General features: G+C 71.4%; 46 protein-coding genes (2 of these 46 running past the window's edge). 18 read left to right on the forward strand and 28 right to left on the reverse strand.

The features are described from left to right. The 3 genes from ACQP2Y_RS31305 to ACQP2Y_RS31315 form a co-directional block, all read right to left on the reverse strand. Positions 1–136, reverse strand: partial view of a LuxR C-terminal-related transcriptional regulator gene (locus ACQP2Y_RS31305; RefSeq protein ID WP_433718877.1) — the 5' end (the start) only. It extends 2,099 nt beyond the left edge of the window; the window shows 136 of its 2,235 coding nt (coding positions 1–136); it begins with the start codon at positions 134–136; the stop codon falls past the left edge of the window. Between the two features lie 74 nt (positions 137–210). Then, the gene (gene glpK / locus ACQP2Y_RS31310) at positions 211–1,704 is read right to left on the reverse strand and encodes a glycerol kinase GlpK (protein ID WP_433718878.1); all 1,494 of its coding nucleotides are present in this window, start codon (positions 1,702–1,704) and stop codon (positions 211–213) included. Between the two features lie 17 nt (positions 1,705–1,721). Next, on the reverse strand, positions 1,722–2,477 hold the full coding sequence (locus ACQP2Y_RS31315; RefSeq protein ID WP_433718879.1) for an IclR family transcriptional regulator: 756 nt from the start codon (positions 2,475–2,477) through the stop codon (positions 1,722–1,724). A 126-nt stretch (positions 2,478–2,603) separates the two neighbouring features. Between ACQP2Y_RS31315 and ACQP2Y_RS31320 the strand changes: the two genes are divergently transcribed. The 4 genes from ACQP2Y_RS31320 to ACQP2Y_RS31335 are packed head-to-tail and all read left to right on the forward strand — an operon-like array spanning position 2,604 to position 7,966. After that, positions 2,604–3,443 carry an MIP/aquaporin family protein gene (locus tag ACQP2Y_RS31320; RefSeq protein ID WP_433718880.1) on the forward strand — a complete coding sequence of 280 codons (840 nt, stop codon included), beginning with the start codon at positions 2,604–2,606 and terminating at the stop codon, positions 3,441–3,443. Next, on the forward strand, positions 3,436–4,953 hold the full coding sequence (gene glpK / locus ACQP2Y_RS31325; RefSeq protein WP_433718881.1) for a glycerol kinase GlpK: 1,518 nt from the start codon (positions 3,436–3,438) through the stop codon (positions 4,951–4,953). The genes ACQP2Y_RS31320 and glpK (ACQP2Y_RS31325) overlap by 8 nt, the downstream gene beginning before the upstream one ends. Next, positions 4,946–6,652, forward strand: coding sequence for a glycerol-3-phosphate dehydrogenase/oxidase (locus ACQP2Y_RS31330; RefSeq protein WP_433718883.1), 1,707 nt, complete (start codon positions 4,946–4,948; stop codon positions 6,650–6,652). The genes glpK (ACQP2Y_RS31325) and ACQP2Y_RS31330 overlap by 8 nt, the downstream gene beginning before the upstream one ends. A 48-nt stretch (positions 6,653–6,700) precedes the next feature. Further along, the gene (locus tag ACQP2Y_RS31335; RefSeq protein ID WP_433718884.1) at positions 6,701–7,966 is read left to right on the forward strand and encodes a family 16 glycoside hydrolase; all 1,266 of its coding nucleotides are present in this window, start codon (positions 6,701–6,703) and stop codon (positions 7,964–7,966) included. Between the two features lie 4 nt (positions 7,967–7,970). On the opposite strand, the gene ACQP2Y_RS31340 is transcribed toward ACQP2Y_RS31335, so the two are convergent. Then, the gene (locus ACQP2Y_RS31340; protein WP_433718885.1) at positions 7,971–9,065 is read right to left on the reverse strand and encodes a hypothetical protein; all 1,095 of its coding nucleotides are present in this window, start codon (positions 9,063–9,065) and stop codon (positions 7,971–7,973) included. A gap of 100 nt (positions 9,066–9,165) precedes the next feature. On the opposite strand from ACQP2Y_RS31340, the gene ACQP2Y_RS31345 reads away from it, so the two are divergent. Continuing rightward, positions 9,166–9,831 (forward strand): TetR/AcrR family transcriptional regulator, encoded by a 666-nt coding sequence (locus ACQP2Y_RS31345; protein WP_433718886.1) that lies wholly within the window; start codon positions 9,166–9,168, stop codon positions 9,829–9,831. On the opposite strand, the gene ACQP2Y_RS31350 is transcribed toward ACQP2Y_RS31345, so the two are convergent. Then, positions 9,809–11,119: a hypothetical protein gene (locus ACQP2Y_RS31350; protein WP_433718888.1), complete on the reverse strand. Its 1,311-nt coding sequence runs from the start codon at positions 11,117–11,119 to the stop codon at positions 9,809–9,811. The two genes, ACQP2Y_RS31345 and ACQP2Y_RS31350, sit on opposite strands and share 23 nt — an antisense overlap. Before the next feature lie 171 nt (positions 11,120–11,290). On the opposite strand from ACQP2Y_RS31350, the gene ACQP2Y_RS31355 reads away from it, so the two are divergent. Then, positions 11,291–11,821: an RNA polymerase sigma factor gene (locus ACQP2Y_RS31355; protein ID WP_433718889.1), complete on the forward strand. Its 531-nt coding sequence runs from the start codon at positions 11,291–11,293 to the stop codon at positions 11,819–11,821. Positions 11,822–11,872: 51 nt separating this feature from the next. Here ACQP2Y_RS31355 and ACQP2Y_RS31360 read toward each other — a convergent pair whose 3' ends face one another. Both ACQP2Y_RS31360 and ACQP2Y_RS31365 read right to left on the reverse strand, forming a co-directional pair. Next, positions 11,873–13,045 carry a hypothetical protein gene (locus tag ACQP2Y_RS31360; protein WP_433718891.1) on the reverse strand — a complete coding sequence of 391 codons (1,173 nt, stop codon included), beginning with the start codon at positions 13,043–13,045 and terminating at the stop codon, positions 11,873–11,875. A gap of 77 nt (positions 13,046–13,122) precedes the next feature. Further along, positions 13,123–14,316, reverse strand: coding sequence for a hypothetical protein (locus ACQP2Y_RS31365; RefSeq protein WP_433718892.1), 1,194 nt, complete (start codon positions 14,314–14,316; stop codon positions 13,123–13,125). 120 nt (positions 14,317–14,436) lie between these two features. On the opposite strand from ACQP2Y_RS31365, the gene ACQP2Y_RS31370 reads away from it, so the two are divergent. After that, positions 14,437–16,212 carry an NAD(P)-binding domain-containing protein gene (locus ACQP2Y_RS31370; protein ID WP_433718894.1) on the forward strand — a complete coding sequence of 592 codons (1,776 nt, stop codon included), beginning with the start codon at positions 14,437–14,439 and terminating at the stop codon, positions 16,210–16,212. Positions 16,213–16,257: 45 nt separating this feature from the next. Here ACQP2Y_RS31370 and ACQP2Y_RS31375 read toward each other — a convergent pair whose 3' ends face one another. From ACQP2Y_RS31375 to ACQP2Y_RS31395, 5 genes are all read right to left on the reverse strand, one after another. Beyond that, entirely contained in the window at positions 16,258–16,581 is a 324-nt protein-coding gene (locus ACQP2Y_RS31375; protein ID WP_433718895.1) for a DUF3349 domain-containing protein, read from the reverse strand. 8 nt (positions 16,582–16,589) lie between these two features. Further along, positions 16,590–16,901 carry a hypothetical protein gene (locus ACQP2Y_RS31380; RefSeq protein ID WP_433718898.1) on the reverse strand — a complete coding sequence of 104 codons (312 nt, stop codon included), beginning with the start codon at positions 16,899–16,901 and terminating at the stop codon, positions 16,590–16,592. 13 nt (positions 16,902–16,914) lie between these two features. Beyond that, complete coding sequence (locus tag ACQP2Y_RS31385) at positions 16,915–18,141, reverse strand: anion permease (RefSeq protein WP_433718900.1); 1,227 nt, start codon at positions 18,139–18,141, stop codon at positions 16,915–16,917. A gap of 156 nt (positions 18,142–18,297) precedes the next feature. Beyond that, on the reverse strand, positions 18,298–19,599 hold the full coding sequence (locus tag ACQP2Y_RS31390) for an aspartate aminotransferase family protein (RefSeq protein ID WP_433718901.1): 1,302 nt from the start codon (positions 19,597–19,599) through the stop codon (positions 18,298–18,300). A 17-nt stretch (positions 19,600–19,616) separates the two neighbouring features. Next, on the reverse strand, positions 19,617–20,993 hold the full coding sequence (locus tag ACQP2Y_RS31395; RefSeq protein WP_433718904.1) for a PLP-dependent aminotransferase family protein: 1,377 nt from the start codon (positions 20,991–20,993) through the stop codon (positions 19,617–19,619). 218 nt (positions 20,994–21,211) lie between these two features. Between ACQP2Y_RS31395 and ACQP2Y_RS31400 the strand changes: the two genes are divergently transcribed. Genes ACQP2Y_RS31400 through ACQP2Y_RS31435 form a run of 8 tightly spaced genes read left to right on the forward strand, consistent with a single transcriptional unit; the run spans position 21,212 to position 29,562 of the window. Then, positions 21,212–22,051 (forward strand): nitrilase-related carbon-nitrogen hydrolase, encoded by an 840-nt coding sequence (locus tag ACQP2Y_RS31400; protein ID WP_433718905.1) that lies wholly within the window; start codon positions 21,212–21,214, stop codon positions 22,049–22,051. After that, a complete protein-coding gene (hydA, locus tag ACQP2Y_RS31405; protein ID WP_433718907.1) occupies positions 22,048–23,448 on the forward strand; it encodes a dihydropyrimidinase in 1,401 nt (466 codons plus the stop codon). The genes ACQP2Y_RS31400 and hydA overlap by 4 nt, the downstream gene beginning before the upstream one ends. 8 nt (positions 23,449–23,456) lie before the next feature. After that, entirely contained in the window at positions 23,457–24,941 is a 1,485-nt protein-coding gene (locus ACQP2Y_RS31410) for a CoA-acylating methylmalonate-semialdehyde dehydrogenase (protein ID WP_433718908.1), read from the forward strand. Between the two features lie 2 nt (positions 24,942–24,943). After that, complete coding sequence (locus tag ACQP2Y_RS31415) at positions 24,944–25,939, forward strand: TIGR03842 family LLM class F420-dependent oxidoreductase (RefSeq protein ID WP_433718911.1); 996 nt, start codon at positions 24,944–24,946, stop codon at positions 25,937–25,939. Beyond that, a complete protein-coding gene (locus ACQP2Y_RS31420) occupies positions 25,936–26,778 on the forward strand; it encodes an ABC transporter permease (RefSeq protein ID WP_433718912.1) in 843 nt (280 codons plus the stop codon). Before ACQP2Y_RS31415 ends, ACQP2Y_RS31420 begins: the two co-directional genes overlap by 4 nt. Continuing rightward, positions 26,775–27,656 (forward strand): ABC transporter ATP-binding protein, encoded by an 882-nt coding sequence (locus ACQP2Y_RS31425; protein ID WP_433718913.1) that lies wholly within the window; start codon positions 26,775–26,777, stop codon positions 27,654–27,656. The genes ACQP2Y_RS31420 and ACQP2Y_RS31425 overlap by 4 nt, the downstream gene beginning before the upstream one ends. Next, positions 27,653–28,417, forward strand: a complete 765-nt coding sequence (locus ACQP2Y_RS31430) for an ABC transporter permease (protein WP_433718914.1) — start codon at positions 27,653–27,655, stop codon at positions 28,415–28,417. The genes ACQP2Y_RS31425 and ACQP2Y_RS31430 overlap by 4 nt, the downstream gene beginning before the upstream one ends. 8 nt (positions 28,418–28,425) lie before the next feature. Next, positions 28,426–29,562 carry an ABC transporter substrate-binding protein gene (locus ACQP2Y_RS31435; RefSeq protein WP_433718916.1) on the forward strand — a complete coding sequence of 379 codons (1,137 nt, stop codon included), beginning with the start codon at positions 28,426–28,428 and terminating at the stop codon, positions 29,560–29,562. Between the two features lie 55 nt (positions 29,563–29,617). On the opposite strand, the gene ACQP2Y_RS31440 is transcribed toward ACQP2Y_RS31435, so the two are convergent. From ACQP2Y_RS31440 to ACQP2Y_RS31455, 4 genes are all read right to left on the reverse strand, one after another. Beyond that, positions 29,618–30,385, reverse strand: a complete 768-nt coding sequence (locus ACQP2Y_RS31440) for a hypothetical protein (RefSeq protein WP_433718918.1) — start codon at positions 30,383–30,385, stop codon at positions 29,618–29,620. 94 nt (positions 30,386–30,479) lie between these two features. Next, positions 30,480–32,567, reverse strand: coding sequence for a PQQ-dependent sugar dehydrogenase (locus ACQP2Y_RS31445; protein WP_433718920.1), 2,088 nt, complete (start codon positions 32,565–32,567; stop codon positions 30,480–30,482). 12 nt (positions 32,568–32,579) lie between these two features. Next, positions 32,580–33,500, reverse strand: coding sequence for a sugar phosphate isomerase/epimerase family protein (locus ACQP2Y_RS31450; protein WP_433718923.1), 921 nt, complete (start codon positions 33,498–33,500; stop codon positions 32,580–32,582). A gap of 363 nt (positions 33,501–33,863) precedes the next feature. Next, positions 33,864–36,167 carry an EAL domain-containing protein gene (locus ACQP2Y_RS31455; RefSeq protein WP_433718926.1) on the reverse strand — a complete coding sequence of 768 codons (2,304 nt, stop codon included), beginning with the start codon at positions 36,165–36,167 and terminating at the stop codon, positions 33,864–33,866. Positions 36,168–36,449: 282 nt separating this feature from the next. Between ACQP2Y_RS31455 and ACQP2Y_RS31460 the strand changes: the two genes are divergently transcribed. Continuing rightward, complete coding sequence (locus ACQP2Y_RS31460) at positions 36,450–37,073, forward strand: HAAS signaling domain-containing protein (RefSeq protein WP_433718929.1); 624 nt, start codon at positions 36,450–36,452, stop codon at positions 37,071–37,073. Between the two features lie 46 nt (positions 37,074–37,119). Here ACQP2Y_RS31460 and ACQP2Y_RS31465 read toward each other — a convergent pair whose 3' ends face one another. From ACQP2Y_RS31465 to ACQP2Y_RS31505, 9 genes are all read right to left on the reverse strand, one after another. Then, positions 37,120–37,524, reverse strand: a complete 405-nt coding sequence (locus ACQP2Y_RS31465; RefSeq protein ID WP_433718930.1) for a hypothetical protein — start codon at positions 37,522–37,524, stop codon at positions 37,120–37,122. 42 nt (positions 37,525–37,566) lie between these two features. Further along, positions 37,567–38,763 carry an ROK family protein gene (locus tag ACQP2Y_RS31470; protein WP_433732155.1) on the reverse strand — a complete coding sequence of 399 codons (1,197 nt, stop codon included), beginning with the start codon at positions 38,761–38,763 and terminating at the stop codon, positions 37,567–37,569. Between the two features lie 156 nt (positions 38,764–38,919). After that, positions 38,920–40,020 carry a substrate-binding domain-containing protein gene (locus tag ACQP2Y_RS31475; protein ID WP_433718932.1) on the reverse strand — a complete coding sequence of 367 codons (1,101 nt, stop codon included), beginning with the start codon at positions 40,018–40,020 and terminating at the stop codon, positions 38,920–38,922. Between the two features lie 56 nt (positions 40,021–40,076). Next, complete coding sequence (mmsB, locus tag ACQP2Y_RS31480; protein ID WP_433718935.1) at positions 40,077–41,372, reverse strand: multiple monosaccharide ABC transporter permease; 1,296 nt, start codon at positions 41,370–41,372, stop codon at positions 40,077–40,079. Then, positions 41,369–42,916, reverse strand: a complete 1,548-nt coding sequence (gene mmsA / locus ACQP2Y_RS31485; RefSeq protein ID WP_433718938.1) for a multiple monosaccharide ABC transporter ATP-binding protein — start codon at positions 42,914–42,916, stop codon at positions 41,369–41,371. The genes mmsB and mmsA overlap by 4 nt, the downstream gene beginning before the upstream one ends. Before the next feature lie 195 nt (positions 42,917–43,111). Beyond that, a complete protein-coding gene (locus ACQP2Y_RS31490; protein ID WP_433718940.1) occupies positions 43,112–45,295 on the reverse strand; it encodes an MMPL family transporter in 2,184 nt (727 codons plus the stop codon). Position 45,296: 1 nt separating this feature from the next. After that, positions 45,297–45,839: a TetR/AcrR family transcriptional regulator gene (locus ACQP2Y_RS31495; protein ID WP_433718943.1), complete on the reverse strand. Its 543-nt coding sequence runs from the start codon at positions 45,837–45,839 to the stop codon at positions 45,297–45,299. Positions 45,840–45,926: 87 nt separating this feature from the next. Next, a complete protein-coding gene (locus ACQP2Y_RS31500; RefSeq protein WP_433718946.1) occupies positions 45,927–47,159 on the reverse strand; it encodes a styrene monooxygenase/indole monooxygenase family protein in 1,233 nt (410 codons plus the stop codon). 24 nt (positions 47,160–47,183) lie between these two features. After that, entirely contained in the window at positions 47,184–47,600 is a 417-nt protein-coding gene (locus tag ACQP2Y_RS31505; protein ID WP_433718949.1) for a MarR family winged helix-turn-helix transcriptional regulator, read from the reverse strand. An 83-nt stretch (positions 47,601–47,683) separates the two neighbouring features. Here ACQP2Y_RS31505 and ACQP2Y_RS31510 point away from each other — a divergent pair, with 83 nt between their 5' ends. After that, a complete protein-coding gene (locus tag ACQP2Y_RS31510; protein ID WP_433718952.1) occupies positions 47,684–49,480 on the forward strand; it encodes an ABC transporter ATP-binding protein in 1,797 nt (598 codons plus the stop codon). A 375-nt stretch (positions 49,481–49,855) separates the two neighbouring features. On the opposite strand, the gene ACQP2Y_RS31515 is transcribed toward ACQP2Y_RS31510, so the two are convergent. After that, complete coding sequence (locus tag ACQP2Y_RS31515; RefSeq protein WP_433718953.1) at positions 49,856–51,346, reverse strand: NAD(P)/FAD-dependent oxidoreductase; 1,491 nt, start codon at positions 51,344–51,346, stop codon at positions 49,856–49,858. A gap of 51 nt (positions 51,347–51,397) precedes the next feature. On the opposite strand from ACQP2Y_RS31515, the gene ACQP2Y_RS31520 reads away from it, so the two are divergent. Continuing rightward, on the forward strand, positions 51,398–52,897 hold the full coding sequence (locus ACQP2Y_RS31520) for a class I SAM-dependent methyltransferase (RefSeq protein ID WP_433718954.1): 1,500 nt from the start codon (positions 51,398–51,400) through the stop codon (positions 52,895–52,897). Here the strand turns inward: ACQP2Y_RS31520 and ACQP2Y_RS31525 are convergent, their stop codons facing one another. Next, positions 52,898–54,757, reverse strand: a complete 1,860-nt coding sequence (locus ACQP2Y_RS31525; RefSeq protein ID WP_433718956.1) for a propionyl-CoA synthetase — start codon at positions 54,755–54,757, stop codon at positions 52,898–52,900. It abuts the gene before it with no gap. Between the two features lie 43 nt (positions 54,758–54,800). Further along, positions 54,801–57,671 carry the 3' portion of a pullulanase-type alpha-1,6-glucosidase gene (gene pulA, locus ACQP2Y_RS31530; protein ID WP_433732157.1) on the reverse strand. 2,487 nt of this gene lie beyond the right edge of the window, so only the last 2,871 of its 5,358 coding nucleotides appear in the window; the start codon falls outside the window, past its right edge; the stop codon is at positions 54,801–54,803.

Raw genomic sequence — 57,671 nt, forward strand, 5'->3', positions numbered from 1 at the left:
GGGTGAGCACCGCGGCGGCGACCTCGGCCGGCAGGCCCGGGACCAGGTCGGCGAGCAGGGTCCGGAGCGTCGCGTCGTCACGCGCGGCGTCCCGGCCGTACCGGAAGGCTTCTTGCACTATTGGTGCAATTACCATGCGACACAGTGTCGGCCGGTCCTCCCGTGCAGGCAAGACCGCTGATTTCATCGATGTGTCAAAAGTGTTGCCGATCAGGCCGGCTTGATCCAGTCGAAGGTGCGCTCGACGGCCCGCCGCCAGTTGTCGTACTCGCGGTCCCGGACGGCCGGGTCCATCGCCGGCATCCACTGGGCCGCGCGGTGCCAGTTGCGCCGCAGGTCCTCCAGGTCCGGCCAGTGCCCGACGGCCAGGCCGGCCGCGTACGCCGCCCCCAGCGACACCGTCTCGCTGGCCAGCGGACGGACCACCGGCACGTCCAGTACGTCCGCGATGAACTGCATGAGCAGATTGTCGGCCGTCATCCCACCGTCCACCTTGAGCGTGGTCATGGCCAGGCCGGAGTCGGCGTTCATCGCGTCGACCACCTCGCGGGTCTGCCAGGCGGTCGCCTCCAGCACCGCCCGGGCCAGGTGACCCTTGGTGATGTACGAGGTCAGCCCCACGATCACCCCGCGCGCCTCGCTGCGCCAGTGCGGGGCGTACAGGCCGGAGAAGGCCGGGACGATGTAACAACCGCCGTTGTCGTTGACCGTCCGGGCCAGCGTCTCGATCTCCGGTGCGCTGGCGATCAGCTCGAGCTGGTCACGGAACCACTGCACCAGCGAGCCGGTGATCGCGATCGAGCCTTCCAGGGCGTACTGGGCGGGTTCGCCGGCGAGCTGGTACGCGACCGTGGTGAGCAACCCGTGCGTCGAGCGGACCAGCTCCGTACCGGTGTTGAGCAGCAGGAAGCTGCCGGTGCCGTACGTGCATTTGGCCTCGCCCGGGGTGAAGCAGGTCTGCCCGAACAGCGCCGCCTGCTGGTCGCCCAGTGCCGCACCGATCCGCACCCCGGGGAACGCCGCGGTGGCCGTGCCGAACACCCCGACCGACGGGCGCACCTCGGGCAGCATGGCCGGTGGCACGCCGAAGAACTCGCACGCCTGCTCGGACCATTGCAGGGTGCGCACGTCGAGCAGCATGGTCCGGCTGGCGTTGGTCACGTCGGTGACGTGCAGCCCGCCGGTCAGGTTCCAGATCAGCCAGGTCTCCATCGTGCCGAACAGCACGTCCCCGCGTTCGGCGCGTTCCCGCAGGCCGGGGGTGTGGTTCAGGATCCAGTTGAGCCGCGGGCCGGAGAAGTAGGTGGCCAGCGGCAGCCCGCTGCGGTGCTGCACCTCGTCCGCCCCGGGCTCGCCCAGCAGGGTGTTGACCAGGGTGTCGGTACGGGTGTCCTGCCAGACGACGGCCCGCCCGATCGGCACCCCGGTATGCCGGTCCCAGAGCACCGTGGTCTCCCGCTGGTTGGCGATGCCGACCGCCGCGACCTGGTCGGTGCTGATCCCGGCCCGGCTCAGCGCGAGCGGGGCCAGCCGTTCCACGTTGCGCCAGATCTCCGCCGCGTCGTGCTCGACCCAGCCGGGCCGCGGGAAGTACTGCTTGTGCTCCTGCTGGGCCAGGGAGACGAGCTGGCCGCGCCGGTCGAAGACGATGCACCGCGTCGACGTGGTGCCCTGGTCGATCGCGATGACATAGCTCTCGGTCATGGTGCTCCCCTCAGAAATCAGTGCCGGGCGGCTCCGAGGTCCCGGGAGACCGCGCGGGCGGCGTCCCGGACGTAACCGACCAGTCGCGGGTGCGGCCGGTACCTGGTGTCGCAGATCCGTTCGACGAGCCCCGAGATGCCGATCGCGCCGACCACCAGGCCGCCGTACCCCCGGATCGGCGCGGCGATCGCCGCCTGGCCGAGGGTCAGCTCCTCGGTCTCGGCCGCCCAGCCGGCCGCCCGCACCTCGTCGAGGGCGAGGGCCAGCTCGCGCGGGGCCACCACCGTGCGCCGGGTGAACTGCTCCAGCTCCCCCGGCGCCCCGGCCGACCGGTACGCGAGCAGCACCTTGCCCAGGGCGGTGGCGTGCAGCGGCAGCAGCGTGCCGATGTCCAGGGTCTGGAACGTGTCGTCGGGCCGGAACACGTGGTGCACGACCAGCACCCGGCCCTCCAGGACCGTGCCGATCCGGACGGCCTCCCCGCTGCGCGCGGCGAGCGGGTCGGCCCAGTTGATCGAGCGGGAGCGCAGTTCGTTGATGTCGAGATAGCTGGTACCCAGGTGCAGCAGGGCCGCGCCGAGCTGGTAGTGCCCGGACGCTTTGTCCTGTTCGACGAAGCCGACGACCTGCAGCGTGCGCAGGATGCCGTGGGTGGTGCCCTTGGCCAGATCGAGGGACCGGGCGATCTCGCCGAGGCCGAGGCGGCCCGTGCCACCGGCGAGCATCCGCAGGATCGCGGCTGCTCGTTCGATGGACTGCACCGTCCCCGGCATGTTTCGGATGCTATGCCAATCCGTTACCGCGTGGTCACGTCCGACGTTCGACAATGCCGAACGGCGTTCATTGCCCGCCCCCGATGGCCTCCCTAGCGTCTGAGCACATCAGACCCTGGAGGGCACATGGCAGAACGTCTGAAGATCCCGGGACTACTCGGCGAATGCGCCGCCGAGTTCGCCGGGACCATGATCCTCATTCTCTTCGGCGTCGGCGTCGTCGCTCAGGTGGCGGGCGGCGGCATCGGCGACCACGACAGCATCGCCTGGGCGTGGGGGCTGGGCGTCATGCTCGGCATCTACGTCGCGGGCCGGATCAGCGGCGCGCACCTCAACCCCGCCGTCACCATCGCGCTCGCGGTCTTCAAGGGCTTCGAGTGGCGCAAGGTGGCCCCGTACTCGCTCGCGCAGTTCCTCGGCGCCTTCGTCGCCGCCCTGCTGGTGCGGTGGAACTACACCGAGGTCCTGCACGCGGCCGACCCCGGACTGACCGTCAAGACCCAGGGCGTCTTCTCCACCCTGCCGGGCAACGGGACATTACCGGTCAGCGAGTGGGGCGCGCTGCGCGACCAGGTGATCGGCACCGCGATCCTGCTGTTCCTCATCCTGGCCATCACCGACGCGGCCGGCACCCCACCGGCGGCCAACCTCGCGCCGTTCGTCATCGGCCTGCTCATCGTGGCCATCGGCATGGCGTGGGGCACCAACGCCGGCTACGCGATCAACCCCGCGCGTGACTTCGGACCGCGACTCGCCAGCTTCTTCACCGGCTACGGTGGCGCGTTCCGCGACCAGACGGGTTATCTGTACTTCTGGATCCCGATCGTCGGGCCCATCGTGGGCGGGATCCTCGGCGCCGGGCTCTACCAGGGCCTGGTCGGCCGGTTCCTGCCGTCCGCGGCCCCCCAGGAGCCGGGCGAGCTCCCGACCCCCGAACCCGAGCGTGTGGAGGCAAACCGTGGCTGATTTCGTCGGTGCCGTCGATCAGGGCACCACCAGCACCCGCTTCATGATCTTCGATCACGGCGGCAACGAGGTCGGCCGCCACCAGCTCGAGCACGAGCAGATCCTGCCGCAGGCCGGCTGGGTCGAGCACAACCCCATCGAGATCTGGGACCGGACCGTCTCGGTCATCCGTACCGCCATGCAGAAGGCCAACCTGCAGGCCAGCGACCTGGCCGCGCTGGGCATCACCAACCAGCGCGAGACCACCGTGGTCTGGGACCGGCGCACCGGGCGGCCCTACTACAACGCGATCGTCTGGCAGGACACCCGCACCGACCGGATCGCCTCGGCGCTGGACCGCGACGGGCGCGGCGACGTGATCCGCCGCAAGGCCGGGCTGCCGCCGGCGACGTACTTCTCCGGCGGCAAGATCCAGTGGATCCTGGAGAACGTCGACGGGGTCCGGGAGGCGGCCGAGCGCGGCGACGCCGTCTTCGGCAACACCGACAGCTGGCTGCTCTGGCACCTCACCGGCGGGGTCGACGGCGGCAACCACATCACCGACGTGACCAACGCCAGCCGGACCATGCTGATGAACCTGGAGACCCTGGACTGGGACGACGAGCTGCTCGGGTTCTTCAACATCCCGCGGCAGATGCTGCCGGAGATCCGGCCGTCGTCCGACCCCAACACCTACGGCATGGCCCACGCACCGGGCCCGCTGGGCGGCGACGTCCCGCTCACCGGCGACCTGGGCGACCAGCAGGCGGCCATGTTCGGCCAGGTCTGCTTCGCGCCCGGCGAGGCCAAGAACACCTACGGTACGGGCAACTTCATGCTGCTCAACACCGGTACGGAACTGGTCCGCTCGGACAACGGCCTGCTCACCACGGTCTGCTACAAGTTCGGCGACTCGGCCCCGGTCTACGCCCTGGAGGGCTCGATCGCGGTGACCGGTTCGGCCGTGCAGTGGCTGCGCGACCAGTTGCACATCATCAACTCGGCGGCCGAGAGCGAGACCCTGGCATCGTCGGTGCCGGACAACGGTGGCGTGTCCTTCGTACCGGCGTTCTCCGGTCTGTTCGCGCCGTACTGGCGCTCGGACGCGCGCGGCGCGATCGTCGGGCTGTCCCGGTTCAACACCGACGCGCACATCGCCCGGGCCACCCTCGAGTCGATCTGCTACCAGAGCCGGGACGTGGTCGAGGCGATGGCGCAGGACTCGGGCGTGACGCTGGACGTGCTGAAGGTGGACGGCGGCATCACGGTCAACAACCTGTGCATGCAGATCCAGGCGGACGTGCTGGGCGTGCCGGTGAGCCGGCCGGTGGTCGCCGAGACGACCGCGCTGGGTGCCGCGTACGCCGCCGGACTGGCGGTCGGCTTCTGGAAGAACACCGACGAACTCCGGGAGAACTGGAACGAGTCGCAGCGCTGGCAGCCGGCCTGGTCCGAAGAACAGCGGGAAAAGGGGTACGGCCAGTGGAAGAAGGCCGTCCAGCGCACTCTCGATTGGGTAGACGTTGACTGACACGACTCTCTCACCCGCCGGCCGGGAAGCGGCACTGACCGCCCTGGCCGGCGACGAGGTCGACGTGCTCGTCGTGGGTGGCGGGGTGGTGGGCGCCGGCAGCGCCCTCGACGCCGCCACCCGCGGTCTTTCCGTCGGCCTGCTCGAGGCGCGCGACTTCGCCTCGGGCACGTCCAGCCGGTCCAGCAAGCTCATCCACGGCGGCCTGCGCTACCTGGAGATGCTGGACTTCGGGCTGGTCCGTGAGGCGCTGCGGGAACGCGGCCTCATCCTGACCCGGCTGGCGCCGCACCTGGCCCGGCCGGTGCCCTTCCTCTATCCGTTGCAGCACCGCGGCTGGGAGCGTCTGTACGCCGGCGCCGGGGTGCTGCTCTACGACACGATGGCCGCGGCGGCGCCCGGCCTGCCCCGGCACCGGCACCTGTCGCGGCGTGGTGCGTTGCGGGCCTGCCCGGCGTTGCGCCGCGACGCGCTGGTCGGCGCGCTGCAGTACTACGACGCGCAGATCGACGACGCCCGGCACACCATGTTCCTGGCCCGGACGGCCGCCGCGTACGGCGCGCACGTCGCGTCCCGTACGGAGGTGGTCGGCTTCCTGCGCGAGGGTGAGCGGGTCACCGGCGTACGGGTGCACGACCTGGAGCACGACCGCACCTTCGAGGTACGCGCCCAGCAGGTGATCAACGCGACCGGGGTGTGGACGGACGACACCCAGGCGCTGGTCGGCGAGCGCGGCCAGTTCCACGTCCGCGCCTCCAAGGGGATCCACCTGGTGGTGCCCCGCGACCGGATCCAGTCGACCACCGGGCTGATCAGCCGCACGCCGACCAGCGTGCTGTTCATCATCCCGTGGGGCCGGCACTGGATCATCGGCACCACCGACACCGACTGGGCGCTGGACAAGGCCCACCCGGCGGCGTCGAGCACGGACATCGATTACCTGCTCGACCTGGTCAACAAGGTGCTCGCCACCCCGCTGACCCGTACCGACGTGCAGGGCGTCTATGCCGGGCTGCGCCCGCTGCTGTCCGGCGAGTCGGAGTCGACCTCGAAGCTGTCCCGCGAGCACACCGTGGCCAGCCCGACGCCGGGACTGGTCGTGGTGGCCGGCGGCAAGTACACGACGTACCGGGTGATGGGCCGCGACGCGGTCGACGCCGCGGTGCACGGGCTGGGCCGATCGGTGCCGCGTTCCTGCACGGAACGGGTGCCGCTGCTGGGGGCGGAGGGCTACACCGCCCTGTGGAACCGCCGCCGGCTGCTGGCCGAGGAGTCCGGGCTGCACGTGGCCCGCATCGAGCATCTGCTGGGCCGCTACGGCTCGCTGGTGCACGAGATCCTGGAGCTGATCGCCGCCGACAAGGACCTGGCCCGGCCGGTCGAGGGCGCGGAGGACCACCTGCGCGCCGAGCTCGCGTACGCGGCCAGCCACGAGGGGGCCCGGCATCTGGAGGACGTGCTCACCCGGCGTACCCGGATCTCGATCGAGACCTTCGACCGCGGTCTGGCCGCGGCGCCGGTGGCGGCGGAGCTGATGGGTGCGGTGCTCGGCTGGTCCGAGGAGCAGCAGCACCGGGAGGTCGAGAACTACCGGCTCCGGGTGGAGGCCGAACGGGCCTCGCAGGAACAGCCCGACGACGAGACGGCGGACGCCGCCCGGCTGGGCGCCCCGGACGTCGTGCCCCTGCAGGTGCAGTGACGGATGGTTGATTGACGGAGATGAATGGCCGGTCCTACAGTGCGCGACATGGGCGCATCCGCAGGACCGGCCGTTCCCCCGTCGACCCGCCGGCTGCTCGGGGCCGGCCTGGTCGCGCTCCTGCTCGTCGCAGCGCCCGCGCTGCTGCGGCCCGAACCGGCCGGGGCTGTGGCCGCCGCGCCGGTGCTGCTCAGTGACGACTTCGAGGACGGCGACGCGAACGGGTGGCGGACGACCGGCGGGCGCTGGGCGGTGGCCACGGACGAGACCGGTGTTCTGCAGCAGAGCGCTACGAGCACCCGGGCACTCGCGCGGGCCGGCGAGCCGGCCTGGGCGGACTACTCGGTGAGCACCCGGGTCAAGCAGCTCACCGGGGACGCGGGTTCTTCCACCGCCGTGCTGGCCCGGATCCAGAGCGACGGCAGCCACTACTACCTGGCGAGCCGCGCCGACGACACGGTCGAGCTCGGCCGGGTGAGCGGCGGCCGGTCCACCCCGCTGGCGTCGGCGAGCTACCCGTCGTACCCGCAGGTGTGGCGCTCGCTGACGCTGGTGGTCAAGGGCGACCGGCTGGTCGGTGTGGTCAACGGCGCGCCGCTGTTGACGGCCACCGACACCCGGCTGCGCCGGGGCCGGGCCGGGCTGGCGACCACGTCCGCGACCGCTTCGTTCGACGACGTGCGGGTGCAGTCGTACGCGGCGAGCACGCCGGACACGCAGGCCCCGCTCATTCCGGGCAGGCCGTCCGTGACCGTCACCCCGGCCACCGCGACCCTCACCTGGCCACCGACCGTCGACAACGTCGGCGTGACCGAGTACGTGGTCTACCAGGGCGAGCAGTTCTACCAGCAGTATCCGGTGCGGACGGTCACCGGCACCGGCCCGGTCACGCTCACCCTCAACCCGGCCGCCGCCTCGATCCACTTCTCGGTCGCGGCCCGGGACGCGGCCGGCAACCTGTCACAACCGTCGTCCCGGGTGACGATCCCGCAGCCGCCGAGCTTCCCGAAGACCGGCGACGACACCGTTCCGCCGACTGCGCCGGGCAACCCCGTGCGGACCGGGCCGGACGTGCTGAGCTGGACGCCGGCCACCGACAACGTCGGCGTCCGCGAGTACCACGTGCTCCTGGTGGTCAACATCGACGAGGTCCGGCTGCTGGCCAAGGTGACCGAGCCGTCGGCGGTGGTGACGGTGACCGGCAGCAATCCCCTGGTCCGGGTCATCGCCTACGACGGTGCCTGGAACTCGTCGTCGAGCGCGCTGGTGCCGTACGGTCCGGCGGCGACGCCCACGCCGACGGCCGGCGGCTGAGCACTCAGCGCCGGCCCGACCCGGCCGGCAGGTATTCGCCGCCGCAGGCCTCGGCCAGCCCGGCACCGAAGAGGGCGGCCGGCGTATAGGCGCCCGGCCGTCCGTCACCGGCCAGCAGCCGGCGGGCGATCTCCGCCGGCACCGCGCCGGTGTACGCCTGAGCCTCGCCGAGCCGCAACCAGCCCTCCCGGGTCTCGCCGTCCGCCCAGGTCACGACCGCGTGCCCCCAGGAGTGCTCGCGCGGGCGGTCCGCCGCCTTGATGCGCACCCCGGCGAGCCGGCGCTTGGCGAACTCGCGCAGCGGCGCCCACTTCAGCATCGCGAGGGCGGCCGGCAGCACCGCCCGGACCACCGGCGCGGAGGGCGCCTCGCTGGACGCGGAGACCACGAAGCGGGCGCCGCTCGCCCGCTGGGCTGCGAGCAGCTCGCCGAGCGGCATGCTCGCCGTGGTCACCTCGGTGCCGTCCGGCAGGGTGAGGCGCCGGGCCTCGCCGCCGATCCGGGCCGGGGCCAGCCGGCCGTCCGCGATCTGCCGGCCCTGGAAGCGGCCGCCGCCGGGGACGCCGGGCAGGCCGTCCAGGATGGTGCCGGCCAGGGCCGTCCCGACGACGCCGGCCTCGATCGCCAGCGAGGGCACCATGTCGACCCGGACCCGCAGCGGGGCGGGACGGTCCGCGCACAGCTTCACGACGACGCTCTCCGTGGCAGTCACGCCGAACCCGGCGCCGGTGACCAGGGTGCGGCCGGCGCCGGTCGCCGCGTCGTGCCGGCCGAGCGTGGCGGAGACCGCGGCGACGTCGTTGGCCAGGTCGACGTAGTGGCTGCCGGGCAGGCAGGCGTCGATGATCGGCCCCGCCGTCGTGGTGAACGGCCCGACCGTGCTGATGACCACGGCCGGGCGCTGCCGCCGGATCTCCGCGGCGGTGGCGTCGACCGAGCCGGCCACGACCGTCCGGCTGCCGGTCGGCTGTGCGGCGGCGGCCAGGCGGCTCGCGTCCCGCCCGACCAGGACCGCGGGCACCCCGCGCCGGGCCAGCTCGACCGCGACGGCCCGACCACTGCGACCGGTGCCGCCCAGAACCCAGACCTCTGCATCCATGACGCTGTCTCCGCTTCTTCACCGGCGCCTAATGATGACACGCGATGTCGTCAACGTACACCGCGATGGCATCGCGTGTCATCAGGGTAGGATCGGCCCGGTGAGCAGATGGCGTCCGGACGCGCGGGAACGGCTCGAGCAGGCCGCTCTCGAGCTCTTCGCCGAGCAGGGCTTCGCCGCCACGACGGTTCCGCAGATCACCGCCCGGGCCGGGCTCACCACCCGCACCTTCTTCCGGCACTACGCCGACAAGCGCGAGGTTCTCTTCGCCGGCGAGCACGAGCTGCCCGAGCTGGCGCGCCGCATGATCGCCGAGGCGCCCCCGGCGGCCGACCCCCTCGGGCTGATCGTCGGCGCGCTGCGGACCGTGGCGGACACCTGGTTCGAGGGCCGGCGGGACGAGGTGCGCCGGCGCCGCGAGATCGTGCGTTCCGACCCCGGCCTGGGCGAGCGGGAGCTGCGCAAGCGAGCGGGCATCTGCGAGGCGATCAGCGCGGGCTTCCGCGAGCGTGGGGTGCCGGCGATGACCGCGGCACTGCTCGCCGAGACCGGCGTGACCCTGCTGCACGTGTCGATCCAGCAGTGGCTCGACCAGGACGGCGACCGGCCACTGTGGCACTTCGCCGAGGAGGCGCTGGCCGCACTGCGGACGGTGCTGCACGTTCCGGACCCGGCAGTGACCGCGACGGGAATGTCCGCCGCGGCCACGCTCACCGGTGAATCCACTGTCCGATCAGGACGGCCTAAAGAACGGCCGCGCGCTTGACTGCCACCACACTCAGCCGCCGGGCCACTGCCTCGTGCCCGTCGCCGGTCTCCCAGCCCGTGTCGGCCACGACCACGACGGCACGACCGGTCCGGGCCACCACCACATAGGTGTCCTTGTCCGTCTCGGCGTAGTCGATGTACTCCCGGTGCCGCAGCAGCAGCGACTCATCGCCGGCCACGCCGGTGCCGACGACAGACCATCCGTGGCCACAGGTCGCCACAGCCTTGCGCAGCTGCGTCAGATACCGGTGAGCACCGTCGGACGCGTACGTCGCCACGTCGTTCACGATCACCGACGGGCGGTTGTCCACCCCGATCATCGCCTGCACGGTCCGGTGCTCCCGGCGCAGCCCGGCCGAGGAGTACGGGCCACACGGCTGCGGAGGCTGCAACGCGGCCCAGTAGTCGTCGGTGACCGTCGTGGTGTCCGCCCCGTTCAGATCCGCCGGCTGGAGCATAGCGGCGGCGGGCACGGCGTAGTTCGGCGCGGACGCGATGCGGTAGGTGAGCATCGTCGGCCGCTGATGGGGCGCGGCCCGCCCGATCAGCGCGACACAACCGGCAGCACCGGCGCCGCCGTTACGGAAGAGCTTCTCGTAGTTGCCCTGGGCATCGGTGACGACGTTGTTGGCCGCACCCCCGTCGAAATCACAGTTGCTGTCGTACGCGGTGGCCAGCGCCTTCGACCGCAGCGGCCGCCCGGTGTCGGTGAAGTAGGCGCGCCCGTGGATCCGGAACCCGCCCCCGTCCAGCAGCGAATAGCGCAACGTCACGGCGGGCCGGTGGGTGCCCCGTACCCGCAGCTTGGGGGACGCGGCTCCGGACAGCGCCTTGGTGACCGTGTTGCCGGCCGTGTCCGACGCCCCGGCCGAGACGATCCGCACGGTGCCGTTCCAGGTGGACGGCACGTTGACGGTCGCGCTCCAGGTGCCGTCGGTCGCCGTTCCCGAGGTGCGCGTCAGCACCGGCCGCAGCTTCGACTGGAAGCCCGGGACCGGCCCGAGGGTCAGCTGCGGGGACGGGTTCATGTCGTGCGGGTTGTCCAGCACACCAGACGGGTCGGTGAGCCGCAGGGACACCCGTACGGGGACGACGGCGAGCCCCCGGACCGCGACGGCCGTGCGGGAGAACCGGACGTCTCGTATCTGCGGCGGTGACTTGTCCGCCGAGACCAGGGCCGGGCGGTGTGCCGTGGCGCCGGCCCAGGCGGGCGGCGTCGCGGTGGCGACCAGCGCCCCGGACAACACCACGGCGAGGGCGAGGGATTTCGGTGCGGGTGCGTACATGTCGAGCTCCGCTTCATCGGTGGACGGTCAGCAAGTTCGTCCACCGGTGCGCCGCTGTGGTTCGCTACTGTCGCCTACCTGACTGTCGCCGTACAGCTACGGAACGTGGCACGAGCGGGGGACATCGGGTCGTGCACCCCGGATGCATACTGAGCGCGGAGAGGACGCGCTATGCACGCTCCCGATGTCGAAGACCTGGCCCGCATCGCCTCCTCCGGCGATCTGGCCGCCCTCAATGTGCTCCTGGTGACGGTCCGCCCCGAAGTGCTGCGGGTCTGTGCCCGCTTGCTGCCCAACCGCGAGGACGCCGAGGAGGCGTGCCAGGACACCCTGCTGGCCGTCGCCCGTGGCCTGCCCCGTTTCGAGGGCCGCAGCGCCTTCCGGACGTGGATGTACCGCCTGGCCACCAACCGGGCCCGCTCGGCGTACCGCCGGTCCCGGCCGGCCGGCCCCACCGACAGCACCGACGTGCTGGCCGACGTGGCCGACCCGCGCCGGACCAGCATGGTCGCGACGACCCGGCTGGACCTGCTGGACGCCCTGGCCCGGCTGCGGCCGGAGCTGGCCGAGTCGGTGGCGCTGCGCGACGTGCTGGACCTGAGCTACGCCGAGATCGCGGCGCTGCACCAGGTGCCGGAGGGCACCGTCAAGTCCCGGATCCACCAGGCCCGGCGGGAGTTGCGCAAGCTGCTGACAGCCTGATGGGGCCACCGCGAGCGGTGACCCCATCATCGGCAGTGCTGTGCCGTCTGGTTACTCGTTCAGCGAGCAGGTGCCGAACTTCTCGAGACCCTCGGGCTTCGGCGCGTTGCGGCCGATCGCCGTCTCGATCCGGTTGAGCGTCGCGACCCGCTTGTCGGCCAGCGGGCCGAGGATCGCGTTCTGGATGAACGCCGGGCCGCCCTGGCCGACGCTGGACGCGATCCGCGCGTTCGCCTCGGCGATCTGGGTGTCGAGCAGCTCCAGGTTGCGGGTGACCTCGGCCGCCGCCTGCGCCGGGATGGCCGGCAGGCCGGTCACGTCGGGGCAGTTGACGGTCGGCACGGAGCCCGCGTTGTTGCCACCCCCGTTGTTGCCACCGGCGTTGTTGCCGGCCGGGACGGTCGCCGGCTCGGGAGCCGCGTTGCCGCCGCCGTTCTGGTTGAGCGAGCACGTCGCCAGGGCGTTCACGTTCAGCACCGGCTTCGCGGCGTTGCGGCCGATCGCCGTCGCCATCCGGTTGATTGTCGCGACGCGCTTGTCCTTCAGCGGGCCGAGGATGGCGTTCTGAATGAAGTTCTTGCCACCCTCACCCTGGCTGGTGATCAGGCGCTTGTTGGCCTCGGCGATCTGCGTGTTGAGCAGGGCCAGGTTGCGCTGGATCTCGGCCTGGGCCTGCGCGGGCACGGCACCCAGTTCACCGGCGACCGCGGGACAGTTCACCGTCGGGGCGCCAGCGGCCGCGCCGCCGTCGGCACCGGAGCCGGCACCACCGGCCGCGGGCACCTCGGTGGGCTCGGTCGCGGCCGCGCCGCCGCCGTTCGCGTTCAGCGAGCAGGTGGCGAGCGTCTGCACGTCGAGCTGCGGCTTGGCCGCGTTGCGGCCGATCGCGGTCGCCATCCGGTTGATGGTCGCGACGCGCTTGTCCTTCAGAGGCCCGAGAATCGCGTTCTGAATGAAGTTCTTGCCACCCTCACCCTGGCTGGTGATCAGGCGCTTGTTGGCCTCGGCGATCTGCGTGTTCAGCAGGGCCAGGTTGCGCTGGATCTCCGCCTGGGCCTGCGCCGGCACGGCACCGAGGGAACCGGCGACGGCCGGGCAGTTGACCGTGGGGACGGTGGATTCGTCGGCGGATGCCACACCCAGGCCGACGCCGACGAGTGCCACGGCGACTGCGCCTACACCGGCGATCTGCCAGCGCCGGGCGGGAGTACGGGAGCGATTCATTCTGTCGCCTGAGCCTTCCTGTCGTAGGACCTCGGTCCTCAATACGGAAGCGCTCCCAGAATGGATCAAAACAATTTTCAGACCTCCGACACCGGCCCGGCCGCACCCACGACCTCCCAGCTGACGCCGGGCGCCAGCCGGTACGGACCGGTCGCCACCAGGGCACCGATGGCCTTGCGGAGCCGGGAGACCTCGGCCCGTACGGTCACCACGTGGGCGTCGTCGCCGTAGAGCGCGCGGCTGAGGCGGCCGGCGCTCATCCCCTGCGGCCCGGCGGCGTGCAGCAGCGTCAGGATCTCGGCGTGCCGGCGGGTCAGGGGCGCGCGCCACAGCGAGTCCTCCCCCGCCACCGACAGCACCGGCGCGCCCGTGCAGTCCAGCGAGGCCCGGATGCCGGCCGCCGGACCGGCCGGGCGCACGATCCAGCCCTCGGCGAGCCGCTCCGGCAGGCACAGTCCGAGGCCCGGCACGGCCAGGGCGGTGTCCGCCCGGGGCACGGCGATCCGGTCACGGACGGCCACGCCCGTGTGGTGCGCGACCCAGCCGTGGTCGTCGACGACCAGCAGCGGGCCCGTCGCGGTGCTGACGACGTGCTCGGCCGAGCGGCGCAGGCGGTCCAGCCGGGCCGCGTGATGACGCCACAGTTGCGACTCGGCCAGCCGTACGCCGGTCTCGACCAGCGCCGCGATCGCCGGGTGCAGGGTGAGCGCCGGCCCGCTGACGTCGACGATGCCCAGCAGCTCCCCGGTGCGCGGGTCGTGGATCGGGTGGGCGCTGCAGTACCAGGCGTGCTGCGCCTGCTCGAAGTGCTCGGCGGAGAACAACTGCACCGGCGCCGCCTCGACCAGCGCGGTGCCGATGGCGTTGGTGCCCACTGTGGACTCGGTCCAGGTCGCGCCCTCGCCGAACCCGAGCGTGTCAGCGCGGCGCAGCACGGCGGGTCCGCCGACCCGCCACAGGATCACGCCGTCGGCGTCGGTCACCACCAGCAGGGCGACGTGCCGGATCACCTGGGCCAGCTCGCCGACGATCAGATGCAGCGGGGACTCGCGGCGGCGGCGTTCGACCTCTTCGCGGGGATGCGGGTCGCGGGCGTTGGCGCCGTCCGGGTCGAGCCCGGTGCGCAGGACCCGCGACCAGGAACGGGCGACCACGGCCCGGGGCCGGGCCGGCGCGCTGCGGCCGCCGAGCACCGCGTCGTGCACCCGGACCAGCTCGCGGGCGTGCCGCGACAGATCCGTGCCGGGCCGGACCGCGCTCAGCTCGCCCACGCCCGGCCTCCTCCCGACCCGGCGAGCGTAACCCGCCCGCTGTGACCGCCGCCACACCCGTCGTGTGCAACTCCTTGCAACCCTGGTGCGGCCCGGGGCGCCGGTCGTGTGCTTGCAGGCATGACAGAGACACGAGAGCGGGTCCAGGCGTGGCTCACGGCGTTCGAGGCCGCGCTGCACGACCGGGACGTCCCGCGGGCCGCCGCCCTGTTCGGCGCCGACAGCTTCTGGCGCGACCTGGTCGCGTTCTCCTGGAACATCACCACGGTGGAGGGCCCGGACGGCGTGACCGACCTGCTCACCACCCGCCTCGACGACGTGGACCCGGGCGGCTTCACGATCGACGGCGAACCGGCCGAGACCGACGGGGTCACCGAGGCATGGCTGCGCTTCGAGACCCGCGTCGGGCGCGGCACCGGGCACCTGCGGCTGCGCGACGGCCGGGCCTGGACGCTGCTGACCACGCTGCGCGAGCTCAAGGGCTTCGAGGAGGGCCGGCCGCAGGGCGTCGAGCACGAGTTGCGGCCCGGGCGCCGCTCCTGGCGCGAGGAGCGGGAGACCGAGGAGCAGACCCTGGGGTACGAGCGCCAGCCGTACGTGGTCGTCATCGGCGGCGGGCAGGGTGGCATCGCCCTGGGTGCCCGGCTGCGGCAGCTCGGCGTACCGGCGCTGGTGCTGGACCGGCACGAGCGCCCCGGCGACCAGTGGCGCGGCCGCTACAAGAGCCTCTGTCTGCACGACCCGGTCTGGTACGACCACCTGCCGTACCTGCCGTTCCCGAGGAACTGGCCGGTGTTCGCGCCCAAGGACAAGATCGCCGACTGGCTGGAGATGTACACCCGGGTCATGGAGGTGCCGTACTGGTCGAAGGCGGAGGTCCGATCGGCCCGCTACGACGCCGAGGCGGGCCGGTGGCAGGTCACGGTGGACCGCGACGGCGAGTCGGTGGAGCTGCGCCCGGCCCAGCTGGTGTTCGCCACCGGCATGTCCGGCAAGGCCAACTATCCGAGCCTGCCCGGCCAGGACGTGTTCCGCGGCGAGCAGCACCACTCCAGCCGGCATCCGGGACCGGAGGCGTACCGGGGGCGCAAGGTGGTGGTGATCGGCTCGAACAACTCGGCCTTCGACATCTGCGGGGCGCTGTGGGAGCACGACGCCGACGTGACCATGGTCCAGCGTTCCTCGACGCACATCGTCAAGTCCGCGTCGCTGATGGAGATCGGGCTGGGCGCGCTCTACTCCGAGGAGGCCGTCGAGGCGGGGGTCAGCACCGAACGGGCCGACCTGATCTTCGCGTCGCTGCCGTACCGGATCATGCACGAGTTCCAGATCCCGCTGTACGAGCAGATGGCCGAGCGCGACCACGACTTCTACACCCGCCTGGAGAAGGCCGGCTTCCAGCACGACTGGGGCGACGACGGGTCCGGGCTGTTCATGAAGTACCTGCGCCGCGGCTCCGGCTACTACATCGACGTGGGCGCGGCCGAGCTCGTCGCCGACGGCCGGATCAAGCTGGCCCACGGCCAGGTCGACCACCTGACCGAGACGTCCGTGGTGCTGGCCGACGGCACCGAGCTCGAGGCGGACCTGGTCGTCTACGCCACCGGCTACGGCTCGATGAACGGCTGGGTCGCCGACCTGGTCGACCGGGAGACCGCGGACCGGGTCGGCAAGGTGTGGGGCCTGGGCTCGGGCACCACCAAGGACCCCGGGCCGTGGGAGGGCGAGCAGCGCAACATGTGGAAGCCGACCCGGCAGGAGAACCTGTGGTTCCACGGCGGCAACCTGCACCAGTCGCGGCACTACTCGCTCTACCTGGCCCTGCAGCTCAAGGCGCGTTACGAGGGCCTGCCGACACCGGTCTACCGGCTGGCCGAGGTGCACCACCCGGGCTGACCGTGCCCGCCGGGCCCGGTCGTCCGGGCCCGGCGTCCACCGGGGTCAGTCGCCCTCGGGCGGGTCGACCAGCGGCCAGCCGCCGGCGGCGAGCCGGGCCGAGACCCGGACCACGTCCTCGGGAGTGGCCTCCTGCAACAGCGACGAGCTGATCATCTGCTCGATGTCGGCGGTGCTGATCGGGTCGTCACCGGCCAGCACGGACTGGTCCGCGAGATCAACGGCGATCTTGCGGACCTCCTCCTCGGTCAGCTTGCGGCGCAGCACCCCGAGCAGGGCCACGTAGTCCCCGCGCGGCACACCGGTCGGGTAGCCGGCGCGCAGCCACTCGACGGCCCGGGTCATGAAGTTCGCGCGCAGGTCACCCATCGCGACCGCTACTTGTCCACGATGGCCGGGAAGACGTGCGTGAAGCTCAGCGTCTTGCCGAAGCCACCGGCCACGATGAACGCGATGCCCAGCAGCACGCCGAGCACCACGACACCGAAGAGGGCGTAGCCGACGATCGTGCCGACCGGGCGGGTCGTCGCGCCGGTCACGCCGGAGTCGTCCACCTCGGCGGCCCGGCCGGCGCCGTACGCCAGTGAGCGGACCCCCAGGGCGAAGAGCATCGGCAGGCCGGCCCCGAGGAGCAGGCCGGCGAGCAGGACTTTCCAGGCGCCCTCGAGGGCGAATCCCAGGTTGTGCATCTCCGGACCCCCTTCAGCTCGCGGTGCCGGCCGGCACGGGCTCGGTCACCGCCGGGGCGCCGCCCCAGTCGTCGTTGACATTGTGGTGGTCGACCCGTTCCCGGCGTGAGCGCAGATACATGAACCCGGACAGCGCCACCAGGATGACGAAGATGACGATCGAGCCGGCCAGGCCACCGCCGAGCAGGTTGCCCACCCACCACATCGCGGCGCCGACGATCGCGGCTGCCGGCAGGGTGATCAGCCAGGCCGCGACCAGGCGGCCGGCCACCCGCCAGCGCACCCGGGCACCGGGGCGCCCGACGCCCGAGCCGAGGATCGAGCCGGTCGCGACGTGCGTGGTGGACAGCGCGAAGCCGAGATGGCTGGAGGCCAGGATGACGGTCGCCGACGCCGAGTCGGCCGCGAGGCCCTGCGGCGGGGCGATCTCGACCAGGCCCTTGCCCAGGGTCCGGATGATCCGCCAGCCGCCGAGGTAGGTGCCGAGCGCGATCGCCACGGCGCAGGCGGCCTTCACCCAGAACGGGATGGTCGCGGTGTCGGTCCAGTCGCCGGCGGCGATCAGGGCCAGGGTGATCACGCCCATCGTCTTCTGGGCGTCGTTCGTGCCGTGCGCGAGGGAGATCAGCGAGGCGCTGCCGACCTGGCCCCACCGGAAGCCGTTGTCGGTGAAGCGCTGGGCCACCCCGACGGTGACCCGGTAGACGAGCCAGGTGCCGGCGGCGGCGACCACACCGGCGATGACCGGCGAGATGAGCGCGGGCAGGATGACCTTGCCGACGACACCGTCCAGTTTGCTGCCGTCGCCGGTCCAGTTGACCCCGGCCCAGCCCAGGCCCGCGACGCTGGCCCCGATGAGGCCGCCGAACAGCGCGTGCGAGGAGCTGGAGGGCAGACCCAGCAGCCAGGTCAGCAGGTTCCAGACGATGCCGCCCACGAGGCCGGCCAGGACGATCAGCAGCAGCGCCGTCCCGCCGTCGGCCAGCAGCTCCGGCCGCGGGGCGCCGGAGGAACTCTGGATCTTGACGACGGCGTTGGTGACCGTGAGGGCGACCTCCACGGACAGGAAGGCGCCGATGAGGTTGAGGATGCCGGAGAGCGCGACGGCGGTCTTGGGCCGCAGGGCCCCGGTGGCGATGGAGCTGGCCATCGCGTTGGCGGTGTCGTGGAACCCGTTCGTGAAATCGAACCCGAGGGCGGCGATGACCACCAGGGCGAGTATCACGGAAGTGTCTGTCACACGCAGATGGTGACGCCCCGGATCAAGCAGCAACAGAGGCAGATCGGTAACACGTGGGAAATCTCATCGGGAGCGCCGCCGTGGTCGCCGCAACGCCACCGGTCGATCACCCGTCGCCATCGTCACGGGACGGGTGATCGCCCGGCGGCCGCCGGCTCAGAACGCCTCGGCGTCGGCCGTGCGGATCGCCTCCACCAGGATGCCCAGGCCCTCGCGGGCCTCGTCCTCGGTCAGGGTCAGCGGCGGGCCCATCCGCAGCACGTTGCCGTACAGGCCGCCCTTGCCGACCAGCAGGCCGCCCTTGCGGCACTCGTCGAAGACCCGCATGGTCGCGGCCGGGTCCGGCTCGGTGGTGCCCGGCCGGACGAACTCGATGCCGATCATCAGACCGCGGCCGCGGACCTCCCCCACGATCTTCGTCCCGGCGGCCGCCGCGCGCAGGCCGTCGAGCAGGATCGTGCCGGTGCGCTTCGCGTTGGCCTGCAGGTCGTGGTCGAGCACGTAGTCCAGCACCGCGTTGCCCGCGGCCGTGGAGACCGGGTTGCCGCCGAAGGTGGAGAAGCTGGTCGCCGGGACCGCGTTGACCAGCTCCGCGCGGCCCACGACGCCGGCCAGCGCGAAGCCGTTGCCGATGCCCTTGGCGAAGGTGATCAGGTCGGGCTGCACGTCGTGCGCCTGATAACCCCAGAAGTGCTCACCGGTACGGCCCCAGCCGGTCTGCACCTCGTCGGCGATCAGCAGGATGCCGTGGTTGTCGAGCTCCTTCTTCAGCGCGCCGAGCAGCCCGTCCGGGGCGTGCACAAAGCCGCCCACGCCCTGGATCGGCTCGGCGATGAGCGCCGCGACGTCGCCCGCGGTGGTGGTGGCCAGCACCTCGCGCAGGTCCTCGACCGCGGCGTCGATGTGCTCGCTGTCGGACAGGCCCTTCATCCGGCCGCGCAGGCGTTCGCCGGAGTGCAGCCAGGACACCGAGATCGGGCTCAGCGCGCTGGCCGACCAGCTGCGGTGCCCGGTGATCGCCATCGCCGCGAAGGACCGGCCGTGGTAGCTGTTGCGGATGGCCAGGATCTGGTTGGACCGGCGGAAGTTGGTGGTGAACATCAGCGCGGCCTCGTTGGCCTCGGTGCCGGAGTTGGTGAAGAAGACCCGCGCGTCGGGGATGCCGGAGACCCGGGCGATCTTCTCGGCCAGCTCGACCTGCTGCCGGATCAGGTACAGCGTCGAGCTGTGCACGATGCCGGTGGCCAGCTGGCGCTCCACGGCCTCGCGCACCTCGGCGATGTCGTAGCCCAGCATGTTGGTCAGCACGCCGCCGAAGAAGTCCAGGTAGCTGCGGCCGTTCGCGTCGGTCACCCGGCGGCCGGAGCCACGCACGAGCTCGATCGCGTCGTCGCCGTAGTAGGTCGTCACCCAGGAGGGCAGCACGGCCTGGTGCCGGGCGAGCAGGTCATCGGTCACGGGGTCCTCCAAGGGAGTCAGCGCCAGCCCCGCGGGTGCGGGCGGGAACGGGGGCCGCTGCCGCGCGCGGACGCGCCGGCGGCGGAAGCAAGGGTCCGGGCCAGGGAGTCGAAGTCGTCGCGGACCAGCCCGGCGGTGACCCGGACGTGCTCGGCGCCGAGCCCGGTGACCTCGAACGGCGCGCCCGGGGCGACCGCGATGCCGTGCGCGGCCAGGGCGAGCATGGCCATCTGCTGATCCTCGACGGTCAGCCAGAGGTTGATGCCGTCCGCGGCGGTCGCCGTGGCGCCGTGCGCGGCCAGGGCGGTGAGCAGGGCCGACCGGCGCTCGGCGTAGGCCTGGCGGGCGGCGGCGACCTGGGCGATCGCGTCGGCGTCGGTGAGCAGGTCGAGCAGCACCGCCTGGAGCAGGCGGCTGGACCAGCCGGGCCCGAGCAGCCGCCGGTCGGCCACCGCGGTGATCAGCGGCGCCGGACCGGCCAGGGCGGCCAGCCGCAGGTCCGGGCCGTGGCTCTTGGAGAAGCTCGCGACGTGCACGGTACGGTCCGGCAGCCGGCTGCCCAGGCTGACCGGGGGCGCGGTGGCGATGTCGCCGGCGTGGTCGTCCTCGACGATGGTGACCTCCGGGTACGCGGCCAGCGCATCCGCGAGCTCACCGGCCCGGCGCGCGGTCATGCTGACCCCGGTCGGGTTGTGCGCCCGCGGCTGCAGATACACCGCGACTGGGTCGTACGCCTTCAGCGCCTCCCCCAGCGCGTCCGGGCACATCCCCTGCTCGTCGATCGGCACCCCCACCACGGTGGCCCCGACCGCCTCGAGCAGGTCGAGCATCGGCGGGAAGGCGGGGTTCTCCACCACCACGTGGTCACCGAAGCGGACCAGGGTGGCGGTCACCCGGTCCAGGGCGTCGAGCGCGCCGTCGACCACGGTGAGTTGATCCGGCGGGTACGGCCAGCGCTGTCGCAGTACCCGCTCCAGCGGCGGGAGCACGGCGGCGTCGAGGTAACTCGTGGTGAGCCGGGCGTCCCCGACGCGCTTGAGCGACTCGGTGACGCCGGGCAGCAGGTCGTGGTCGGGCACGCCGGTGGAGAAGTCCTGGGCCACCCCGGTCAGCAGGCCGTGCAGCTGGGCGTACCGCAGGCGCTGGCGGGGCAGGACCGGGGCGGCGACGAACGAGCCGGAGCGGCCACGGGTCTGGATCGCCCCGGCCCGGCTCAGGCTGCGCCAGGCCTCACTCACCGTGGTCGGGCTGACCCCGAGCTCGCGGGCGACGTCGCGCACGGTGGGCAGCCGCGCCCCGACCGGCAGCTCACCGGCGGTGACGAGCCGGCTGACCGCCGCGGCGATGCCCCGGGCGCTGCGGTCGTCGACCGCGCCCGTGATGAGCCCCAGCAAACCGCCCGACCTCCCGCCGCTGCCCGGCGCGCTTCTTACGTCGCCGAAACATTTGGTTACACGCGAGCAATTGTCCGCCCGTGGTTGTGTCATTAGTGTCCTACGACATCAACCCCGGATGTCAAGCGATGAGCTGGGGACGATGACAGCGGGTGGACGGACGATCACAATCGTGGGGTGACCCACGCCACCACTGATTTCAGAGAGGGGCCGCAGCGATGAGCAACGTCATCCGGGCCGCCCTCGTCCAGACCAACTGGACGGGCGACAAGGAATCGATGATCAAGGCGCACGAGGACTACGCTCGCGACGCCGCAGCCCAGGGCGCCAAGGTGATCTGCTTCCAGGAGCTGTTCTACGGCCCCTACTTCTGCCAGGTCCAGGACAAGGCCTACTACGAGTACGCCGAGTCCATCCCCGGCCCGACCACCGAACGCTTCCAGGCCCTGGCCGCCGAGCTCGGCATGGTGATGGTCCTGCCGATGTATGAGCAGGAGCAGCCCGGCGTCCTCTACAACACGGCGGCCGTGGTGGACGCCGACGGCTCGTACCTCGGCAAGTACCGCAAGCACCACATCCCGCAGGTCAACGGCTTCTGGGAGAAGTTCTACTTCCGCCCCGGCAACCTGGGCTACCCGGTGTTCGACACCGCGGTCGGCAAGGTCGGCGTCTACATCTGCTACGACCGGCACTTCCCCGAGGGCTGGCGGGCCCTGGGCCTGAACGGCGCGCAGATCGTCTTCAACCCGTCGGCGACCAGCCGGGGCCTGTCGTCGTACCTGTGGCAGCTGGAGCAGCCGGCCAGCGCGGTGGCCAACGAGTACTTCATCGGCGCGATCAACCGCACCGGGGTGGAGGAGCTCGGCGACAACGACTTCTACGGCCAGTCCTACTTCGTCGACCCGGAGGGCAAGTTCGTCGGCGCGGTCGGCGACACCCACAACCCGGAGCTGATCGTCCGCGACCTGGACATGGACCTGCTCACCACCGTCCGGGACCGCTGGGCGTTCTACCGCGACCGCCGCCCGGACAGCTACGACGGGCTGGTGGCGCCGTGAGCTTCGTGATCAAGGGCGGCACGGTGGTCGGACCGACCGGGGCCTCCCCCGCCGACGTGCTGGTCGACGGCGAGACCATCGCCGCCGTGTTCGCGCCGGGCCGCGGCCCGGCCGACATCGAGACCATCGACGCCACCGGCAAGTACGTGATCCCCGGGGCCGTCGACGCGCACACCCACATGGAGCTGCCGTTCGGCGGTACGCACGCCAGCGACACCTTCGACACCGGCACCCGGGCGGCGGCCTTCGGCGGCGTCACCACGATCATCGACTTCGCGGTGCAGCGCTACGGCGAGGTCGTGCAGGACGGGCTGGCCGCCTGGCACGCCAAGGCCGAGGGCAACTGCCACATCGACTACGGCTTCCACATGATCCTGGGCGGCGTCACCGACGAGTCGCTCAAGGCCATGGACCAGCTCGTCACCGACGAGGGCATCTCCAGCTTCAAGCTGTTCATGGCCTACCCGGGGGTGTTCTACAGCGACGACGGTCAGATCCTGCGGGCGATGCAGAAGGCCCGCGACAACGGCGCCATGATCATGATGCACGCGGAGAACGGGCCGGCCATCGACGTGCTGGTCAAGCAGGCCCTGGAACGCGGCGAGACCGACCCGATCCACCACGGCCTGACCCGCCCGCAGGAACTGGAGGCCGAGGCCACCAGCCGGGCGATCTGGCTGGCCAGTGTGGCCGCGGACTGCCCGCTCTACATCGTGCACCTGTCCGCGTCCAAGGCGCTCGAACAGGTCGCGGCGGCCCGGGACCAGGGCCGCAACGTCTTCGCCGAGACCTGCCCGCAGTACCTGTACCTGACGCTGGAGGACCAGCTGGGCGCGCCGGGCTTCGAGGGCGCCAAGTGGGTCTGCTCGACGCCGCTGCGCAGCAAGCACGAGAGCCACCGGGCCGACCTGTGGCGCGGCCTGCGCACCAACGACCTGGCCGTGGTCTCCACCGACCACTGCCCGTTCTGCATGAAGGACCAGAAGGAGCTGGGCCTGGGCGACTTCTCCAAGATCCCCAACGGGATCGGCAGCGTCGAGCACCGCGTCGACCTGCTCTACCAAGGTGTGGTCGACGGCAAGCTGTCGCTGGCCCGCTGGGTGGAGACCATCGCCACGACCCCGGCCCGGATGTTCGGCATGTACCCGCGCAAGGGCGTCATCGCCCCCGGCTCGGACGCCGACATCGTGCTCTACGACCCGGCCGGCCGTACCCGGATCAGCGCGGCCACCCACCACATGAACATGGACCACTCGGCCTGGGAGGGCTGGGAGATCGACGGCAAGGTCGACACCGTCATCTCCCGCGGCACCGTCGTCGTGCGCGGCGGCGAATACCTGGGCCGCAAGGGCCACGGTCAGTACGTCCGCCGGGGACTCTCGGACTACCTGGTCTAGGAGGCCACATGCGCGAGATCAGACACTGGATCGACGGCGCCGCCGTCGAGGGCACCAGCGGCCGGCAGCTGCCGGTCTGGGACCCGGCCACCGGCGAGCAGCAGGCGTACGTCGTCGCGGCGACCGCGGCCGAGACCGCGCACGCGGTGGCCGCGGCCAAGGGCGCCTTCCCGTCCTGGCGGGCGGCGTCGCTGTCCCGCCGGGCCGAGGTCATGTTCCGCTTCCGCGAGCTGGTCGACGCGAACCGCAAGGAGATCGCGTCGCTGGTGAGCCAGGAGCACGGCAAGACCGTGGCCGACGCGGGCGGCGAGCTGGCCCGCGGGCTGGAGAACATCGAGTTCGCCGCGGGCGCGCCGCACCTGCTCAAGGGCGGGTACAGCGAGCAGGCGTCGACCGGGGTGGACGTCTACTCGATCCGCCAGCCGCTCGGGGTGGTCGCCGGCATCACGCCGTTCAACTTCCCGGCCATGGTCCCGATGTGGATGTTCTGCAACGCCCTGGTCTGCGGCAACACCTTCGTGCTCAAGCCCAGCGAGAAGGACCCGTCGGTCTCGCTGCTGCTGGCCGACCTGCTGCGCCAGGCCGGGCTGCCGGACGGCGCGTTCAACGTCGTGCAGGGTGACCGGGAGGCCGTCGAGACGCTGATCGCCCACCCGGACGTGCAGGCGCTGTCGTTCGTCGGTTCCACGCCGATCGCCAAGTCGGTCTACGAGCAGGGCACCCGGGCCGGCAAGCGGGTGCAGGCCCTGGGCGGCGCGAAGAACCACATGGTCGTGCTCCCGGACGCCGACGTGGACGCGGCCGCGGACGCCGCGGTCAGCGCCGGGTACGGCTCGGCCGGCGAGCGCTGCATGGCGGTCTCGGTCGTGGTGGCGGTCGGCGCGGTCGGTGACCCGCTGGTCGCCGCGATCAAGGACCGGATCGGCCGGATCACGGTCGGCCCGGCCAGTGACCCGGCGGCCGAGATGGGCCCGCTGATCAGCCGCGAGCACCGCGACAAGGTGGCCGGCTACCTGGCCGGCGCCGGCGGTGCCGAGGTGGTCGTCGACGGACGGGACGCGCCGATCAGCGGAAGCCCGGGCTTCTTCCTGGGCGCGTCGCTGGTCGACAAGGTGCCGACCGACTCGCCGCTCTACACCGACGAGATCTTCGGCCCGGTGCTGTCGGTCGTCCGCACCGACAGCTACGAGCAGGCGCTGGAGCTGGTCAACAACAACGAGTTCGGCAACGGCACGGCGATCTTCACCCGCGACGGCGGGGCGGCGCGCCGGTTCCAGTACGACGTCAACTGCGGCATGGTCGGCGTCAACGTGCCGGTGCCCGTACCGGTGGCCTACTACAGCTTCGGCGGCTGGAAGTCCTCGCTCTTCGGCGATCTGCACATGTACGGCCCCGAGGGCATCCAGTTCTACACCCGCAGCAAGGTGGTCACCTCGCGCTGGCCCGACCCCGCCTCGTCCACGGTCGACCTGGGCTTCCCGGAGGTGCGGTGAGCATGGACATCGGCGTCGTCCTGCAGTGCGACCCACCCGCCCTGGAGGTGGTGGAGTGGGCCAAGAAGGCGGAGGAGCTGGGCTACAGCCACGTGTGGACGTTCGACTCGCACGTGCTGTGGCAGGAGCCGTTCGTCATCTACAGCAAGATCCTGGCCGACACCGAGCGGGTGATCGTCGGCCCGATGGTCACCAACCCGGGCACCCGGGACTGGACCGTGATCGCGTCCCAGTTCGCCACCCTCAACGAGATGTACGGCAACCGCACCATCTGCGGGATCGGCCGCGGCGACTCGGCGCTGCGGGTGCTGGGCCTGCAACCGAACTCGCTGGCCCAGCTGCGCGAGAGCATCGGGGTGATCCGCGGCCTGGCCGGCGGGGAGACGGTGTCGCTGCGCGGTCAGGAGCTGCGGTTCGCCTGGGCGCCCGACAGCCGGCTGGACGTGTGGGTGGCCGCGTACGGTCCCAAGGCCCTGGCCCTGACCGGTGAGGTGGGTGACGGCTACATCCTGCAGCTCGCCGACCCGGACATCGCGGCCTGGATGATCAAGGCGGTCCGGGCCGCCGCGGAGCGGGCCGGCCGCGACCCGGCGGCCATCAAGTTCTGCGTCGCCGCGCCCGCCTACGTCGGTGACGACCTGGCCCACCAGCGGGACCAGACCCGGTGGTTCGGCGGCATGGTCGGCAACCACGTCGCCGACATCGTCGCCCGCTACGGCGCCGACGGCGCGGTGCCGCAGGTGCTGACCGACTACATCAAGGGCCGGCAGGGCTACGACTACGCCGAGCACGGCCGGGCCGGCAACTCGCACACCTCGTTCGTGCCGGACGAGGTGGTGGACCGGTTCTGCGTGCTGGGCCCGGTCGAGGCGCACCTGCAACGCCTGGAGGAGCTGCGGGCCATCGGGGTCGACCAGTTCGCCCTCTACCTGCAGCACGACGACAAAGAGGCGACCCTGCGGGCGTACGGCGAGAAGATCATCCCGGTGGTCGCGTGAGACGTGTGCTCAGCGCCGGCGCCGGCCTGGTCGTGCTCATCGCCCTCTGGGAGGGCTACAAGGCGGTCGGGAACCCGGACGGGACCGTGCTGTTCGGCGTCCGGATCCTGCCCCGGGCCGACGACCTGTCGATGCCGCACGTGTGGGAGATGCTCAGCCGGCTGGGCCGACCGGAGCTCACCGGCGGCCGGCCGGTCTGGCAGGCGGTGCTCAGCGCCAGTTTCTTCACGCTGGGGATCACCACGGTCGGCTTCGCGGCCGGCGCGGTGATCGGCCTGCTGCTGGCGGTGGCCATGCAGCGGTTCCGGATCGTCGAGCGGGGCCTGCTGCCGTACGTGATCCTGTCGCAGACCGTGCCGCTGGTCGCGCTCGCGCCGCTCATCGCCGGGTGGGGCGGCACGGTCTGGCCGGAGTGGATGACGGTCGCGGTGATCGCGGCGTACCTGGCCTTCTTCCCGGTCGCCGTGGGCATGCTGCGCGGGCTGCAGTCGCCACAGGCGGCCGGCGTGGAGCTGATGCGCAGCTACGCCGCCGGGTGGTGGCGCACGCTGGTAAAACTGCGCCTGCCGGCCTCACTGCCGTACCTGTTCCCGGCGTTGCGGCTGGCCGGCGCGGCCGCCGTCGTGGGCGCGGTGGTCGGTGAGATCTCCACCGGTACGCGCGGCGGCATCGGCCGGCTCATCATCGAATACTCCCGGGAGGCCACCAGCGATCCCGCGAAGGTCTACACCGCCATGCTCGGCGCGGCCCTGCTCGGGCTCATCGTCGCCGCCCTGGTCAGCCTGCTGGAACTGCCGCTGATGCGGCACCGACGACGCGTCTCGGTGGTGACGATGTGACCGCAGTGTCCCTCTCCGGAGTCTCCAAGGTCTTCAACCAGGGCCGGCCCGACGAGGTCACCGCCCTGACCGGCATCGACCTGGCCATCCCGGCCGGGCATTTCGTCTCCCTGATCGGGCCGTCCGGGTGCGGCAAGAGCACCCTGCTGCGGCTGATCGCCGACCTGATCCCGGCGACGGCCGGGACGGTCGAGGTGGCCGGCAAACCGGCCGCCCGGGCCCGGCTGGACCAGGAGTACGGCATCGCGTTCCAGCAGGCCGGCCTCTTCGAATGGCGCACCGTGCAGCGCAACGTGGAGCTGCCGCTGGAGCTGCGGGGCGCCTCCCGGGCCGAACGCAGGGCCCGGGCCACGGAGATGCTGGCACTGGTCGGGCTGGCCGACTTCGCCGGGCACTATCCGGCCCAGCTCTCCGGCGGGATGCAGCAGCGCGTCGCGATCGCGCGGGCCCTGGCCGTGCACCCGCCGCTGCTGCTGATGGACGAGCCGTTCGGCGCGCTCGACGAGATGACCCGCGAGCGGCTGCAGTCGGAGCTGCTGGCGATCTGCGCGCAGACCGGCACCAGCACCGTGTTCGTCACGCACTCCATCTCGGAGGCGGTGTTCCTGTCCGACCGGGTCGTGGTGATGTCACCGCGGCCGGGCCGGATCACCGCGACGATCGACGTCGAGCTGGGCACCCGCGACGACGCGGCCCGGCAGTCCCCGGCGTACTTCGCGGCGATCACCTCGGTCCGGCGCGCGTTGCGGGGCACCGGGCCGGGCGTGGATGCGGGGCCGGGCGTGGAAGCCGGTGCGGCGTCGGGAACTGCGGGGGCGGGGGACGCCGGTGCGGTTGTGGCGCCGTCGCCCCGTACCTCCGAAGCGACCGCGCCGTGAATCTCCTGCGCCGCGTCGCCCCGCCGGTCCTGCTCGGGATCCTGGCGGTGGTGGCGTGGGAGCTGACCGTCACGCTCGGGCGGATCGCGCCGTTCATCCTGCCGGCGCCGTCGGCGATCTGGCACGAGCTGGTCGTGCAGCGCCAGAACGTGTGGGAGGCCGGGCTGGCCAGCGGGCTCAACGCGCTCGTCGGGCTGGCCTGGGGCACGGTCGCCGGGGTGCTCGCCGCGATGGCGGCCAGCCGGTTCCGGATCCTCTCCGAGGTGTCCGTCCCGCTCGCCGCGGTGCTCAACGCGCTGCCGATCATCGCGCTGGCCCCGATCCTCAACAACATGTTCGAGTCCACCTCGAGTGTGCCGCGCCGGCTGGTCGCCGGGATCATCGTGTTCTTCCCGGTCTTCATCAACACGCTGCGCGGCCTGCGCGAGGTCGACCCGACCCACCGGGAGCTGATGACCAGCTACGCCGCCGGCGGCTGGACCTTCACCCGGCTGGTCCGGCTGCCCGGCGCGCTGCCCTTCGTCTTCACCGGCCTGCGACAGGCGTCGTCGCTGGCCGTCATCGCCGCGGTCGTCGCCGAGTACTTCGGCGGGCTGCAGGACGGGCTCGGCGCTCGGATCACCTCCGCCGCCGCGTTCACCGCGTACCCCCGGGCCTGGGCCTTCGTGGTCGGCGCCTGCCTGCTCGGACTGTTCTTCTACCTGGCCACGCTCCTGCTGGAGCGGATCGCGATGCCCTGGAAAACCCGCCTCATCTCCTAGGAGTTCGTGTGCGTCGTCCCTTGTTCGCCACCCTCATCGCCGCCGTGCTCACGCTGAGCGCCTGCGGCACCGCCGACACCCCCACGACGACGACCCCGGGCGCCAGCGGCGGCGCCCCGACCCCGATCAAGCTGCAGCTGCAGTGGTTCTACCAGGCCCAGTTCGCCGGCTACATCGCCGCCGTGGACCAGGGCTTCTACCAGGAGCAGGGCCTCGACGTGCAACTGCTCGAAGGCGGCGTCGACATCGTGCCGCAGACCGTGCTGGCCCAGGGCAAGGCCGACTACGCGGTGGCCTGGGTCCCCAAGGCGCTGGCGTCGCGTGAGCAGGGCGCCGGCATCACCGACGTCGGGCAGATCTTCGCCCGCTCCGGCACGTACCAGGTGGCCTGGAAGGACAGCGGCATCACCAAGGCCGCCGACCTCAAGGGCAAGAAGGTCGGCAACTGGGGCTTCGGCAACGAGTTCGAGCTGTTCGCCGGCATGACCAAGGCCGGGATCGACCCGGGCAAGGACGTCACCCTGGTGCAGCAGCAGTTCGACATGCAGGCGCTGCTCAAGAAGGAGATCGACGCCGCCCAGGCGATGAGCTACAACGAGTACGCCCAGCTGCTGGAGGCGACGAATCCGGCGACCGGCAAGCTCTACACGCCCGAGGACTTCGCCATCCTCGACTGGAAGACCGAAGGCTCGTCGATGCTGCAGGACGCGGTGTGGGCCAACACGGACAAGCTCAGCGACCCGGCGTACCAGCAGCAGACGGTGAAGTTCCTGGCCGGCACGATCAAGGGCTGGGCGTACTGCCGCGACAACGCCGAGAAGTGCCGCGACCTGGTGGTGGCCAAGGGCTCCAAGCTCGGCAAGAGCCACCAGCTCTGGCAGATGAACGAGGTGAACAAGCTGGTCTGGCCGGCGACCGGTGGGGTCGGCACGATCAACGAGGCTGACTGGAAGCAGACGGTCGACCTGTCCCTGACCACGAAGAACCAGACCGGCGACACGGTGCTGACCAAGCAGCCGGAAGGCCTGGCCTTCACCAACGACTACATCAAGCAGGCGCAGGACCAGGCCAAGGCGGCCGGCGTGGACATCAACGGGGCGGGCTTCCAGCCGCAGACGGTGACCCTGACTGCCGGCGGCGCGTAGCCGCTGCCACTCCCCCGGGCCCGGCCGTCACCAGACGGCCGGGCCTGTTCGCGCTCTACTGGGTACTCAGCCGGGCCGCGAACGCCACCGCCGCGATGTCGCCTTCGCGGAGGCGTTCCGCCGCGTCGGTCTCGCCCAGGGTGGTCAGGCGGTGGGCCGCCGTGCTGATCAGGGCCTCGTTGCCGCCCAGCAGCTTGCGGGCCAGGTTCGCCTGCAGCGGGGTCAGCTCCGCGTACGCGCACTTGTCCAGCGCCGCGATGGTCTGCTCGTCGAGGGTGCCGGCCAGGGCCCGTTCCGTGACGATGCGCAGCAGCCAGGACGGCCACCAGCTGTACTTGCCGATCAGGTGGCCCGAGCGGATCGCCTCGCGCGGGGTCTGGCCGCCCTCCAGCAGGCGCAGGGTCATCGGGATGTCGAAGCGTTCCAGGCGCAGCGCCGTGACGAACAGGCGGTACAGCTTCTTCTCGTCCACCAGGGTCTCGGCTGCGGCGGCCGCCGCCGCGTACTCGCCGCGCAGGGCCAGGTCGACGATCGCCGCCTCTTCCGTGGCGATCGCGGCTCCGGTCGCGCGTTCCCGGATCCGGTCCAGGGTGCGGGACAGCCGTTCGGCGGCCTCCCGGCCGTGCTCGGCGCGTTCGGCGCTCGCCGGGCGCTCCAGCTGTCGGACCACCGCGTCCGCGGCGATCTTGACCTCGCGGCGCAGCAGCGGAGCCTTGATGTACGGGCCGACCAGGTCGCTGAGCCCCTCGACCAGGTAGGCGGCGTCGAAACGGTCGGACGCTTCGAGGAACTGCGCCCACCATTGCTCCAGGTGCACCCCCACGCCTACCAGGGTGGCGCAATCGGGGCCGTGATGCGGGCGGAACGGCCGAGGTCACCGCCGTGGGTGACGGCGGTGACCTCGGTCGCTGGTTACGTCAGCTCTCGGTCGGGTCGAGGACGACCTCGTCCGTCCCGGTCTGCGGCGGGGTGCCGGAGTCCGTGTACGACGCCACGAACACCGCGTTCAGGTTCTCCGCACCGGCGTGACCCGGGTCGAGGAACGTCTGGATCGAGCCGCTGCAGCCGGTCGCCGTGGACAGCGGGTGACCGTGCTGGTCGTGGCCCAGGATGAAGGTCACGGTGACCTTCGAGCAGTCGACCGGCTGGTCGTCCACCACGGTGACCTGGTAGCTCACCGTGTCACCGAAGGCGAACGGCTGGTCCGGGTTCGGCGTGGTGGTCAGGGTGACCTGCGGGGCTGCCGTGCCCACCGGGAGCAGCACCTCCGCGGACGCCCAGCGGCCGGTCGGGTCGGTCACCTTCAGCGTCGGCCGGTAGTTGCCGTTCTCGGTGAACGTGTAGACCGCGTTCGGGGCCCGGGAGTCGACGATGCCGTCGGCGTTGAAGTCCCAGGCGTAACGCAGGCTGTCGCCGTCGGGATCGGTGGTGCCGGCGCTGGAGAAGGTCACCGTCAGCGGCGCCTCACCGCGGACCGGCGTGGCCGTGATCTTCGGCAGCGGGGTGCGGTTGCCGCGGACGTAGTCGATGCGGGCCAGCTGCGCCTCCGGGTTCTCGGAGAAGTAGCCGTCGCCGTACTCGAGCACGTACAGCGAGCCGTCCGGGCCGAACTCCAGGTCCATCGGGTTGTCGAAGATGACCGACGGCAGCACCTCACGGATCGCGGTGACCTCGTTGTCCGCGCCGAGCGTGAACTCCTGCACGTAGTCGCGGGTCCACTCGTAGAACAGCGGCTTGCCGTCGTAGTACTTCGGCCACTTGGTCGCCGACTTGTTCTTGGCGTCGAAGTCGTACGCCGGGCCGCCCATCGGGCCGATGCCGCCCGTGCCCAGCTCCGGGAACTCCGTCGAGGCCGCGTACGTGTAGATGACCTCCGCCTTCTGCACCGGCGGCAGCTTGCGCTTACCGGTGTTGTTGGGCGAGTCGTTGACCGGCGCGGCGCAGTTGAACGGCTGGCCGGAGGTCCGGGTGGCGAAGTCGAAGTCGACGTACGGCATGTCGGGCGCGACGCAGTACGGCCAGCCGTAGTTGGCGGGCTTGTCGACGGCCATCCAGCGGCCGTGCCCGGCCGGGCCGCGCGCGGGGTTGGGGCTGTTCGCGTCCGGCGAGTAGTCACCGACGTACGCGACGTCGGTCTTCTTGTCGACCGCGAAGCGGAACGGGTTGCGCAGGCCCATCGCATAGATCTCCGGGCGGGTGTACGCGGTGCCCGGCTTGAACAGGTTGCCCTTCGGGATGGTGTAGCTGCCGTTGGCGCCGACCTTGATCCGCAGCAGCTTGCCGCGCAGATCGTTGGTGTTGCCGGCGGTGCGCTGCGCGTCGAAGGCCGGGTTGCGGTCGGCCCGCTCGTCGATCGGCGTGTAGCCGTCGGAGGCGAACGGGTTGGTGTCGTCACCCGTGGACAGGTACAGGTTGCCCTTGCTGTCGAAGTCGATCTTGCCGCCGACGTGGCAGCAGATGCCCCGGTCGGTGCCGACCTCCATGATCTTCTGCTCGCTGGGCAGCGCCAGCGTGTTGCCGTTGAGCTTGAACCGCGACAGCCGCATCACACCCTTGTACGGCGCGAAGTCGGCGGCGGTGCCGTTCTCCGGCGCGTCGCCCTCGTTGACGGCGGGCGTCGCCGGGTCGTCCATCGGCGTGTTCAGCCGCGGCGAGTAGTAGATGTAGACCCACTTGTTCTGCTTGAAGTTCGGGTCGATCGCGACGCCCTGCACACCCTCCTCGTCGTGCATGTAGACGGGGATCTTGGCGGCCAGGATGTTGCGCCCGCTCTTCGGGTCGTTGATGCGTACCTCACCGGTGCGCGCGGTGTGCAGCACCCGGCGGTCCGGCAGCACGGCCAGCGCGATCGGCTCGCCGGGGAAGTCGTCTAGGGTGACCTTCTGGAAGTTCGCGTCGGCCGGCGGCTCGGCCGCGGCCCGCGCGGCGGCGGGTCCGGACGGGACGGTCAGGGCCGTCGTGAGCAGAGCCAGCACCGGTACGGCAGTCAGCAATCGCTTCTTCATAGAGCAGTCCCCTCAGAACCGGAGGTTGTCGAGGTAACGGAAGCCGACCTCCGCGGTGGTCAGCGCGTCGGCGGGGGTACGCGGCGGGCTGCCCGCGTCGTCACGTTCCACGATGTACTCGACCAGGCCCGCCTCGCGGGAGTGCTCGAAGATGCGGCCGAAGTCGATCAGGCCGGCGCCGGGGTCCTCGAAGCCGCTGGAGACCGCCATGTCCTTGACGTGCACCTGGCGGATCCGCCCCCGGTTCTCGTGGATCAGGTCCACCGGGTCGTTCGCACCCCGCCAGGCCCAGTACAGGTCGACCTCGAAGTGCACCAGCCCGGGATCGGTCTCGCGGGTCAGGATGTCGAAGCCGGTGCGCTTGCCGCCGTCCTGCGGCAGGAACTCGTTGTGGTGGTTGTGGTAGCCGAAGCTGAGCCCGGCCTTGCGGGCGAGCGCACCGGCCTTGTTCAGGTCCCGGGCGAAGGCTTTGTAGACGGAGCCGTCGCGGATCGGCCCGTTGGCGTCGGTGCCGAAGTACGGGTGCACGATGTACTTGTTGCCGACGATCTGGGCGTCCTCGAGCGCGGCCTGCCAGGTCGAGGCGTTGAACGGTTGCGGGATGCCGACGTGCCCGGAGGTCGCGCGCAGCCCGGCGGCGTCCAGGGCGGCGCGGAACTGGGCGGCCGTGCGGCCGACGAAGCCGGCGTGCTCGACCCGGGTGTAGCCGATCTCGGCCAGCTCGGCCAGGCTGGCGTCCAGGTCGATGGCGAGCTGGTTGCGCAGGGTGTAGAGCTGCACGCTGATCTTGTCGCGCGGCACCCGGGCGAGCCGGCGGCCGCCCTTGGACGCCTCGGCCGGTGCGGCCAGGACGGCGGAGCTGCCGACCACGGCGGCACCGGCCGCGGCGGCGCCCAGAAGATGACGGCGGCTGACGGTGGACTCGTTCTGCATCGCTTGCACTGCCTCCCGGTAGGTGGTGCGGGAATGACGTGGGCGCACGGCATCGGCCGCTCGGACGGCGGCTCTCGGGGAGCCCTGCGCCACGTCGGAGCACTTTTGTTGCATCGAAGTCGTTCGCTTGCTGATGTTAATGGTTTGTTTCGCTCAAGTGGCGAAAAGAATCTTCGAAATATTCAAAAGTTTGGCTGCGACACGCGATAAGTGCCCGCCAAAGCCGTGGATCAGACGATGTGGACAGGCCGGACATCGCCCGTTCCGAAGGCCTTCGCCCAGCTCACCGACTACTGATCGGTGGTTGTGGACGGTCACATCCCCACCGTGCCCGGCCCGGCCGCGCGGGACAAGCGGTATACGTCAGGCCGTGACGGCGCGACGCTGCGCGGCGAGCAGCCGGGTGAACTCCTCGGCGGGCATCGGGCGGGCCAGGTGGTAGCCCTGGCCCAGGGTGTAACCCAGCAAGCGCAGCTGCTCGGCCTGGGCCTCGTTCTCGATGCCCTCGGCCACCGTGTCCAGGCCCAGCGCGTTGGCCAGCTGGATGACCGCGCGGGCGACCGCCTGGCGGGCGTCGCGGCCACCGGCCTCGGCGTCCTCGATCTCGATGCCGTCCACGAAGGACTTATCCAGCTTGACGATCGCCGCCGGGAACGAGCGCAGCAGGCTCAGCGACGACTCGCCGGTGCCGAAGTCGTCCAGGGCGAGCGCCACGCCGAGCCGGTCGAGCTCGTGCAGGGTGCGCGACACCTGGCTGCCGCGCAGCACCGCGGACTCGGTCAGCTCCAGCACCAGGCGGTCGGTGGGCAGGCCGTAATCGGCCAGCGCGGCCAGCACGTCGCTGACGAAGTCGGGATCGTGCAGCTGGCGCGCCGAGACGTTGACGCCCGGCTTCTGCAACGCGTCCGGGCCGAATTCGGCCAGCCAGGCCGCCATCTGCCGGCACGTCTCGCGCAGCACGAACCGGCCCAGCTCGACGATCAGGCCGGTGCGCTCGGCGACCGGGATGAACTCGACCGGCGACACCGGGCCGCGCACCGGATGGTCCCAGCGCACCAGCGCCTCCACCCCGACGATCTTGCCGTCGGCCAGCGCGACCACCGGCTGGTAGACCACCCGGAACTCGCCCTCGTCCAGGCCCCGGCGCAGCTCACCGCCGAGCTGGATGTGGGCCAGGATCGGCTCCTCCATGCCCGGCACATAGCGCACGTAGCCGGCCTTGCCGTGGTCCTTGGCGGCGTACATGGCGACGTCGGCGTCGCGCAGCACGCTGTCCAGCGTCGCGCCCGGCGCCGCGGTCGCGATGCCGATGCTGGCCTGCACCAGCAGCCGGTGCTCGCTGATCGGCCGGCTCAGCGCGTCCAGCACCCGCTGAGCGACGGTCTCCCCCACCGTGGTGCCGCCGGTGAGCAGCACGGCGAACTCGTCGCCGCCGATGCGCACCGGCAGCCCGTCGGCCCCGCACTGCTCGCGCAGCACGTCGGCCACCGCGACCAGCAGGCGGTCACCGACGTCGTGGCCGAGCGAGTCGTTGACCGTCTTGAAATCGTCCAGGTCGACCAGCAGCACGGTCGCGGACGCCTCGTTGACCAGCGCGGCATGCAGCACACCGCGGAACCGGGCCCGGTTGGCCAGCCCGGTCAGGCTGTCGTGGCTGACCTCGTGCTGCAGCCGGACCTCCTGGCCACGGATGTCGTTGAGCAGCCGCTTGTTGTCCCGGAAGGCCACGAACTGCCGGGCCGTGACCAGGACGCTGACCAGCACGGCGGCGATCAGCGAGACCCGGCCGGGCCACTGCAGCGGCCCGGCGGCCACGGCGATCAGCGGCAGGTCCGCGGCCGCGATGGCCAGGTACGGCAGCAGCGGCGAGGACCGGCGCGACACCCGGCGACCGCTGAGCGTGGCCCGGGCCTGCGCGCGTACGGCCAGAGTGAGCAGCACCGGCGCGACGGGCAGCACCACGGCCTGCGACGGCACCCCACCGGCGTTACCGAATGTGGTGGCGAGAACGGCCACCCCGGCGGCGGTCAGGCCCATGGCCGCGACCAGCCGCATCGCCGTCCGGTCGACCGGGCCGTCACCGAGGTACGACACCTTGGTGATGCCGCCGACGGTCAGCAGGAACGCCAGCCCGACCAGGGACAGAGTCTGCGGCGCCCAGCGCTCGGTGGCCGTCAGCATGGGGGCGAGCCCGAAGTGCCACAGCACCGTCGCGCAGCCCAGGAAGGCGACGAGCCGGTCCAGGTGCATGCGCCAGCGCTCGGCGGGATCCATCGCGCCCACCGGGACCCGGGCGACGGCCCACATGGCCAGCGCGAAGCCCAGCCCGACACAGCCGGCGGCGGACAGCGTCATGTCCGGCGGCATGTCGCCGACCGAGTACAGAGCGGCGTTGACGGCCATCAGCACGTAACCGACGGTCATGAACGAGGCAGCGACGAGCAGAGTGAGCCAGAAGCGGCTGGCCGTGCGGTCGCCGCGTACGGTGCGCCAGAGCTGGAACAGCCCGATCACCGCGAAAAAGCCACCCAGCGGCACCGCCAGGTACGCGATCGCCACGTGCCCGGCGCCCACGGTGCTGAACAGCAGGAACCACAGCCAGCTGGCGACGGCGAGGGCAGCGGTGATCCACACGTAGCGTGCGGGTGCGCGGGTGTCCTCGGCCATGCTGAAAGCATCGGCGCTGAACGGCTCGGATGTAGCAAAACCGGGCTGACCGGGATCGCGCACAAGATCGCCGTGGTCCACCGGACCAGGCTGCCGTACCAACGGCCCGCGGGCCATCCGCGAAACGGACCATCGCCCCGGACCGGCCCTGAGCACCACGGCGGGACCGGATCGGCCGAAAGACAGAGAGCCGGCCGGGGTATCAGTCCCCGGCCAGATGTGCGCCGGGGTGGGCCGCCGCGATGCTGACTGCACTGTCGCACTCTGCTCAGGGGGATCCGGATGACGTCCGTACCGCACCACTACGACACCACGCCGCTGGCGCACACGGACGTCCTCGTCCTGGACTACCTGGCCGCGCTCTGGGGAGAAAGTGAGGACCTCGCCCCCGAGCTGCGTGACGAGCTGATGACCACCGTCGCGGACTACATCGCGATGCGGCGTACCTCGGTGGCCGATCCTTTGGAGGACCCGCGGCACATCCTGCACCGGCTGGGCCCGCCGGAGGCGCTCGCGGCCGCGGCCCGCCGCGGCCGGATGCCGGCCCACCTGCGCCGGCCGGTCATGGCCGCCCCGCTGCCGCCACCGGCCGCGACCGCCTCTGCGGGACCCGAGTACGCGGGGATCGCCCTGCTCACGGCGGGCTCGGTGGTGCTGCCGGTGATCAGTCCGCTGGCCGGGCTGATGCTGGTGTCCGGCTCGCCGCGGTGGAGCCCGGCGCAGAAGACCGCCGCCTGGGTGCTGGCCGGGCTGCCGGTGCTGCTCGGCTTCGTGCTGGTGATCGGGGCGGCCGCCTTCGGCGGAGGCGAGGCGGCGGTGCTGCTGGCCTACCTGGGGATGGTCGCCGGCGCCATCATCGCCGGGCTGTCGCTGCTGCCCGGCCTGGCGGCACGCCGCCGGTACTAGAAGTCGGCGCACTGTCGCTGCTGCCCGGCCTGGCGGCGCGCCGGCGCTACTGGGAGTCGGCGGGCTCGCGCAGGGTGGCGCGGGCGAGCACGGCCAGCGCCAGCGCGGAGTGGGCGGGGAGCAGCGCGATCAGCGGGAACTCCCCGTCGAAGAGGAAGCCCGCGGCCAGGGCGGCCACGATGCCGGCGGCGATCGACAGCGCCCCCGCGACGGCCGCCCGGGTCAGCCCGGTCGCGCCGCGCACCACGGCCACGAACCCGGCCAGCGCGGCGAGCAGGGCGAACAGCACCGCCACCCGGGTGGCCGGGATGCCGAAGACGGCGGCCCGGCCGACCTCCGGGATGCCGGAACACAGCCCGGCGAGCAGCGGCAGCTCGAACAGCGGCGGCAGCAGCCAGGCCAGCGTGGCGACCCAGCGCAGGGTGGCAGCGCCAGCCGGTGTTTCGGTCATCTGCAGCCGCCTTCGTCGCCCGTTACCGGGCCCAGTCTGCCCCTAGCCCGCAACCCCGGCGCCCAGCGGGTCGGCCAGCAGCTGCTCGAAGGCGAGCTCGGCCGCACCGATCAGGGCGGCGTTGCGGCCCAGGGTCGCGGCGCGCAGCTGCACGTGTTCGCGGGAGGCCGGCAGAGCCATCGCGTCCAGGCGGCGGCGGACCTCGCCGGCGCCGGCCGCGTACACCTCGCGCAGTGAGCCGCCGAAGACCACCAGGTCCGGGTTGACCACGTTGACCAGGTTGGCCACCCCGAAGCCGAGCCAGTCCGCGACCTGGCGGACCGCCGCGCGGGCCACCGGCTCGCCGCCGGCCGCCGACCCCAGCACCTCGAGGACGGCAGCCCGGTCCCCCGGCGCGCGGCCGGCGTGGCGCAGCAGCGCGTTCTCCCCGACCTCGGTCTCCCAGCAGCCGCGGGAGCCGCAGCCGCAGCGCAGCCCGTGCGGGTTGACCACCATGTGACCGACCTTGCCGCCGTGCCCGCGGTGCCCGGCGACCAGCCGGCCGCCGGTGATGATGCCGGCGCTGACCCCGAGATCACCGTGCAGGTAGATCAGGTCGTTGATGCCCGCGGCCACGCCCCGGACGTGTTCGGCGAGCGCGGCGATGTCGGCCATGTCCCCGGCGACGAAGCCCGGGCCGGCCGGCAGCGCCTCGTCCAGGGCGGCACCGAGCCGCTCATCGGTGGCGCCGATCCGGATCCGGCCCTCGGCGTCGCGGCTCGTGTCGGCCACCGCGACGGCCCCGCCGATCGGGGGCAGGGCGCCGGACGCGGCCGAGTCCCGCATCGCGCGGAGGAAGCCGGCCAGCGGCGCGACGGCGTCGAGCACCGGCATGCCGGGCGGACGGGCGATCTCCCGCAGGTCGAGGATCCGGCCGCCGAGCCCGACGCGGGCCGCGCGCAGCCGGTCGGCCTCGATGCTGAGCGCGTACGTGTAGACCCGGCCCGAGCGGGGGCTGACGACCAGCGACGGCCGGCCGGCGCGGCGGGCGACCGTGGGGGCTTCGGCCTCCTCGGTGACCAGGCCGGCCGCGGCCAGGTCGGCGGCGAGCGCGCCGATGGTGCTGCGGTTGAGCCCGAGCCGGCCGGTGAGCTCGGCCCGGGAGGTGGGGCCGTGCACGTGGACGAAGCGCAGCACCGCGCCGAGGTTCTGCCGGCGGATCTCCTCCTGGCTGGCCCCGGGCGCGGCCGGCAGCGGCAGCTCCGCGGGGCGCCCCGGGCCGGACGGCTTGGACCGTACGGGTGTCGCCACAGTCCAGCCTCCTCCCGATCGTCCGTTTTGTCAGTATCGAGGACGACGAAGGGTCCCCGGAGACGGACTCCGGGGACCCAAGGGCCGTCAGGTACTACCGAGCCGTCACGCCTTGGTGAGCGGGGCGAGCTTCGGGTCGTTCGCGTACGCCTCGGCCGCGTTGGCCTTGGTCACGGCGACCGGCGGGAGCAGGAAGGTGTCGACGACCTTGCTGCCGTTGTTGTAGGACTTCTGGTCGTTGACCTGCGGGGCGTTACCGGCCTGCAGGGCCTTGACCATGTTGATGGTCTCCTTGACCAGCGTGCGGGTGTCCTTGTTGATCGTCATGTACTGCTCGCCGGCCATGATCGACTTGATCGACTCGACCTCGGAGTCCTGACCGGTGACGACCGGGACCTTCTTGCCGGCGCTCTTGATCGAGGTGATGATCGCGCGGCCCAGCGTGTCGTTCGGGGAGAGGACGCCGTCCAGCTCCTTGCTGCCGTAGGTCGAGGTCAGCAGCTGGTCCATGCGGGCCTGCGCACCCTCGGCCTTCCAGCCCTGGATGGCGGTCTGCTTGACGTCGGTCTGCTTCGAGCCGACGACGACGTCGCCCTTCTCGATGGCCGGCTTGAGGACGTCCATCGCACCGTTGAAGAAGACACCGGCGTTGTTGTCGTCCGGCGAGCCGGAGAACAGCTCGATGGTCCACGGGCCGGTCGCCTTCTTCGCCTTCATGCCGTCCAGCAGGGCCTGGCCCTGGAGCTGGCCGACCTTGAAGTTGTCGAACGCGACGTAGTAGTCGAGGTCCGGCGTGTTGGTGATCAGGCGGTCGTACGCGATGACCTTCGCGCCGGCCTGGTGCGCCGCGGCGACCTGGGTCGACAGCTGCGCGGCGTCGGTCGCGCCGATGACGATGACCTTGGCACCCTTGGTCACCATGGCGGTGATCTGGGCCTGCTGGTCGGCCACCGTGGTGGACGCGCCGGCGTACTGCACGTCGCTCTGGAAGCCGGCCTCCTTCAGGCCGTTGGTGAACAGGTCACCGGCGAGAACCCAGTTCTCCGAGGTCTTGGCCGGCAGGGCCACACCGATGAGGGAGTTGGCCGCGAAGCCCTTGGCCGGGGCGTCCGAGCCGGACTCCTCGTCACGGCCGCCGCCGCAGGCCGTCAGGGCCAGCATCGAGATGGCGCCGATGGCCACCGTCTTGGCAAAGAATGTACGCATTGGGGGGAAGTGCCCTTCTTCAGAGGTGATACGGGTGAGAGGGGGTTCGGTGGCCGTCAGCCGGCCACCGATGTCTTGGCGGGCTCGCGGCCCGCTTCCGACGTTGCCGGCGGGGCGGATGCCTCCCGGCGGAAGGGCCGCATGATGCTCCCGATGACCGAGAAGCGCCCCTGGCTCTTGTTGTAGACATCCAGTGCGACCGCGAGCAGCAGGACCAGGCCCTTGATGATCTGGACCCGGTCGGTGCCGACGCCCTGCAGCTGGAGGCCGTTGTTGAGCACGGCCATGACCAGACCGCCCACGATGGAGCCGCTGATCGTGCCGATACCGCCGGCCACGGCCGCACCACCGATGAAGACCGCGGCGATCGCGTCCAGTTCCCAGCCGTTGCCGTCCTGCGGGCCGGAGGCCGCCGAACGGGCCACGAAGATCATGCCGGCCAGCGAGGCGAGCACGGACATGTTCATCATGACGAAGAAGTTGACCCGCTTGAGCTTGACGCCGGACAGCTCCGCGGCGCGCGAGTTGCCGCCGACCGCGTAGATGTGCCGGCCGCCGGCGGTGTTGCGGGTGTAGAACGAGTACAGGATGACCAGCGCGACCAGGATGATGCCGGAGACCGGGAAGCTGGTGCCCACCCGGCCGCTGGCGAAGCGCAGCGCCACGAAGGCGAGCACACCGACCATGACGGCGATCCGCAGGATCGAGACCCACAGCGGGCCGGCGTCGGCGTCCATCTCGTGCCGGGTACGCCGCGCCTGCACCTCACGCCAGACCACCGCGAGACAGGCGGCCAGGCCCAGCAGCAGGGTGAGGTTGTTGTAACCGGTGTTCGGCCCCACCTCGGGCAGGAAGCCCGAACCGATCACCCGGAAGCCCTCGGGCACCGGGATGGTGTTGGCGTTGCCGATGAACTGGTTGCCGCCGCGGAAGATCAGCATGCCGGCCAGCGTGACGATGAACGCGGGCACGCCGATGTAGGCCACCCAGAAGCCCTGCCAGGCACCGATCGCCGCGCCGATGACGAGGCCGAACAGGATGGCCAGCGGCCAGGGCAGGTCCCACTCCGTCATGGACTTGGCGACCAGGATGCCGGCGAACGCGGCGATCGAGCCGACCGACAGGTCGATGTGCCCGGCCACGATCACCATCAGCATGCCGATGGCCAGGATCAGGATGTAGGAGTTCTGCTGGAACAGGGCGATCAGGTTGTCCGACCGCAGCGTCAGCCCGTCCGTCAGGAACTGGAACAGCAGGACGATCGCCACCAGGGTGAAGATCATGCCGAACTGGCGGGCGTTGGAGGTGGTACCTCCGAAGAGGTTCTTCTGAAGGTCCTTGAATCGGCTCATCGGGTCTGCATCTTCTTCGTCGAGGTCATCTGCTTCATGAGGGTCTCCGGATCCGCGTCCTGGCGGGGGATGTCGCCCGTGATCTGGCCTTCGAACACGGTGTAGATGCGGTCGCAGAGCCCGATCAGCTCGGGCAGCTCCGAGGAGATGACGATGACGCCCTTACCCTGGTCGGCGAGCCGCTGGATGATGCCGTAGATCTCGTACTTCGCGCCCACGTCGATGCCGCGGGTGGGCTCGTCGAGGATCAGCAGGTCGGGGTCCGTGAACATCCACTTCGCCAGGACGACCTTCTGCTGGTTGCCGCCGGAGAGCTTGGAGACACCCTCGTCGACCGAGGGCGCCTTGGTCCGCAGCTCCTTGCGGTAGGACTCGGCGGCCTTGTACTCGGCCACCTCGTCGAGGACGCCGCGCTTGGTGATCTTGGACAGCTTGGCCGCCACCGTCGACGTCTTGATGTCGTCGAGCAGGTTGAGGCCGATCGCCTTGCGGTCCTCGCTGACGTACGCGAGCCCGTGGGCGATCGCGTCCGCCACCGACTTGAGGACGATCTCCTGGCCGTCCTTGATGATCGTGCCGGACTCCCAGACACCGTAGGAGCGGCCGAACACGCTCATCGCGAGCTCGGTGCGGCCGGCGCCCATCAGGCCGGCGAAGCCGACGATCTCGCCGCGGCGCACCACGAAGTTCTCGTTCTTGCAGACCTGGCGCTCGGCCGAGATCGGGTGCCGCACGTTCCAGTTGCGCACCTCGAAGAACACCTCGCCGATCTTCGGCGTGTGGTCCGGGAAGCGGCTGCTGAGCTCGCGGCCGACCATGCCCCGCACGATCCGGTCCTCGTCGACGCCGTCGGCCTTGACGTCCAGCGTCTCGACCGTCCGGCCGTCGCGCAGGATGGTGATCTGGTCGGCGATGGCCTCGATCTCGTTGAGCTTGTGCGAGATCATGATCGAGGTGATGCCGCGCTCCCGGAAGCCGCGCAGCAGGTCCAGCAGGTGCCGGGAGTCCGCCTCGTTCAGCGCGGCCGTGGGCTCGTCCAGGATGAGCAGCTTGACGTCCTTGGCGAACGCCTTGGCGATCTCCACCAGCTGCTGCTTGCCGACGCCGATGTCCTTGATCAGGGTGTCCGGGTCCTCGCGCAGCCCGACCCGGGCCAGCAGCTCACGGGCCTGACGCTGGGCGGACTTCCAGTCGATCGCGCCGCGCCGGCGGGGCTCGTTGCCCAGGAAGATGTTCTCGGTGATCGAGAGCTCGGGGATGAGGGCGAGCTCCTGGTGGATGATCACGATGCCCGCGTGCTCGCTGGCCCGGATGTCCGAGAAGCGGGTCTGCGTCCCTTGGTAAACGATGTCACCGTCGTACGTGCCGTACGGGTAGACCCCGCTGAGCACCTTCATCAGCGTGGACTTGCCGGCACCGTTCTCGCCGCAGATGGCGTGGATCTCGCCGGCCCGCACGACCAGGTTGACGTCGGCGAGGGCCTTGACTCCGGGGAACTCCTTGGTGATGGAACGCATCTCCAGGAGGATCGGCGCGTCGCTCATCGCTCGCACCACCTCGCCAACGTCATGGATGCCTCCGGGAGGGATCTGGCTTTCACATGGTTTTGTTGCCGAGGGCAACCTATTCAGAGCAGAAGATGATTCGCAAGTTTCTAGATCACCGGACAGGTAACAATCCGGCAATAAAGAGCCGGAGCGTGCGATGCACGCCCCGGCCCTCTTACCTGCTTAAACGGTTCAGACGGTGACCGGCTCCCGCTCCGGCTCGCTCGCCAGCTCCTCGCGCAACCGCTCACCCTCGATGTCGACGTTGGGCAGCAGCCGGTCCAGCCAGCGCGGCAGCCACCAGGCGGCCCGGCCGAGCAGCGAGATCACGGCCGGCACGATCGTCATCCGGACCACGAAGGCGTCGATCGCCACGCCGATGGCCAGCGCGAAGCCCATCGACTTGATCACCGGGTCGTCCAGCAGGATGAAGCCCGCGAAGACGGACGTCATGATCAGCGCGGCGGCGGTGACCACCCGGGCGCCGTGCCCCATGCCGCTGATGGTCGCCTCCTGCGCGCCGGCGCCGTGCACGAAGTCCTCGCGCATCCGCGACACCAGGAACACCTCGTAGTCCATCGCGAGGCCGAACAGGATGCCGATCAGCAGGGTGGGCAGGAAGCTGATCAGCGGTCCCGGGCTGTCCAGGCCGACCAGACCGCTCAGGTGTCCCTCCTGGAACACCAGCACCGTGACGCCGAAGGTGGCGCCCACGGTGAGCAGGAAGCCGAGCGCCGCCTTGAGCGGCACCAGGATGGACCGGAACACCAGCATCAGCAGCAGCACCGACAGGCCGACGACGAGCAGCAGATAGACCGGCATGGCGGCGGAGAGCTTCTCGGACACGTCGATGCCCACGGCGGTCTGCCCGGTCAGCGACACGTCCGCGTTCGCGATCCCGGCCACCCGGTCGCGGACGTCGTGCACCAGCTCCTCGGTGGCCTCGTCGGTCGGGCCGGTCTGCGGCAGCACGCCGAGCAGCGCGGTCCGCTTGTCCTGGCTGAGGTTGGGCGGGGTCACGGCCAGCAGGTTCGGCGTGCCCTGCAACAGCTGGGTGGCCTGCTGCACGGCCGCGGTGGTCTGCTCCGGCGAGTCGCTGGATACGACCAGGGCCAACCGGCCGTTGAAGCCGGGGCCGAAGCCCTCGGTGATCAGGTCGGCGGCGTCGCGGCCGGGCGTGCCGACCGGGCCGGCGCCGGCACCGGGCAGGGCCACCCGCATGTCCGCGGCCGGCAGGGCCAGGGCGCCCAGGCCGAGCACCCCGACGAGGAGCACCGGGATGCGCAGCCGGGTGACCAGCCGGGCCCAGCGGAAGCCGAAGCCCTCCTTGGGCTCGGCGTGCGACGCCGCGTGCGAGCCCGCGGCCCGCAGCTTGCGCGGCAGCACCCGCTCGCCGGCGAAGCCCAGCAGGGCGGGCAGCAGCGTGATGGCGACCAGTACGGCGACGGCGACGGTGCCCGCGGCGGCCAGGCCCATGACCGTCAGGAACGGGATGTCCACGACCGCGAGACCAGCCAGCGCGATGACCACGGTGATGCCGGCGAACACGACGGCGGAACCGGCGGTGCCCACCGCGCGGGCGGCCGCCTCCTGCGGGGTGAGGCCGTCGACGAGGTTCTGCCGGTGCCGGGACGTGATGAACAGCGAGTAGTCGATGCCGACGGCCAGGCCGAGCATCAGGGCGAGCACGGGCGCGGTGCTGGTCAGCGTGACGACGCTGCTCAGCGCGAACAACCCGGCCATGCCCGCACCGACGCCGATCAGCGCGTTGAGCATCGTCATACCTGCGGCGACCAGCGAGCCGAAGGTGATCACCAGGACCACCAGGGCGATGATGACGCCGATGCTCTCGGTGCCGCCGACCTCGGGCTCGGAGTTCATCACCTCACCACCGTGCTCGACCCGCAGCCCGGCGGTCTCGGCGGCGGCACCGCTGTTCTCGTACGCGGCGCGCTGCTGCTCGGTCACCTCGTCGGCGCGGGTGGCGAACTGCACCTGGACGAGGCCGTACCGGCCGTCCTGCGACAGGGCCTTGGCGGCGAAGGGGTCCACGGCACCGAGCACGCCGGGCAGCGCCGACGCCTCCTTGACCAGGCCCTCGACCGCCGGCTTGAGGGCGGGGTCGGCCAGGGTGCCGCCGGCCGGCGCGGCCACCACGATGGTGCCGGTGGCCCCGCTGGCCTCGGGGAACTCCCGCTGCAGGGCGTCGATCGCGCGCTGCGACTCGGTGCCGGGCATGGTGAAGTCGCTCGACGAGGTGCCCTTGAAGGCCAGTGCGGCCCCGCCCAGCGCGGCGAGCAGCACCAGCCACAGCACGACCACGAGCTTGCGGCGCCGGAACGAGGCCCGGCCCAGCCGGTACAACAGGGTTGCCATGTCAGTCCTTGGATCGAGGGGTGAGCAGGGCACGCTTCGCCACGGCGATCAGGGCGGAGCGCAGGGTCACGTCGTCGGGCCGGTCGATCGCCACCGAGCAGATGCCGGCCAGCAGCACCTCCGCGGCGACCTTCTCCTCCAGATCGGTGGAGCGGGCGGCGAAGGCGGAGCACAGGTTTTCGATCATCGGCTGCACACCGGCGAAGGCCGGCGTGAGCAGCACCTCGAGCGAGCCGTGGTAGATCAGGCCGGCCTCGCGCCGGTAGCGCAGCACCAGATCCACGAAACCGTCGATCGCCGCGGCGCGGGCCGCCTCGCCCTGCAGCCCGGCGAGCTGCTCGTCGAGCTCGGCCAGCTCGCGGGCGGCCGGGGCGAGCAGCGCGGCGAGGATCGCTTCCTTGCTGTCGAAGTGGTAGAGCAGCGTCGCCTTGGAACAGCCCACTTCCGCGGCGATGTCCTGCAGGGACGTGCCCTTGAAGCCGGCGCGGTAGAACAGCTCCGCGGCGACGGTGAGGATCTCGTCGCGTGTCCGGGTACGGGCCATGCCGACCAGCATGCCTGACCGATCGGTCAGAAGCTGGCCGATCGGTCAGGAAGTGATCGAGATTACGCTGCGCTACACCTCGCTGCGCTACACCGAGGCGAGGTAGCGCTCAGCGGCGTCGGGCGTCATGAACCAGCGGTCCAGGTCGGTCGGATCCGAGAAGGCGTCGGCGAACCTGGAGGCCACGGTGGGGTTGCCCGCTGCCGCGCCGAGTATGCGTTGCACGTGCGGCGGCAACGGCTGGAGCATCGCGTTGGTCCAGTCGGTGACCGCGCGGGCGGTCGAGGACCAGAACGCCTCGGCCGTGTCGCGCATCCACTGCTCGTCGAACGGCTGGTCGCCGCGGTCACGGATCGCGGCCAGGTAGGCGGTGGCGCACTTCGCCGCGGTGTTGGCGCCCTGGCCGGTGATCGGGTCGTTGGCCAGCACCACATCGGCCATGCCGAGCACCGCCGTCCCGCCGCCCAGCCGGGCGACCGGCTCGCGCACGACCGGTGCGTACCGGCCGTGCAGGGTGGCCCGGGCGTCGGTGAGCTCGACGTGGCGGGCGCGCTCGGCGACCCAGGGGACGTACCGGCCGGCCAGCTCGAGCGTCAGGGCCAGATGCTCGGCGGGGTCCATCGGGGCGGGACCCGTCCACCGGTCGAGCGGGCCGCCGGGCACGGCCTCCCAGAACAGGATGTCGCAGGGGCCGGTCAGGGTCAGCGCGGGAATGACGAACAGCTCGCCCAGCCCGGGCACGGCGTGGAAGCCGATGTGCGGTGCCGGGAAGTCCGGGTCGGGCTCGAGACCGTGCACGTACGCGACGGCGAGCCCCCGCTGCGGCGCGTCGTGGATCGAGCGCCGCGGGTCGCGGTCGAAGATGGACACCAGGTCGCCCCGGCCGGCTGCGACGACGGTCAGGTCGTGACGCGCGGCGAGCGCTGCCAGCTCCCCCGCCTCGACCGCGCGGTATTCCACCGTCACGCCGCGCTGCTCGGCCAGCTCCAGCCAGGCGGCCATCTTGAGGCGCTGGTCGACGCTGCGGCCGGGGTGGCTGAGCCGGGCGTTGAACGCCAGCGCCTGCTCGCCGGCCGGGGCGGACAGGGTGATCCGGAAGCCCTCGAAGGCCGGGGCCTGCTCACCCCAGAGGTCGAGGCCGAGGGCCCGCTCGGTCTCGAGCGCGTCGTGGAACATGCCCTGCGTGCTCATCGGGCGCCCGCCACGGATGTCCTGCGGCGTGCGGGCGGAGATCAGCGTGACGTCGTGACCGTCGGCGCGCAGGCCCAGCGCGAGCTGAAGGCCGGACTGCCCGGCACCGACGACGAGAACCTTGCGCATGCCCGGGACTCTACACAAACGGGATTATTCGCGCAGTTGGCGCAGGATCCGGGTGAGATCGGCGCGGTCGGCCTCGTTGAGACCGGCGAAGAAGCGCTCGGCGGCGGCCTGCCGGGCGGCCCGGATGGCGTCGCCGGCCGCGCTGCCCGCCGCCGTCAGGTGCAGCACGGTCGCCCGCCGGTCGGCTGGGTCCGGGGTGCGCTCGACCAGGCCACGCCCCTGCAGATCGTCGACGACCTCAGTGGCCGAGCGCGGGGCGATGCGCAGATGCTCGGCGAGGGCGCCCGGGCGCATCGGGCCGTGCCGCATCAGCACGGCCAGGGCCCGGCCGTGCGACGGAGAGACGTTCAGCGGCTCCAGCGCCTCCTTGTTGAGGTGGCGCAGGGTGCGCGCGACGGACCAGAACAGCTCGGAGAGGTTCTCGTCGGCGGCGGGATCCACGGGAATACCGTACCAGCGGTTGCGGTTGTTCCCTCATGGTGAGGTAACCTCACTAAACCCGTACCGGAAGAAGGTTGTTGCTCTTGGAAGCCACCCCAGTCGAAAGCGGCCGCCGCGGCCGCACCACCACCGTCACCGCCGCCGAGAAGAAGCAGGCCCGCGAGGTCTCCCTGCGCCGCATCGGCCGGCTCTTCAGCGCCCACCGGCTGCAGCTCACCATCGTCACCGCGATCATCGTGGCCTCGTCCGTGATCGCCATGGCCTCCCCCTTCCTGCTGCGCGAGGTCATCGACCGCGCACTGCCGCAGCAGGACCTCCCGCTGCTGGCCTGGCTCGTCGCCGGCATGGTCGCCGTCGCCGCCGTCACCTCCGCGCTCGGCGTCATCCAGACCTGGATCTCCACCACCGTCGGTCAGCAGGTCATGCACCGGCTCCGGGTGGACGTCTTCACCCACCTGCACCGCCAGTCCGTGGCGTTCTTCACCCGGACCCGCACCGGCGAGGTGCAGTCCCGCATCACCAACGACATCGGCGGCATGCAGTCGGTGGTCACCTCCACCGCGACCTCCATCGCTTCCAACCTCACCACCGCCGTCGCCACCGCGGTCGCCATGGCCGCCCTGTCCTGGCAGCTCTCCCTGGTCTCCCTGGTGGTCCTGCCGCCGGCGATCTACCTGACCCGCCGGGTCGCGAAGATGCGCAAGGAGATCACCGCGCAACGCCAGCGCGAACTGGCCGACCTCAACGTCACCGTCGAGGAGGGCCTGTCGATCAGCGGCGTGCAGCTGAGCAAAACCATGGGCACCGGCGCGGCGCTGGTCGAACGCTTCACCGCCTCCTCCACCCGGCTCATCGACCTGGAGCTGCGCTCCGAACTGGCCGGACGCTGGCGGATGGCCGCGATGAGCATCATCTTCGCCGCCATCCCCGCGGTCATCTACCTCAGCGCCGGGCTGCCGCTCACGGCGGGCACGCTCAGCATCGGCACCCTGGTCGCCTTCACCACCCTGCAGGCCGGGCTGTTCCGGCCGCTGATGGGCCTGCTCGGCGTCGGGGTTTCGCTGACCAGCTCGCTGGCTCTGTTCGCCCGCATCTTCGAGTATCTGGACCTGCCGGTCGAGGTGGACGACCCGGCCGAGCCGGTCGAGCTGCCCCGCACGGTGCGGGGTCACCTGCGCTTCGAGGACGTGACGTTCGCGTACCCGGGCAGTGAGACCGCCGCGGTCGCCGGGGTCTCGCTCGACGTGCCGGCCGGCACCTCGCTGGCCCTGGTCGGTGAGACCGGTTCTGGGAAGAGCACGCTCGCCGCGCTGATCGCGCGGCTCTACGACCCGGCTGCCGGCCGGATCACGATCGACGGCATTGACCTGCGGGACCTGCGGCTGGCCGATCTGGCTTCGGTGGTCGGCGTGGTGAGTCAGGAGACGTATCTGCTGCACACGACCGTGCGGGAAAATCTGCGGTACGCGCGGCCTGACGCGACTGACGCGCAGATCGAGCAGGCCGCCCGGGCGGCGCAGATCCACGAGCTGATCGCTGGGCTGCCTGACGGGTACGAGACCGTTGTTGGGTCGCGCGGGCATCGCTTCTCCGGTGGTGAGAAGCAGCGGATCGCGATCGCGCGGACGTTGCTGCGTGATCCTCGGATTTTGGTGCTGGATGAGGCTACGAGTGCGTTGGACACCTCTACTGAGCGGGCTGTGCAGCGGGCCTTTGACGAGTTGGCTCGCGGCCGGACCACTGTGACGATCGCGCACCGGTTGTCGACTGTGCGTGATGCGGACCAGATCGTGGTTGTCGACCACGGGCGGGTCCTGGAATCCGGCGACCACGACAGCCTGGTCTCGGTCGGCGGCCGCTACGCCACCCTCGCCGCCTGACCCGCTCCACTCCCCCTCGCCCCGCTACTCCCCCGCTGTCGCCCGCCCTCGCTGCGCCGTCACCCTCGCCACGCTTGCGCCCGGCCCCGCCCCGCTACCGCCCGCCCTGCTTCGGCTCCGGCTCCGGCTCCGGCTCCGGCTCCGGCTCCACCCTCGCCCGGCCCTCCCTCGCCCTGCTTCCGCCCTCGCCACGCTCCGCTATCGCTCGCCCTCGCCCCGCTACCGTCCTTCCGATCTTGGTAATTGGTGGCTGCCAGGACAGCTGCCAGGACAGCCATCGGCTACCAAGATCTGTTGGGACGGGGACGGGTGAGGACCAGCTCGGGGTCCGGACCAGGACGAGTCCAGACCGGCACACGGGTCCGGAGCGGTGGGTTATCTGATTGCTGGGCCGGCTGATGCCGAGGTGGCATCGGACTCCGCCGAGCCAGAGCCGGAGGTGGCCGAAGTGGCCGAGCTGGCGGGGGTGGCGGGGCCGGAGGCGGACGGGCTGGCCGGGTCGCCCGGCTGGCTCATCGCCTCGGCTGCTGCCGCCTTGCGGCGTTCGAACGGGTCGCCGTATTCGCGGACCGCGGCGCGCGCGTACGCCTGCTGGAACGTCGCCACCCGCTCGGACCGACCCCGGCCCAGGAAGCTCACCGCCCAGTGCAGCACCGCCGTGACCCTGTTCTTGAAGCCGACCAGGTAGAGCAGGTGCACCGCCAGCCACATCAGCCAGCCGAGGAAGCCCGATACGCGCAGCTTGCCCACGCTGGCCACCGCTGAGAAGCGGGAGATGGTGGCCATGCTGCCCTTGTCGAAGTACTTGAACGGGCCCGCGGGCTCCTTGCCGGCCAGCCGGCGCTTGATCTGGTCCGCCGCGTACCGGCCGCTCTGGATGGCCACCTGGGCGACGCCGGGCAGCTGGTTCAGCGAGATCATGTCACCGACGGCGAAGATCTCCGGGTGGCCGGGCAGGGTGCAGTCCGGGTTGACCTTGACCCGGCCGGCCCGGTCGGTCTCGGCGCCGGCCTGCTCGGCGAGCCTGCGGGCCAGAGGCGGGGCGGCCACGCCGGCGGCCCACATCTTGGTCATCGACTCGATGCGCTGGTGGCCGCGTTTGGTGTCCACCTCGATGCCGGTGGCGTCCACGTCGACCACCTTGGTCTCCAGTTCCACCTCCACGCCGAGCAGGTGCAGCTGGCGCAGCGCGCGGGTGGACAGGTGGTCGCCGAAGGTGTTCAGCACCGCGTCGAGGGCGTCGATCAGGATGATCCGGGCCTTGCGGGGGTCGATGTGCTTGTACTGGCCCGGCAGGGTGCGGTGGGCCAGCTCGGCGATCTGCCCGGCCATCTCGACCCCGGTCGGGCCGGCGCCGACGACCACGAAGGTCATCCAGCGTTCGATCTCGGCCGGGTCGGTCTGCAGGTCGGCCAGCTCGAACGCGCCGAAGATGCGGGCCCGCAGCTCGAGGGCGTCGTCGATGCTCTTCATGCCGGGCGCGTGGTCGGCGAACTTGTCGTTGCCGAAGTACGACTGCGAGGCGCCCGCGGCGACGATCAGCGTGTCGTACTCGACCGTGTAGTCGATGCCGGGCGCCTCGACCGCGACCGTCCTGGCGGCCACGTCGATGTCGCTGACCCAGCCGAGCTTCACGTCGACGTTGTCCTGGCGGCGGAGGATCTCGCGGATCGGCGGGGCGATCTCGCCCTCGGAGAGGATGCCGGTCGCCACTTGGTACAGCAGCGGCTGGAACAGGTGGTACGCCGTACCGTTGATGAGGGTGACGTCGACGTCGGCCTTGCGCAGGGACTTGGTGGCGAAGAGCCCGCCGAAGCCGGCTCCGACGACCACTACCCGGTGCCGTCGATCAGATCGTTGAGGCATCACAGTCTCCGCTGCTCGTGGTCGGCGTCTCCGTACGGTATCAACGACCAGGTGGAAACAACCTTCGTGCTCTTCCCGGGCCGCCATCACGTCCTTACCCGCTTCCAGGCCGAGTACCTGCGGCGGTGGCCGGATGTGACCATTGTCTGGGCGGTGACGTCAGCGAACCACGAGAACACGAAGCGTAATCCGGTGCCGTACCACCGCCGTGAGGCGGCCATCGAGCGGTTCAGCGTGCTGACCGGGCTGCGTTCGGTGGTGGTGCCGGTCTTCGACACCGCGCCGACCGAGCGCTTCGCCGAGGTGACGCTGAAGAACATCACGGTGGCGACCGGCCTGGAGCTGACCCCGGCCAACACCCTGGTGGCCTGCTCCACCCCGGCCGTCGCGGCGCTCTACACCGCCCTGGGCTTCTCCATCGCCGGCGTGGAGGCGGAGATCACACCGGAACCAGCCCGCCCGTGGGACGTGCTGCTGCGGCTGGCGGCCGGCGACGAGAGCTGGCGCGAGCTGGCCCATCCGGCGACCGTCGACGTCTTCGACCGCTACCAGCTGGTGGACAGCGTGCGCACGGTGGTCAACGACCCGGTGGTGGGCGCGGAGGGCGGGCTGACCGCGACTCGCAACTACCGCACCTACGTGGAGGCGTTCGCCGACAGCGCGGCCCGCAAGTGGGAGCAGGTCCATCGGCACGTACGGCCGGGCCGGATCGTCGACATCGGCTGCGGCGCGGGCGCGGTGCTGGAGCTGGCCGACCGGGAGCCGGCGCTGCGCGAGAGCGACCTGATCGGCGTCGAGATCGCCCGGCACCTCTACGAGGAGTGCATGCACAAGAAGGCCCAGGGCGTGTTCGACAACGCCAACGTGTTCTTCTACCGCCGCAATGTGCTGGGCGGCGCGATCTTCCCGGAACGTTCCATCGACACGACGCTGACGTTCGCGCTGACCCACGAGATCTGGTCCTACGGGGACCGCTGGACCTCGCTGCGCCGGTTCGCGCAGGCCATCTACGACCACACCGCGCCGGGCGGCGTCTGGATCAACAGCGACGTGTGCGGCCCGGACGGCCGTGACCGTCGGGTCCGCCTGGCCCTGGACGCCACCGACGGCGCCAACCCGGCGACCGCCCGCGAGGACCTGGCCGAGCTGTCCCCTGAGGAGGTCGCGGCGTACGTGGGCGGCCTGTCGACCCGGGCCCGCCTGGACCAGTTCGCCGTCGACTTCCGGTTCCCGTTCGAGTACGGCCCGGCCGGCGATGCGGTGGAGCTCACCCTGGGCGCCGCGATGGACTACCTGACCCGCAAGGACTACGCCGACAACTGGCTGTCGGAGACCCACGAGCAGTTCTGCGGCCTGGAGTACGCGGACTGGAAATCGCTGCTGGCCGATGTCGGCTTCGAAGTGGACCCGGCCTCGGGCACCTCCCGCAACGACTGGATCATCGACAACCGGATTGCCCCCACGGCGTCGCTGGCCACGCTCGACGGCACGCCATTGGACTGGCCGGTCACCCATGTCCTGTTGGTAGCCCGGCGGCCGTTCAATACGTGATCAGTCGGTGAGGATCGGGCGGAGGGCGTCGAGGACCGCCGGGTCCTCGATGGTCGAGGGGACCGGTTCCGGGGTGCCGTCGGCGATGCCGCGCATCGTGCGGCGCAGGATCTTGCCGGAGCGGGTCTTGGGCAGGCCCGGGACCACGTCCACCCGGCGCAGCGCGGCCACCGGGCCGATCCGGTCGCGGACCATCGCGACCAGCTCGGCGCTCAGCTGCTCCGGGTCGATGTCGGCGCCGGACTTCAGCACCACGAAGCCGCGTGGCTGCTGGCCCTTGAGCGCGTCGTGGACGCCGATCACCGCGCATTCGGCGACCGCCGGGTGGGCCGCCAGCACCTCTTCCATCGCGCCGGTGGAGAGGCGGTGGCCCGCCACGTTGATGACGTCGTCGGTGCGGCCCATCACGTACAGGTAGCCGTCGGCGTCGAAGCGGCCGCCGTCGCCGGTCAGGTAGGCGCCGGGAAACGCCGACAGGTACGAGCGCACGTAGCGTTCGTCGTCCTGCCACAGGGTCGGCAGGCAGCCCGGCGGCAGCGGCAGGCCGATGACGATCGAGCCGTCCTCGCCCGGGCGCACGTCCGCGCCGGCCGGGTCGACCACGCGAACGCGGTAACCGGGCACCGGCACCGACGGCGAGCCCGGTTTGGTGGGCAGCGTCTCCAGGCCGCGGGGGCTGGCGGCGATCGGCCAGCCGGTCTCGGTCTGCCACCAGTTGTCGATCACCGGTACGCCGAGCCGCTCCCCCGCCCACGTGTACGTCTCCGGGTCGAGCCGCTCACCGGCCAGGAACAGCAACCGCAGGCTCGACAGGTCGTGCCCGGTGAGCAGCTTGCCCTCGGGGTCCTCCTTCTTGACCGCGCGGATCGCCGTCGGGGCGGTGAACATGACGTTGACCCGGTGCTGGGCCACCACCCGCCAGAACGCGCCCGCGTCCGGGGTGCCGACCGGCTTGCCCTCGTACAGCACGGTGGTGGCCCCGGTGAGCAGGGGCGCGTACACGATGTAGGAGTGGCCGACGACCCAGCCGACGTCGGACGCGGCCCAGAAGACGTCGCCCGGGCCGGCCGCGAAGATCGCCTCCATCGACCAGCGCAGGGCGACCGCGTGGCCGCCGTTGTCCCGGACCACGCCCTTCGGGCGGCCGGTCGTGCCGGAGGTGTAGAGGATGTAGAGCGGATCGGTCGCTGCCACCGGTACGCACTCCGCCGGCTCAGCCCCGGCCAGCGCCTCGTCCCAGGTCAGGTCCCGGCCGGGCACCAGGTCGGCGAGCAGCTGCGGACGCTGGAGGATGACGCAGTGCGCGGGCTCGTGTGCGGCCAGACCCAGAGCGCGGTCGAGCAACGGCTTGTAGGCGAGCACGCGCGCGGCCTCGACCCCGCACGAACTGGCCACGATCACCGTCGGCCGGGCGTCGTCGATGCGCGCCGCGAGCTCGGGCGCGCCGAAGCCGCCGAAGACGACGGAGTGGACCGCCCCGAGACGGGCGCAGGCCAGCATGGCGATGACCGCCTCCGGGACCATGGCCATGTAGACGACCACGCGGTCGCCCGGGCCGACGCCGAGCCGCCGCAGGGCGCCCGCGAACAGCGCCACCTCGTCGCGCAGCTCCCGGTACGTGTACGTGCGCAGCGTCCCGGTCACCGGGCTGTCGTGGATCAGGGCGGCCTGCTCGCCCCGCCCGCCGGTCACGTGCCGGTCCAGGGCGTTGTGGCAGGTGTTGAGCCGGGCGTCGGGAAACCACCGGGAGTCGAAGATCCGGTCCGGTGGGCTGTCCCAGTCGATGGCCTCGGCGGCGTCGCGCCAGAAGCCCTCGGGGTCGTGGAGACTGCGCTCGTACGCCTGCCGGTAGTCACCCATGCAGCCAGGGTGACCACCGGCAGGCCGGTTAGTCCAGAGCCGATCAGTTCTGCACGAACACCGCCGTGGTCCGGGCCGGCACCGTGAAGGTGCCGGTGGCCCGGTCGAACGACGCCGGCTCGTGCTGCAGCGGGTGCAGGCCGACGGTCGCGCCCTTGAGCGCCGGTACGGTCTGGGTCGCCGTCGCCGGGGTGGCGTTGAAGACCACGGTGACCGACTTCCAGCGACGGTCGAGGCCGCGCCCGTCGAGCTGCATGGTGATCACTCCGGGCGTCTCGGCGGCGCCGGAGAGCGGGAACGACAGCCGTTTCTGCACCTCGGCGGCGGTCGGCAGCCCGAAGACCGGCGACGACTTGCGGATCGCCAGCAGCTCCCGGTAGCGGGCGTCGGCCAGGTTCACCGCGTCGCAGCCCGGGACCAGCTTCGGGTCGGCCAGCAGCGGTTTCGCGTACGGCCACTTGGCCTCGTTGTCGGCCGCCGGGGGCAGGCCGCGGGCGAAGCCGTTGCCCTTCGCGCAGTCCCAGCTGATCTGGTTGAACCAGTCGCCGGAGTTGAACGAGTTGCGGTCCAGTGACTTCGAGCGCAGCCGTTCGCTGCCCGCGGTGACGAAGCCGGGGCCCTGGCCGAGGGCGGTCGTGGCCAGCGCCACCGACTGCATCCTGGCCCGGTCCACCGCCGAGGTCCGCTGCGGCAGCTTGTAGGCCAGCGCGTCGAACAGGATCTCGTTGTCGTGCGCGTCCACGTAGGTGATCGCCTCGCCCGGCGCCGCGGTGTAGCCGGCCGGCGAGCCGTTGTAGTCGACCTGCGCGCCCGTCACCGGCGTACCGGTGGAGGAGGTGAACCGGTAGCCCGCCAGGTTGCCGCTGAGCCCGACCTTGATCAGGTCCTGGTAGTGCAGCAGCCGGGCCTTCTGCTCGGCCGTGGTGCCGTTGGCCGGGTCGCCGTTGGGGTCGGTGAACAGGCCGGAGCCGAAGCCCTGGATGCGCGGGTTGTCGTCGAACGGGCCGCCACCGCGGACGGCGTCGCGCAGCCGGTCGTTGAACGTGGCTACGCCCGTACCGGCCATGTTCCTCTGGGTGGCCTGCACGAAGCGGGCGTCGCCCGCGACCTCGCCGAAGTCCCAGCCCTCGCCGTACAGGTAGATGCTCTTGCCGTCGACGCCGTCGCGGGCGACCGTCAGCTTGTCGAGCGCGGCCCGCACGGCCAGGATGTTGGCCTTCGGGTGGTGGCCCATCAGGTCGAAGCGGAAACCGTCGACCTTGTACGCCCGGGCCCAGGTCACCAGCGAGTCGACGACCAGCTTGCCCATCATGGTGTGCTCGGGCGCGGTGTTGGCGCAGCAGGTGGAGTTGGCCACCGTGCCGTCCTCCAGCAGCCGCTGGTAGTAGCCGGGCACGATCTGGTCGAGCACCGAGTGCGGGTCGGTGCCGGCGGCCGAGGTGTGGTTGTAGACGACGTCCAGGACCACCCGCAGGCCGTCGCGGTTGAGCCCGGCGACCATCTCGCGGAACTCCCGGGTGCGGGCGTCCGGGTCGACGGCGTAACCACCCTCGGGGGTCGTGTAGTGCAGCGGGTCGTAGCCCCAGTTGTAGCCGTCCTTCGCCGCCACCGCCGCCACGCATTGCTGCTGCTCCGCGGAGTCCGGCGGCAGCGCGGCCAGGTCACAGGCCGGTTGCTGCTGGTCGGCGCGCTTCTCCGGGATGGTGGCGAAGTCGAAGACCGGCAGCAGGTGCACGTGGGTGGTGCCGGCCGCGGCGAGGGCCCGCAGCTGCTTAGTGCCGGCCGTGCCCGGGTCGGTGAAGGCCTGGTAGGTGCCGCGTTCGGCGGCCGGGACGGTGCTGTCGGCGATGGAGAAGTCCCGGACGGACAGCTCGGAGATCTGCACCTTGCCCGGTTTCTGGGCCGGCTTGCGCAGCCCGGCCCAGCCGGCCGGGGTCTGCGCCGGGTCGCTCAGGTCGGCGATCCGGCTGTGGGTGGAATCGGGCGACAGGGCCACGGAGTACGGGTCGGTGACCGAGGCCGTGACGACCTTGTTCGCCGCGGGTTGCCAGGCGGTGACCCGGTACCGGTAGTACTTGCCCTTCCAGTCCTTGCCGCCCCGGACCGACCACACGCCGGTGCCGGCGTCCCGGGTCATCGCGACCGTCCGCGCGGTCGCCGCCGGGGTGTCGAAGAGCTCCAGCGACACCGTCCGGGCGGTCGGCGCCCACACCGCGAGGCTGGGCCGGCCGCCGGAGAACGTCGCGCCGAGCTCGGCCCGCGCCGCCCTGGCGTACACGTCGTCGAGAGCGCCGGCGGTCTGCACGCCGGTCGCGGAGAGCAGCTTGCCCTCGGCGTCGCGTTCGGTCACCGCGACCTGGCCACGCAGCACATCCTTGATCTTCGACACGTCGCTGAGCCGGAACGCCGGGTACTGCCACAGGTGCGGGTTCGCCTTGCGCTGGTCCTCGGTGAGACCGTTGCGGCGTGCGTTCAGCCGGATGGTGCCGTGCGGGCCGGTGAGCTCGCCGTCCACGATGCTCAGGCCGCCCTCGGGGGCGTAGACCAGGTCGTAGACCCGGCCGTCGGTGCCGGCCCCGACCGGCTCCAGCGAGGTGCCGGTGCCGGTCTTCCAGGCGATCGTCCGCTGGTCGATCCAGACGGCGTTCGACTTGGTCAGGTCGGCGATCCCGCCGCCGGCTCTGCGGACCACGGGCAGGAGCCGATCCGGTACGCCGGACAGCCGCCACACCTCCCGCCCGGCCGTGGCGAAGTCGAGCCGCTGGTCGTCGGGCAGGTCCTTGGTGTCGCCCTGGTGGATGATGTAGTTCAGCCCGGTCGCCCCGGCCGCCAGTGGCACCCGGAACGTCACGCCGAACGCGTCGGTCGAGGCGGGCGGCAGCGGCGCGGACCACTCGGTCGGAGCCGCGGCGCC

It is taken from the genome of Actinoplanes sp. CA-051413, assembly GCF_050955795.1.
Classification (GTDB): domain Bacteria; phylum Actinomycetota; class Actinomycetes; order Mycobacteriales; family Micromonosporaceae; genus Actinoplanes.

Bases quoted from the DNA above. Each gene is read 5' to 3' on its own strand.
- ACQP2Y_RS31415 (WP_433718911.1), top strand. From the start codon at position 24,944: ATGGACATCGGCGTCGTCCTGCAGTGCGACCCACCCGCCCTGGAGGTG.
- ACQP2Y_RS31355 (WP_433718889.1), top strand. From the start codon at position 11,291: ATGCACGCTCCCGATGTCGAAGACCTGGCCCGCATCGCCTCCTCCGGC.
- ACQP2Y_RS31460 (WP_433718929.1), top strand. From the start codon at position 36,450: ATGACGTCCGTACCGCACCACTACGACACCACGCCGCTGGCGCACACG.
- ACQP2Y_RS31340 (WP_433718885.1), bottom strand. From the start codon at position 9,065: ATGGATGCAGAGGTCTGGGTTCTGGGCGGCACCGGTCGCAGTGGTCGG.
- mmsB (WP_433718935.1), bottom strand. From the start codon at position 41,372: ATGAGCCGATTCAAGGACCTTCAGAAGAACCTCTTCGGAGGTACCACC.
- ACQP2Y_RS31350 (WP_433718888.1), bottom strand. From the start codon at position 11,119: ATGTACGCACCCGCACCGAAATCCCTCGCCCTCGCCGTGGTGTTGTCC.
- ACQP2Y_RS31335 (WP_433718884.1), top strand. From the start codon at position 6,701: ATGGGCGCATCCGCAGGACCGGCCGTTCCCCCGTCGACCCGCCGGCTG.
- ACQP2Y_RS31450 (WP_433718923.1), bottom strand. From the start codon at position 33,500: ATGCAGAACGAGTCCACCGTCAGCCGCCGTCATCTTCTGGGCGCCGCC.
- ACQP2Y_RS31320 (WP_433718880.1), top strand. From the start codon at position 2,604: ATGGCAGAACGTCTGAAGATCCCGGGACTACTCGGCGAATGCGCCGCC.
- ACQP2Y_RS31315 (WP_433718879.1), bottom strand. From the start codon at position 2,477: ATGCCGGGGACGGTGCAGTCCATCGAACGAGCAGCCGCGATCCTGCGG.
- ACQP2Y_RS31370 (WP_433718894.1), top strand. From the start codon at position 14,437: ATGACAGAGACACGAGAGCGGGTCCAGGCGTGGCTCACGGCGTTCGAG.
- ACQP2Y_RS31410 (WP_433718908.1), top strand. From the start codon at position 23,457: ATGCGCGAGATCAGACACTGGATCGACGGCGCCGCCGTCGAGGGCACC.
- ACQP2Y_RS31475 (WP_433718932.1), bottom strand. From the start codon at position 40,020: ATGCGTACATTCTTTGCCAAGACGGTGGCCATCGGCGCCATCTCGATG.
- ACQP2Y_RS31465 (WP_433718930.1), bottom strand. From the start codon at position 37,524: ATGACCGAAACACCGGCTGGCGCTGCCACCCTGCGCTGGGTCGCCACG.
- ACQP2Y_RS31400 (WP_433718905.1), top strand. From the start codon at position 21,212: ATGAGCAACGTCATCCGGGCCGCCCTCGTCCAGACCAACTGGACGGGC.
- ACQP2Y_RS31525 (WP_433718956.1), bottom strand. From the start codon at position 54,757: ATGGGTGACTACCGGCAGGCGTACGAGCGCAGTCTCCACGACCCCGAG.
- ACQP2Y_RS31515 (WP_433718953.1), bottom strand. From the start codon at position 51,346: ATGCCTCAACGATCTGATCGACGGCACCGGGTAGTGGTCGTCGGAGCC.
- ACQP2Y_RS31490 (WP_433718940.1), bottom strand. From the start codon at position 45,295: ATGGCAACCCTGTTGTACCGGCTGGGCCGGGCCTCGTTCCGGCGCCGC.
- ACQP2Y_RS31360 (WP_433718891.1), bottom strand. From the start codon at position 13,045: ATGAATCGCTCCCGTACTCCCGCCCGGCGCTGGCAGATCGCCGGTGTA.
- ACQP2Y_RS31500 (WP_433718946.1), bottom strand. From the start codon at position 47,159: ATGCGCAAGGTTCTCGTCGTCGGTGCCGGGCAGTCCGGCCTTCAGCTC.
- ACQP2Y_RS31495 (WP_433718943.1), bottom strand. From the start codon at position 45,839: ATGGCCCGTACCCGGACACGCGACGAGATCCTCACCGTCGCCGCGGAG.
- ACQP2Y_RS31375 (WP_433718895.1), bottom strand. From the start codon at position 16,581: ATGGGTGACCTGCGCGCGAACTTCATGACCCGGGCCGTCGAGTGGCTG.
- ACQP2Y_RS31380 (WP_433718898.1), bottom strand. From the start codon at position 16,901: ATGCACAACCTGGGATTCGCCCTCGAGGGCGCCTGGAAAGTCCTGCTC.
- glpK (WP_433718878.1), bottom strand. From the start codon at position 1,704: ATGACCGAGAGCTATGTCATCGCGATCGACCAGGGCACCACGTCGACG.
- ACQP2Y_RS31445 (WP_433718920.1), bottom strand. From the start codon at position 32,567: ATGAAGAAGCGATTGCTGACTGCCGTACCGGTGCTGGCTCTGCTCACG.
- mmsA (WP_433718938.1), bottom strand. From the start codon at position 42,916: ATGAGCGACGCGCCGATCCTCCTGGAGATGCGTTCCATCACCAAGGAG.
- ACQP2Y_RS31455 (WP_433718926.1), bottom strand. From the start codon at position 36,167: ATGGCCGAGGACACCCGCGCACCCGCACGCTACGTGTGGATCACCGCT.